56 protein-coding genes (2 of these 56 cut by a window edge) are annotated in these 56,701 nt (G+C 59.8%); 49 read left to right on the top strand and 7 right to left on the bottom strand.

Going from position 1 to position 56,701, the window contains the following annotated elements; translation table 11 throughout:
* Both ACXJKE_RS13860 and ACXJKE_RS13865 read right to left on the bottom strand, forming a co-directional pair.
* Positions 1–373, bottom strand: partial view of an SDR family NAD(P)-dependent oxidoreductase gene (locus ACXJKE_RS13860; protein ID WP_457281181.1) — the beginning only. 374 nt of this gene lie to the left of the window's left edge; 373 of the gene's 747 nt are visible here — the first part of the coding sequence; it begins with the start codon at positions 371–373; its stop codon lies beyond the left edge, outside the window.
* Positions 370–1,104 (bottom strand): SDR family oxidoreductase, encoded by a 735-nt coding sequence (locus ACXJKE_RS13865; RefSeq protein WP_457281182.1) that lies wholly within the window; start codon positions 1,102–1,104, stop codon positions 370–372. Before ACXJKE_RS13865 ends, ACXJKE_RS13860 begins: the two co-directional genes overlap by 4 nt.
* 124 nt (positions 1,105–1,228) lie before the next feature.
* On the opposite strand from ACXJKE_RS13865, the gene ACXJKE_RS13870 reads away from it, so the two are divergent.
* The 10 genes from ACXJKE_RS13870 (at position 1,229) to manD (ending at position 12,380) form a co-directional block, all read left to right on the top strand.
* Positions 1,229–1,978, top strand: coding sequence for a FadR/GntR family transcriptional regulator (locus tag ACXJKE_RS13870; protein WP_457281183.1), 750 nt, complete (start codon positions 1,229–1,231; stop codon positions 1,976–1,978).
* Positions 1,979–2,051: 73 nt separating this feature from the next.
* Complete coding sequence (locus ACXJKE_RS13875; RefSeq protein ID WP_457281184.1) at positions 2,052–3,017, top strand: Bug family tripartite tricarboxylate transporter substrate binding protein; 966 nt, start codon at positions 2,052–2,054, stop codon at positions 3,015–3,017.
* A 139-nt stretch (positions 3,018–3,156) separates the two neighbouring features.
* Positions 3,157–4,155, top strand: a complete 999-nt coding sequence (locus ACXJKE_RS13880; RefSeq protein WP_457281185.1) for a sialic acid TRAP transporter substrate-binding protein SiaP — start codon at positions 3,157–3,159, stop codon at positions 4,153–4,155.
* A 78-nt stretch (positions 4,156–4,233) separates the two neighbouring features.
* Positions 4,234–4,809, top strand: a complete 576-nt coding sequence (locus ACXJKE_RS13885; RefSeq protein ID WP_457281186.1) for a TRAP transporter small permease — start codon at positions 4,234–4,236, stop codon at positions 4,807–4,809.
* Positions 4,810–6,204 carry a TRAP transporter large permease gene (locus ACXJKE_RS13890; protein WP_457281187.1) on the top strand — a complete coding sequence of 465 codons (1,395 nt, stop codon included), beginning with the start codon at positions 4,810–4,812 and terminating at the stop codon, positions 6,202–6,204. It abuts the gene before it with no gap.
* Between the two features lie 116 nt (positions 6,205–6,320).
* On the top strand, positions 6,321–7,847 hold the full coding sequence (locus ACXJKE_RS13895; protein ID WP_457281188.1) for a UxaA family hydrolase: 1,527 nt from the start codon (positions 6,321–6,323) through the stop codon (positions 7,845–7,847).
* Between the two features lie 11 nt (positions 7,848–7,858).
* A complete protein-coding gene (locus tag ACXJKE_RS13900) occupies positions 7,859–8,920 on the top strand; it encodes a malate/lactate/ureidoglycolate dehydrogenase (protein WP_457281189.1) in 1,062 nt (353 codons plus the stop codon).
* A gap of 88 nt (positions 8,921–9,008) precedes the next feature.
* The gene (locus ACXJKE_RS13905; RefSeq protein ID WP_457281190.1) at positions 9,009–9,755 is read left to right on the top strand and encodes an SDR family NAD(P)-dependent oxidoreductase; all 747 of its coding nucleotides are present in this window, start codon (positions 9,009–9,011) and stop codon (positions 9,753–9,755) included.
* A gap of 7 nt (positions 9,756–9,762) precedes the next feature.
* Complete coding sequence (locus tag ACXJKE_RS13910) at positions 9,763–11,163, top strand: mannitol dehydrogenase family protein (protein WP_457281191.1); 1,401 nt, start codon at positions 9,763–9,765, stop codon at positions 11,161–11,163.
* Positions 11,164–11,168: 5 nt separating this feature from the next.
* Positions 11,169–12,380, top strand: a complete 1,212-nt coding sequence (gene manD, locus ACXJKE_RS13915) for a D-mannonate dehydratase ManD (protein WP_457281192.1) — start codon at positions 11,169–11,171, stop codon at positions 12,378–12,380.
* Positions 12,381–12,611: 231 nt separating this feature from the next.
* Here manD and slmA read toward each other — a convergent pair whose 3' ends face one another.
* From slmA to ACXJKE_RS13940, 5 genes are all read right to left on the bottom strand, one after another.
* The gene (slmA, locus tag ACXJKE_RS13920; RefSeq protein ID WP_457281193.1) at positions 12,612–13,256 is read right to left on the bottom strand and encodes a nucleoid occlusion factor SlmA; all 645 of its coding nucleotides are present in this window, start codon (positions 13,254–13,256) and stop codon (positions 12,612–12,614) included.
* Between the two features lie 162 nt (positions 13,257–13,418).
* Positions 13,419–14,876, bottom strand: a complete 1,458-nt coding sequence (locus tag ACXJKE_RS13925) for an ATP-binding protein (protein WP_457281646.1) — start codon at positions 14,874–14,876, stop codon at positions 13,419–13,421.
* Positions 14,877–14,983: 107 nt separating this feature from the next.
* Entirely contained in the window at positions 14,984–15,688 is a 705-nt protein-coding gene (locus ACXJKE_RS13930; RefSeq protein ID WP_457281194.1) for a response regulator, read from the bottom strand.
* Positions 15,689–15,978: 290 nt separating this feature from the next.
* The gene (gene argB / locus ACXJKE_RS13935; RefSeq protein WP_457281195.1) at positions 15,979–16,890 is read right to left on the bottom strand and encodes an acetylglutamate kinase; all 912 of its coding nucleotides are present in this window, start codon (positions 16,888–16,890) and stop codon (positions 15,979–15,981) included.
* Positions 16,891–16,997: 107 nt separating this feature from the next.
* Positions 16,998–18,101 carry an MraY family glycosyltransferase gene (locus ACXJKE_RS13940; RefSeq protein WP_457281196.1) on the bottom strand — a complete coding sequence of 368 codons (1,104 nt, stop codon included), beginning with the start codon at positions 18,099–18,101 and terminating at the stop codon, positions 16,998–17,000.
* Positions 18,102–18,282: 181 nt separating this feature from the next.
* Between ACXJKE_RS13940 and ACXJKE_RS13945 the strand changes: the two genes are divergently transcribed.
* The 39 genes from ACXJKE_RS13945 to ACXJKE_RS14135 all read left to right on the top strand — a co-directional run.
* The gene (locus ACXJKE_RS13945) at positions 18,283–18,645 is read left to right on the top strand and encodes a MarR family EPS-associated transcriptional regulator (RefSeq protein ID WP_457281197.1); all 363 of its coding nucleotides are present in this window, start codon (positions 18,283–18,285) and stop codon (positions 18,643–18,645) included.
* Positions 18,638–20,062, top strand: coding sequence for a mannose-1-phosphate guanylyltransferase/mannose-6-phosphate isomerase (locus tag ACXJKE_RS13950; protein WP_457281198.1), 1,425 nt, complete (start codon positions 18,638–18,640; stop codon positions 20,060–20,062). Before ACXJKE_RS13945 ends, ACXJKE_RS13950 begins: the two co-directional genes overlap by 8 nt.
* Positions 20,063–20,065: 3 nt before the next feature.
* Positions 20,066–21,151 carry a GDP-mannose 4,6-dehydratase gene (gmd, locus tag ACXJKE_RS13955; RefSeq protein WP_457281199.1) on the top strand — a complete coding sequence of 362 codons (1,086 nt, stop codon included), beginning with the start codon at positions 20,066–20,068 and terminating at the stop codon, positions 21,149–21,151.
* Positions 21,152–21,153: 2 nt separating this feature from the next.
* Entirely contained in the window at positions 21,154–22,089 is a 936-nt protein-coding gene (locus ACXJKE_RS13960) for a GDP-L-fucose synthase family protein (protein WP_457281200.1), read from the top strand.
* Positions 22,086–23,294 carry an acyltransferase family protein gene (locus tag ACXJKE_RS13965; RefSeq protein ID WP_457281201.1) on the top strand — a complete coding sequence of 403 codons (1,209 nt, stop codon included), beginning with the start codon at positions 22,086–22,088 and terminating at the stop codon, positions 23,292–23,294. Before ACXJKE_RS13960 ends, ACXJKE_RS13965 begins: the two co-directional genes overlap by 4 nt.
* A gap of 7 nt (positions 23,295–23,301) precedes the next feature.
* Positions 23,302–24,468: a DegT/DnrJ/EryC1/StrS family aminotransferase gene (locus tag ACXJKE_RS13970; RefSeq protein WP_457281202.1), complete on the top strand. Its 1,167-nt coding sequence runs from the start codon at positions 23,302–23,304 to the stop codon at positions 24,466–24,468.
* A gap of 15 nt (positions 24,469–24,483) precedes the next feature.
* Positions 24,484–25,158: an FkbM family methyltransferase gene (locus ACXJKE_RS13975; RefSeq protein WP_457281203.1), complete on the top strand. Its 675-nt coding sequence runs from the start codon at positions 24,484–24,486 to the stop codon at positions 25,156–25,158.
* Positions 25,159–25,310: 152 nt separating this feature from the next.
* On the top strand, positions 25,311–26,084 hold the full coding sequence (rfbF, locus tag ACXJKE_RS13980; protein WP_457281204.1) for a glucose-1-phosphate cytidylyltransferase: 774 nt from the start codon (positions 25,311–25,313) through the stop codon (positions 26,082–26,084).
* On the top strand, positions 26,081–27,157 hold the full coding sequence (rfbG, locus tag ACXJKE_RS13985; protein WP_457281205.1) for a CDP-glucose 4,6-dehydratase: 1,077 nt from the start codon (positions 26,081–26,083) through the stop codon (positions 27,155–27,157). The genes rfbF and rfbG overlap by 4 nt, the downstream gene beginning before the upstream one ends.
* A 54-nt stretch (positions 27,158–27,211) precedes the next feature.
* The gene (locus ACXJKE_RS13990; RefSeq protein WP_457281206.1) at positions 27,212–28,045 is read left to right on the top strand and encodes an NAD-dependent epimerase/dehydratase family protein; all 834 of its coding nucleotides are present in this window, start codon (positions 27,212–27,214) and stop codon (positions 28,043–28,045) included.
* 73 nt (positions 28,046–28,118) lie between these two features.
* A complete protein-coding gene (gene rfbH, locus ACXJKE_RS13995) occupies positions 28,119–29,441 on the top strand; it encodes a lipopolysaccharide biosynthesis protein RfbH (protein WP_457281647.1) in 1,323 nt (440 codons plus the stop codon).
* A gap of 8 nt (positions 29,442–29,449) precedes the next feature.
* Positions 29,450–30,496, top strand: coding sequence for an NAD-dependent epimerase/dehydratase family protein (locus ACXJKE_RS14000; RefSeq protein ID WP_457281207.1), 1,047 nt, complete (start codon positions 29,450–29,452; stop codon positions 30,494–30,496).
* Positions 30,493–31,299 carry a transketolase gene (locus ACXJKE_RS14005; RefSeq protein WP_457281208.1) on the top strand — a complete coding sequence of 269 codons (807 nt, stop codon included), beginning with the start codon at positions 30,493–30,495 and terminating at the stop codon, positions 31,297–31,299. The genes ACXJKE_RS14000 and ACXJKE_RS14005 overlap by 4 nt, the downstream gene beginning before the upstream one ends.
* Positions 31,296–32,219 (top strand): transketolase family protein, encoded by a 924-nt coding sequence (locus ACXJKE_RS14010; protein ID WP_457281209.1) that lies wholly within the window; start codon positions 31,296–31,298, stop codon positions 32,217–32,219. Before ACXJKE_RS14005 ends, ACXJKE_RS14010 begins: the two co-directional genes overlap by 4 nt.
* 9 nt (positions 32,220–32,228) lie before the next feature.
* Positions 32,229–34,031, top strand: coding sequence for an ABC transporter ATP-binding protein (locus tag ACXJKE_RS14015; protein WP_457281210.1), 1,803 nt, complete (start codon positions 32,229–32,231; stop codon positions 34,029–34,031).
* Positions 34,028–34,588, top strand: coding sequence for a dTDP-4-dehydrorhamnose 3,5-epimerase (gene rfbC / locus ACXJKE_RS14020; protein ID WP_457281211.1), 561 nt, complete (start codon positions 34,028–34,030; stop codon positions 34,586–34,588). Before ACXJKE_RS14015 ends, rfbC begins: the two co-directional genes overlap by 4 nt.
* Positions 34,585–35,811, top strand: a complete 1,227-nt coding sequence (locus ACXJKE_RS14025) for a methyltransferase domain-containing protein (protein ID WP_457281212.1) — start codon at positions 34,585–34,587, stop codon at positions 35,809–35,811. The genes rfbC and ACXJKE_RS14025 overlap by 4 nt, the downstream gene beginning before the upstream one ends.
* Before the next feature lie 125 nt (positions 35,812–35,936).
* A complete protein-coding gene (locus ACXJKE_RS14030) occupies positions 35,937–37,016 on the top strand; it encodes an FkbM family methyltransferase (protein ID WP_457281213.1) in 1,080 nt (359 codons plus the stop codon).
* Entirely contained in the window at positions 37,013–37,840 is an 828-nt protein-coding gene (locus ACXJKE_RS14035; RefSeq protein WP_457281214.1) for an NAD-dependent epimerase/dehydratase family protein, read from the top strand. Before ACXJKE_RS14030 ends, ACXJKE_RS14035 begins: the two co-directional genes overlap by 4 nt.
* Positions 37,837–38,664: a cephalosporin hydroxylase family protein gene (locus tag ACXJKE_RS14040; protein ID WP_457281215.1), complete on the top strand. Its 828-nt coding sequence runs from the start codon at positions 37,837–37,839 to the stop codon at positions 38,662–38,664. The genes ACXJKE_RS14035 and ACXJKE_RS14040 overlap by 4 nt, the downstream gene beginning before the upstream one ends.
* Positions 38,665–38,706: 42 nt before the next feature.
* A complete protein-coding gene (locus tag ACXJKE_RS14045; protein ID WP_457281216.1) occupies positions 38,707–39,924 on the top strand; it encodes a TIGR00180 family glycosyltransferase in 1,218 nt (405 codons plus the stop codon).
* Positions 39,921–40,874, top strand: coding sequence for a hypothetical protein (locus ACXJKE_RS14050; protein ID WP_457281217.1), 954 nt, complete (start codon positions 39,921–39,923; stop codon positions 40,872–40,874). The genes ACXJKE_RS14045 and ACXJKE_RS14050 overlap by 4 nt, the downstream gene beginning before the upstream one ends.
* A gap of 17 nt (positions 40,875–40,891) precedes the next feature.
* Positions 40,892–41,860 (top strand): Gfo/Idh/MocA family oxidoreductase, encoded by a 969-nt coding sequence (locus tag ACXJKE_RS14055; RefSeq protein ID WP_457281218.1) that lies wholly within the window; start codon positions 40,892–40,894, stop codon positions 41,858–41,860.
* Positions 41,861–41,864: 4 nt separating this feature from the next.
* On the top strand, positions 41,865–42,428 hold the full coding sequence (locus ACXJKE_RS14060) for a D-glycero-alpha-D-manno-heptose-1,7-bisphosphate 7-phosphatase (RefSeq protein WP_457281219.1): 564 nt from the start codon (positions 41,865–41,867) through the stop codon (positions 42,426–42,428).
* Positions 42,421–43,137 carry a sugar phosphate nucleotidyltransferase gene (locus ACXJKE_RS14065; RefSeq protein WP_457281220.1) on the top strand — a complete coding sequence of 239 codons (717 nt, stop codon included), beginning with the start codon at positions 42,421–42,423 and terminating at the stop codon, positions 43,135–43,137. The genes ACXJKE_RS14060 and ACXJKE_RS14065 overlap by 8 nt, the downstream gene beginning before the upstream one ends.
* The gene (locus ACXJKE_RS14070) at positions 43,134–44,522 is read left to right on the top strand and encodes a GHMP family kinase ATP-binding protein (RefSeq protein WP_457281221.1); all 1,389 of its coding nucleotides are present in this window, start codon (positions 43,134–43,136) and stop codon (positions 44,520–44,522) included. Before ACXJKE_RS14065 ends, ACXJKE_RS14070 begins: the two co-directional genes overlap by 4 nt.
* On the top strand, positions 44,519–46,411 hold the full coding sequence (locus ACXJKE_RS14075; RefSeq protein ID WP_457281222.1) for an N-acetylneuraminate synthase family protein: 1,893 nt from the start codon (positions 44,519–44,521) through the stop codon (positions 46,409–46,411). The genes ACXJKE_RS14070 and ACXJKE_RS14075 overlap by 4 nt, the downstream gene beginning before the upstream one ends.
* Entirely contained in the window at positions 46,408–47,001 is a 594-nt protein-coding gene (locus ACXJKE_RS14080) for a D-sedoheptulose-7-phosphate isomerase (protein ID WP_457281223.1), read from the top strand. The genes ACXJKE_RS14075 and ACXJKE_RS14080 overlap by 4 nt, the downstream gene beginning before the upstream one ends.
* A complete protein-coding gene (locus ACXJKE_RS14085; protein WP_457281224.1) occupies positions 46,998–47,723 on the top strand; it encodes an acylneuraminate cytidylyltransferase family protein in 726 nt (241 codons plus the stop codon). Before ACXJKE_RS14080 ends, ACXJKE_RS14085 begins: the two co-directional genes overlap by 4 nt.
* 8 nt (positions 47,724–47,731) lie before the next feature.
* A complete protein-coding gene (locus ACXJKE_RS14090; protein WP_457281225.1) occupies positions 47,732–49,108 on the top strand; it encodes an aspartate aminotransferase family protein in 1,377 nt (458 codons plus the stop codon).
* Positions 49,105–49,542 (top strand): VOC family protein, encoded by a 438-nt coding sequence (locus tag ACXJKE_RS14095; RefSeq protein ID WP_457281226.1) that lies wholly within the window; start codon positions 49,105–49,107, stop codon positions 49,540–49,542. The genes ACXJKE_RS14090 and ACXJKE_RS14095 overlap by 4 nt, the downstream gene beginning before the upstream one ends.
* A 7-nt stretch (positions 49,543–49,549) precedes the next feature.
* Positions 49,550–50,518 carry a class I SAM-dependent methyltransferase gene (locus ACXJKE_RS14100; RefSeq protein ID WP_457281227.1) on the top strand — a complete coding sequence of 323 codons (969 nt, stop codon included), beginning with the start codon at positions 49,550–49,552 and terminating at the stop codon, positions 50,516–50,518.
* Positions 50,511–51,350, top strand: coding sequence for a sugar phosphate isomerase/epimerase family protein (locus tag ACXJKE_RS14105; protein WP_457281228.1), 840 nt, complete (start codon positions 50,511–50,513; stop codon positions 51,348–51,350). Before ACXJKE_RS14100 ends, ACXJKE_RS14105 begins: the two co-directional genes overlap by 8 nt.
* Positions 51,340–52,095: an SDR family NAD(P)-dependent oxidoreductase gene (locus tag ACXJKE_RS14110; RefSeq protein WP_457281229.1), complete on the top strand. Its 756-nt coding sequence runs from the start codon at positions 51,340–51,342 to the stop codon at positions 52,093–52,095. Before ACXJKE_RS14105 ends, ACXJKE_RS14110 begins: the two co-directional genes overlap by 11 nt.
* Positions 52,096–52,116: 21 nt before the next feature.
* Positions 52,117–52,956: an SDR family oxidoreductase gene (locus ACXJKE_RS14115; RefSeq protein ID WP_457281230.1), complete on the top strand. Its 840-nt coding sequence runs from the start codon at positions 52,117–52,119 to the stop codon at positions 52,954–52,956.
* The gene (locus tag ACXJKE_RS14120; RefSeq protein ID WP_457281648.1) at positions 52,950–54,188 is read left to right on the top strand and encodes a polysialyltransferase family glycosyltransferase; all 1,239 of its coding nucleotides are present in this window, start codon (positions 52,950–52,952) and stop codon (positions 54,186–54,188) included. Before ACXJKE_RS14115 ends, ACXJKE_RS14120 begins: the two co-directional genes overlap by 7 nt.
* 17 nt (positions 54,189–54,205) lie before the next feature.
* Positions 54,206–55,099: a methyltransferase, TIGR04325 family gene (locus ACXJKE_RS14125; protein ID WP_457281231.1), complete on the top strand. Its 894-nt coding sequence runs from the start codon at positions 54,206–54,208 to the stop codon at positions 55,097–55,099.
* Positions 55,100–55,112: 13 nt separating this feature from the next.
* Positions 55,113–56,540, top strand: a complete 1,428-nt coding sequence (locus ACXJKE_RS14130; protein ID WP_457281232.1) for a lipopolysaccharide biosynthesis protein — start codon at positions 55,113–55,115, stop codon at positions 56,538–56,540.
* Positions 56,537–56,701 carry the start of a CgeB family protein gene (locus tag ACXJKE_RS14135; protein ID WP_457281233.1) on the top strand. Its footprint extends 834 nt past the window's final position, so the window shows 165 of its 999 coding nt (coding positions 1–165); the start codon lies at positions 56,537–56,539; the stop codon falls past the right edge of the window. The genes ACXJKE_RS14130 and ACXJKE_RS14135 overlap by 4 nt, the downstream gene beginning before the upstream one ends.

Below are 56,701 nucleotides of genomic sequence, written 5' to 3' on the forward strand. Positions count from 1 at the left end.
GTTCACGGCAGCAGAAGAACAGGCCGTTGAGGTTGACCTGCTGCACCTGCATCCATTGCTCGGGCGGGTAGTCCCACAGCTTGACGTTGGGACCGGTGATGCCGGCCGAGTTGACAAGCGCGTCAATAGCAGGGTTGTGGGCCACAGTTTGTTTGACCGCCTCCACCACGCTGGCATGGCTGGCCACATCGACGGCTACCGTATGCACCCCGGCGCCCAGCGCGCCCCTGGCCGTGGCCAGTGCCTCGGGGTTGATGTCCCAAAGCGTCACCGTGCCGCCCGACGCCAGCACGCGCTGAGCCACCGCAAAACCCAAGCCGACCGCACCACCGGTGATGACCGCATGGCGCCCCTTCAGGTCCAGCTGGTTCATATGGTGATGCCACCGTCCACGTTGTAGGCCTGGCCGGTCACAAAAGCAGCCTCGTCGCTGGCCAGAAAGACCACCAGCGGGGCAATCTCATGCGCCTGCGCCAGGCGCCCGAGCGGCTGGCGTGCGATGAAGGCCTTGCGGGCCGCCACGGGATCTTCGTTGGCATTGATACGGTCCTGTAGCGAAGGCGTGTCTACCGTACCAGGGCAAATCGCATTGCAACGCACGCCGTCACCCACAAAGTCGGCCGCGACGCTTTTGGTGAGGCCAATCACTGCCGCCTTGGTGGTGCCATACACAAATCGGTTGGGCAGGCCTTTGATGCTGCTGCAGACGCTGGCCATGTTGACAATGCTGCCGCCCTTTTTGGCCTGCATGCCGGGCAGCACGGCCTGGATCATCCAGAACTGGGCGCGCACGTTGAGGTTGAAGGCGAACTCAAGATCGGCATCGGTGGCCTGCAGGGCTGTGCCCCCGTGGACAAAACCGGCGCAGTTAAAAAGAATGTCCATGGGCGGCAGGCCGCCTACCAGTTTCTGGATCGCCGCCTTGTCCAGCACGTCCAGGGGCAGCGCCGTGATGTTGGCCGCCCCTTTGTAGCTTTCCAGCAGCTCGGGTTTCAGGTCGGTGGCCCAGACCTGCGCGCCTTCGGCCGCCAGCGCCAGTGCGGTGGCATGGCCGATTCCCTGGCCGGCTGCGGTCACCAGCGCTTTTTTTCCTTCAAGTCTCATCTTCACTCCTACAGGGTTTTGCCGGATGTTGTCCCGGGGGTTTCATGGGATTATCAATTGGTCTTACCACTTGTCCAATTCTGGCTAACCCTTAAAGCTCCCACCTTTTCATCCTTTTCCGCCCATGCCCCTGCAAACTGTCGAACCGCAACGCCTTTACCGCCAGATCGCCGAGCAGCTGCGCACGCTGATCTCGGCCGGCGAATGGGCCGTGGGCGCACGGCTGCCCGCCGAGCGCGACCTGGCGCGACAGCTGGGCGTGAGCCGGCCCTCGGTGCGCGAAGCTCTGATCGCGATGGAGGTTGAAGGCTGGGTCGAAGTACGCACCGGCTCGGGTGTCTATGTTCTGGACCGAAGCAAGCCCGCCAGCCACGACGGTAATGGAAGTGGCCGGGCCGAGCAGATATCGCCGGACGAATGGGGACCCCTGGAATTGATACGCGCCCGCCGCGTGGTGGAAGGCGAAGTCGCCGCCATGGCCGCCACCCAGGCCAAGCGCAAACACATAGACGCGATGGACAAGGCCATCGCCAGCATGCAGTTTGACGCCGACCGCGGCGTGCTGCCGCTGGAAGGCGACCGCGCTTTTCATACCGCCGTTGTCGAGTCCTGCGGCAACGTAGTGCTGATTGAAACCATACAGCGCTTCTGGGACTCGCGTCGCGGCCCGTTGTTCGAGCGGTTGGGCGGGCATTTTGAAACCGTTGAATCGTGGCGCTCGGCGATTGCCGAGCACCAGGCCATTTTTGATGCGGTGCGCAACCGAGACGCCGATGCCGCGCGTGCGGCCATGCATGCGCACATGGACCAGTCGCACAAGCGTTTCAGCGTGAGCTGGAGTCGGACCAAAAGCCAGGAGGTACAAAAGAAATGACCCGTCACGATTTCTTTCAGCGCTCACCTCACCCCGGATTTCCCTTCCAACAAAAAGCGAAAGCGAGACAAGCATGAAGTTTCTGACACCGCGCAAATTGCTGGCAACAGCCCTTATGGCGCTCACCAGCCTCTGCGGCAACGCCTGGGCGCAGGCCTACCCGAACAAGCCTATTGAAGTGATGGTGGCCTTCCAGCCTGGCGGCGGCACCGACTCGCTGGCGCGCGCCTATGCCGAAGCCGCCAAAAAATACACCACGCAATCGCTGGTGGTCTACAACAAACCCGGCGCCAGCGGCGCCATCGGCCTGGCCGACGTGGTCAATGCCAGGCCCGACGGCTACAAGATTGCCATGCTGTTTGTGGAGGTGACCATCCTGCCGCACATGGGCATCACCAAGATCACGCAGGACGACTTCATCCCGATTGCCCGCCTGAATGCCGACCCGGCTGCCATCACCGTGAAAGCGGACTCGCCCTACAACACGATTGAAGAGTTCCTCGCCGCCGCCAAAAAGACCGGCAGCGACGTGAAGGTCGGCAACGCCGGCAACGGCTCGATCTGGCACCTGGCGGCCGCGTCGCTGGAAGAAAAAACCGGCGCCAGATTCAACCACATCCCCTACCAGGGCGCAGGCCCCGCCGTGCTGGCCCTGCTGGGCGGTCATGTGGACGCAGTAGGCGTGAGCCCGGCTGAGGTTGCCGTGCATGTGGCGGCCGGCAAGCTGAAGATTTTGGGTGTGATGGCCGACCAGCGCGTCAAGGGTTTTGAGAGCGTGCCCACCCTCAAGGAACGCAACATCGACCTGTCCATCGGCACCTGGCGCGGCCTGGGCGTGGCCAAAGGCACACCGCCTGAAGTCGTGGAAACCATTCGGACCTTCAGCAAAAAGGCGGCCGAAGAGCCCATCATGCGCGAAGTGATGGACAAACTGAACCTTGGCTACGCCTATGCCGACGGCCCTGCCTTCAAGGCGCAAATGGTGCGCGACAACGACAACTTCAAACAACTCGTGACCAAGCTCAACCTGAAGAACTGAGCAATGAGCCTGTTCAATGTCTAAACGAGGCCTCGTTTAGACATTGAACAGGCTCTTAGACCCCAGGCTTCACGACGGTGCGCGCTGGCGCGCATCGTCGATTTCCTTTCTGCCAGCAACCACCCTTCGAGGAGACAACATGAACGCATTCAATACAAAAAGATTCGCTATCAAAACCATAGCTGCTTGCGCCCTATTGGCAGGCACTGTGGGCTTTTCCGGCATCGCATCGGCGCAGACCAAGCTGAAATGGGCGCACGTCTACGAGACTTCCGAGGCCTACCACAAGTGGTCGGTCTGGGCGGCTGACGAAATCAAGAAGCGCACCAGCGGCCGCTACGAGATTCAGGTGTTCCCGGCTTCCACGCTGGGCAAGGAAAGCGACATCAACCAGGGCTTGCAGCTGGGCACCGTCGACATCATCATCTCGGGCGCATCGTTTGCGGCCCGGAGCTTTCCGCGCATCGGCGTAGCCTACTACCCCTACACCTTCCGCGACCCGGAGCACCTGCTGAAATACGCGAAGAGCGATGTCTTCAAGGAACTGACCGACGGCTACAAACAGAAGACCGGCGTGCAAACCGTCGCCGTCACCTACTACGGCGCGCGCCACTCCACCAGCAACAAACCCTTCAAGACCTGCGAAGAGATGAAGGGCCTGAAAATGCGGGTGCCCGACGTGCCGGCCTACATGGCCCTGCCTCGCGCCTGCGGCGCCAACCCGACGCCGATCGCTTTTGCCGAGGTTTACCTGGCGCTGCAAAACGGCACGGTCGATGCACAGGAGAACCCGCTGCCCACCATCGAAGCCAAGAAGTTCTATGAGGTCCAGAAGAACATCATCCTGACCGGCCACATCCTCGATTCGCTGGTCACGCAGATCGGCCCTCACGTCTGGACCAAGCTCAGCGATGCCGACAAGAAAGTCTTCACGGATGTGATGCAGGAAGCGGCCGCCAAAGCCACGGCCGACATCCAGAAGCGGGAAGGCGAGCTGGTGGACGAGTTCAAGAAAAAAGGCATCAACCTGATCACGGTCAACAAGGACGAGTTCCGCGATCACATCGTCAAGGCCGTGGACATGGCGTCAATGGGCTACGACAAGAAGGATTGGGACCGCATCCAGGCCATCAAGTAAGTCTTGCCCATCCGGCCAAGGCTTCCCGCCCTTTCCTCCATCGGAGGGAAGGGCCTCATTACCCACTACCCCACGATCATGACTTCCATTCCCGACATTGACGCCTTGCCCAAGGTCATGGGCGACGACGGCGAGTTCCACGCCACGGATGAAGCAGTTGACCTGTCCGGCACGCCCGTTGAAGCCTGGGCGGCGCTGTTTTTCTTCTGGGCGCTGGGCCTGACGGTTTTCTACCAGTTCTTCACGCGTTATGTAATGAACGATTCCGCCGCCTGGACGGAAGAAATCGCACGCTACCTGCTGATCGCCACCGTCTTCGTCGGCGCCGCCATTGGCGTGGCCAAGAACAACCACATCCAGGTCGACTTCTTCTATCGCTTCATGCCCGCGTGGCTGGCCCGGGGCATGGCCCTGTTGACCGACGTGCTGCGCATCGCCTTCCTGGGCGCCATGGTCATGCTGACCTGGCAAATGATGGACAAGATGGGCAACTACAAGATGACCATCATCGATCTGCCCATGAACCTGGTGTACGGCGTCTGCCTGGTGGGGTTTGCGGCCATGGCCGTGCGCTCGGTCTGGGTCATGCGCATTCACCTGCAGCGCGGCTACAGCGTGCTGGAACGCCCTGAATCCACGATGGAGGACCGCTGAATGTTGAAGGTTATTTTTCTCTTCCTGATGAGCGGCGGCCTGCCGGTGGCCATGGCCATGGCCGGGGCGTCGCTGGTCTACATCCTGTTCACCAACAGCTCGCCGCCCTTTGTGGTGGTTCACCGCATGGTCAGCGGCATCGACAGTTTTCCGCTGCTGGCCGTGCCGTTCTTCATCCTGGCCGGCAACCTGATGAACAACGCCGGCATCACCAACCGCATCTACAACTACGCGCTGGCGCTGGTCGGCTGGATGAAGGGCGGACTGGGCCACGTCAACGTCGTCGGCTCGGTGGTGTTTGCCGGCATGAGCGGCACCGCCATTGCCGATGCCGCCGGCCTCGGCACCATCGAGATCAAGGCCATGAAAGACCACGGCTACAGCACCGAGTTTGCCGTGGGCGTGACGGCGGCCTCGGCCACGCTGGGCCCCATCATTCCGCCCAGCCTGCCCTTTGTGATCTACGGCATGATGGCCAATGTCAGCGTCGGTGCGCTGTTCCTGGCGGGCATCCTCCCGGGCCTGCTGATGGCCATCCTGATGATGCTGACAGTGGCCTATTTCGCGCACAAGAACAACTGGGGCGCCGATGTCCCCTTCGCGTGGAGCCGCCTGAACAAGGCGCTGGTGGAAACCGCCGTGGTCATCGGCTGGCCGCTGCTGCTGTGGCTGCTGATCGGCAAACTGAACTTTCCGCCGCAGATCACCGTGGCCGTCGCACTGGTAGCGCTGTTTGCGGCCGACAAAGCCTTCAATTTCCAGGCCGTGTTGCCCATCATGACGCCCGTGCTGCTGATAGGCGGCATGACCACCGGCATCTTCACCCCCACGGAAGGCGCGATTGCCGCCTGCGTCTGGGCGCTGATCCTCGGGTTTGCCTGGTACCGCACGCTGACCTTCAAGAGCTTTGTGAAGGTCTGCCTTGACACGGTCGAGACCACCTCCACCGTGCTGTTCATTGTGGCCGCGGCATCGATCTTCGGCTGGATGCTCACTGCCACCGGCGTGACCACCGACATCGCCAAATGGGTGCTGGACTTCACCAAGGAAGCCTGGGTCTTCCTGCTGCTGGCCAACCTGTTGATGCTGTTTGTAGGCTGCTTCCTGGAGCCGACCGCAGCCATCACGATCCTGGTACCTATCCTGGTGCCGATTGCCACGCAGCTGGGCGTGGACCCGATCCACTTCGGGCTGGTGATGGTGCTCAATTTGATGATCGGCCTGCTGCATCCGCCCATGGGCATGGTGTTGTTTGTGCTGGCCCGCGTGGCCAAGCTGTCGGTGGAACGGACCACCATCGCCATCCTGCCCTGGCTGTTCCCGCTGCTGGGCAGCCTGATCATCATCACCTATTTCCCCAAATTGGTACTCTGGTTGCCGAAGATGTTTTATTGAAAGTGAAACAATCACCCTGAGACGCCTTCGGCGCCTCCCCCTCGAGGGGGGCTACCTGCGGCCCGGCGAAGCCGGTTCCGCGATGGCCCCCCGATAAAAGCACAGAAACTCAGACCATGACCCCGTTTATTCGCCTTCACCCCGCCGATGATGTCCTGATTGCCCGAGCCCAGCTGGTGGGCGGCACCGAGGTCGAAAACATCACCGTACGCGGCCTGATCCCGGCCGGCCACAAGATCGCCGCGCGCGCGCTGGCCGTGGGCGAGCCCGTGCGGCGCTACAACCAGATCATCGGTTTTGCCAGCAAACCCATCGCGCCCGGCGAGCACGTGCATACGCACAACCTCAACATGGGCCCCGACAAGGGCGACTTTACGCGCGACTACGCATTCGGCGCCGATGTGAAACCGGCACCGGCCAGGCGCGAGGCGACTTTCATGGGTATCAAGCGGCCTGACGGACGCGTGGCCACGCGCAACTACATCGGGATTCTCTCGAGCGTCAACTGCTCGGCCACCGCCGCGCGGGCGATTTCCGACCATTTCTCGCGGCAGAACAACCCTGCAGCGCTGAAAGATTTTCCCAACGTCGACGGCGTGGTGGCGTTGACGCATGGCACCGGCTGCGGCATGGACAGCGACGGCCTGGGCCTGCAGATCCTGCAGCGTACGCTGACCGGCTACGCCACGCACCCCAACTTCGCGGGCGTGTTGGTGGTGGGCCTGGGCTGCGAGTCCAACCAGATCAATGCCTGGCTGGCCCACGGCAGCCTGCGCGAAGGTGAAACCCTGCGCGTCTTCAGCATCCAGGACACGGGTGGCACGGCCAAGACGGTGGCCAAGGGCATCGCCATGATCAAGGAGATGCTGCCGCAGGCCAATGCCGTCAAGCGCGAACCCTGCAGCGCCGCGCACATCACCATCGGCCTGCAGTGCGGCGGCTCCGACGGTTACTCGGGCATCAGCGCCAACCCGGCGCTGGGCGCGGCGGTGGACTTGCTGGTGGCCCATGGCGGCACCGCCATCCTCAGCGAAACCCCCGAGATTTACGGCGCCGAGCATTTGCTCACGCGGCGCGCCGTGCGCCCCGACATCGCCGAAAAGCTGATCTCGCGCATCAAGTGGTGGGAGCACTACACCCAGATCAACGAAGGCGAAATGAACAACAACCCGTCGCCCGGCAACAAGGCCGGCGGCCTCACGACCATCCTGGAAAAGTCGCTGGGTGCGGTGGCCAAGGGCGGCACCTCCAACCTGGAGGCTGTCTATGAATACGCCGAACCCGTGAAGGACCACGGCTTCGTCTACATGGACACGCCGGGCTACGACCCGGTCAGCGCCACGGGCCAGGTGGCCGGCGGCGCCAACATCATCTGCTTTACCACCGGCCGCGGTTCGGCTTACGGCTGCGCGCCCTCGCCTTCGCTCAAGCTCGCCACCAATTCGGCACTGTGGCAGCGGCAGGAAGAGGACATGGACATCAATTGCGGCGAGATCATCGACAGCGGCGTGACGGTGCAGGAGATGGGACAGCGCATTTTCGAGATGGTGCTGGCCACCGCATCGGGTGAACCGAGCAAGAGCGAAAAGCACGGCTACGGACAAAACGAATTTGTGCCCTGGCAAGTCGGCGCGGTGATGTAAAGGCCTTTCACATGCAAAAAGTGCTTCAAGCCCAATATCTACGGGCGCAAGCAGCTACTATTTTTATAGCAGCCGGCAGCACGGCCGCTGAAGCGGAAAAAATCGCCGCCAACCTGGTGATGGCCAACCTGAGCGGCCATGACTCGCACGGCATCGGCATGCTTCCGCGCTACGTCGATGCGGTGCTCGAAGGTGGCCTGACGCCCAACGCCCAGGTCAAAACCCTGCTCGATACCGGCTCGCTGCTCAGCCTGAACGGCCAGCGCGGTTACGGTCAAGCGATCGGCGAGCAGGCGATGGCGCTCGGCATGGCACGTGCCAAAACCCATGGCAGCTGCATCATGGCGCTGGCCGAGTCGCACCATCTGGGGCGCATCGGCCATTTCGCCGAGATGGCCGTGGCCCAGGGACTGGTGTCGCTGCACTTCGTCAACGTCATGACGCGGCCCGTGGTGGCACCCTGGGGCGGCGCGGATGGCCGCTACGGCACCAACCCCTGCTGCATAGGCATACCACTCAAGGACAGCCCGCCCTTTGTGCTGGACTTCGCCACCAGCCGCGTGGCCCAGGGAAAAATGCGCGTGGCGCACAACCAGGGCAAATCCGTCCAGCCGGGCCTGCTGATCGACGAACACGGCCAGCCCACCACCAACCCCGGCGTGGTGGTGGTGCCGCAGCCGAACGGTTTTTTTGGCGCGCTCATGCCATTCGGCGAGCACAAGGGCTACGGCCTGGCGGTGGCATGCGAGCTGCTGGGCGGCGCGCTCACCGGCGGCGGCACCTGGCACCACCCCACAGTGAGCGTGCGTGCGGTCTACAACAGCATGCTCACGATCCTGATTGACCCGGGCAAGCTGGGCACCCAGTCGGCCCTCGAAATGGAAGCGCTGGCATTCGTCGAGTGGCTGCGCAAAAGCCCGCCGGCCGACGGTGTGGACGCTGTGCAGATTGCCGGTGAACCGGAACGCCGTGCGCGGCTTGAACGCGAACAGGGCGGCATTGAAATGGACGGCGAAACCTGGCGCGAAATCGTCGCAGCCGGCCAGAAGGTCGGTGTAAGTGTGCCGGGCTGAGCACCGAACGCTATCAAATCAGTAGCTGCTCGCGCAGTCCCTATAAGGTCTAGCGGCCAAAATGATCCTCAATTTCACCGAAAAAGCCATGACTCCACCGATTCAAGACCAGGTTGCGCTTGTCACTGGCGCCAACGCCGGCATGGGCCTGGCCACGGTGCGTGCCCTGCTGGCCGCCGGCTACAAAGTGGCGGCCACCGACCTCGGCACCGAACGTGTGGCCGCCGAGCTTGCCGCGTATGGTGACCGTTTGGCCTGCTTCACCATGGACGTGAGCGAGCAGGCCCAGGTGCACGCCGCTTGCGACGCCATTGAAACGCATTTTGGCCGCATCGACGTCTGCGTCAACAACGCCGGCTTCCTGCAATACGCCAACTGCGAACAGACCACGCCGGAGCTCTGGCACAAGACCCTGCGCATCAACCTCGACGGTGTCTTCTACGTCAGCCAGCGCGTGGCGCCAGGCATGAAGGCGCGTGGTTTCGGCCGCATCGTGAACGTATCGTCCTACGGTGCCAAAACCGGGGGGCTGTCGCCGCTGCCAGCCTATGCGGCCAGCAAGGGCGGCGTGATCTCGCTGACCTTCAGCTTTGCCCGCGAATATGCCGCGTTTGGTGTGACCTGCAACGCGCTGGCCCCGACCTTCGTGAAGACCCAGATGCTGACCGAGCAGGTCAGTGCCGAGCGGCAAGCCGAGCTGCGCCAGAAGATACCGGTGGGCCGTTTCTGCGAGCTCGAAGAGTTCGCTCACTGCGTGCTGTTCCTGGCCCACCCGATGAGCGGCTTCATCACCGGCGAGGTGCTGGACCTCAATGGCGGCCTGCAGTTTGACTGAGCGCGCGATGCTGAACACCCGCGCTTTGCCGGAAATCGCCACGCGCGGCATCGGCGTCCCCACTTACTCACGCCGCGGTACTGTGGGCGTGGTGCACCTGGGCCTGGGCGCCTTCCACCGTGCGCACCAGGCACTGGTGTTCGATACCCTGCTGCAGCGCGGTGACGCGCGCTGGGGTGTGCTGGGTGTCGCCATGCGCAGCACTGAGCTGGCCGACGCCATGGCCGCGCAAGATGGCCTGTATGCCGTGCAGGTTGCCAGCAGCACCGGTGTGCAGTGGCAGGTCGGTGGCGCCATCTGGCAAACCTGCGTGGCCGCCCGCGAGCTGGCGCAGGTGGTGCAGGCACTGGCCGCGCCATCCACGCGCTGGGTCACGCTGACGGTCACTGAAAAAGGCTACGCCCCGGAACTGGCCCGACTGCTGATGCAGGGCCTGGCGGCGCGCCATGCGGCGGGCCTGCCCGGGTTGACGCTGGCTTCCTGCGACAACCTGGCACACAACGGCCGCAAGTTGCAGGCTTTGTGCATCGATGCCGCACAAAAGGAAAATCCGGCGCTGGCGCAATGGATCGGCACCGCCTGCGCCTTCCCGAACAGCATGGTGGACCGCATCGTGCCGGCCGCAACCGGCGAGCGCCTGGCGGCTGCCGGGCAGGCGCTCGGCGTGACCGACCAGGCTGCACTGGGCACCGAAGCATTCTGGGAATGGGTGATTGAACGCCGCTTTGCCGATCCTGCGGATGGCGCAGTGCTGGCGGCCGCTGGCGTCACGGTGGTGGACGACGTGGCGCCGTTTGAAGAAGCCAAATTGCGCATGCTCAACGGCAGCCACACGGCCATGGCCTGCATGGGCGCGGTAGCGGGCTGGCCCGTCGTCAGCGACTGCATCGCCCAGCCGGCGGTGCATCGCTTCATCCACGGCCTGATGACGCAGGAGATCGGCCCGCAGCTCAACCGCCCGGACTGGCCCGCCTACCGCGACGCGCTGCTGGCACGTTTTGCCAACCCCGAGTTGCAGCACAGGGTGCACCAGATCGCCACTGACAGCTCGCAGAAAATTCCATATCGCTGGGTACCTTCGGTGATTGATGCCCTGCGTGCGAACCAGCCCGTGGAACGGCTGGCCTTTGCGGCAGCGGCCTGGATGCGTTATCTGCGCGGCATCGACGAGCAGGGGCAGCCCTACGCCATAAACGACCCGATGGCCGAAACGCTGAAAGCTCTCGCGCTTGACCGTTCCGGTGACGCTGCAGCGACAGTGCAAGCCCTGGGTACGCTGCCGGCCATCTGGGGTGAGGCCCTGCCGCAGCAAGCGCGCTGGCTGGCCCGCATGACCCACTGGCTGGCCCAGATCAACCAGCGCGGCATGCTGGCCGCCCTGGACCAACTTCACTCCCACCCCATCTGAACACCATGAAAATCACCAACGCCCGCGTCATCGTCTGCAGCCCCGGCCGCAATTTCGTTACCCTGAAAATAGAAACCGACGAAGGCCTGACCGGCATCGGCGACGCAACGCTCAACGGGCGCGAGCTGTCTGTCGTGAGCTACCTGACCGAGCATGTCATCCCCTGCCTGATCGGACGCGATGCACACCAGATCGAGGACATCTGGCAGTACCTGTACAAGGGCGCTTACTGGCGGCGCGGCCCGGTCACCATGAGCGCGATCGCCGCAGTCGACACCGCCCTCTGGGACATCAAGGCCAAGGCCGCCAACATGCCGCTGTACCAGCTGCTGGGCGGAAAGAGCCGCACCGGTGTGATGGTCTATGGGCATGCCAATGGGAAAGACATTGCGCAGACCGTGGAAGAGGTGTTGCGCTACAAGGAGATGGGCTATCAGGCCATACGCGCGCAGAGCGGCGTGCCGGGCCTGGACAAGGTTTATGGCGTCGGCAAGGGCACGCTGTTTTACGAACCGGCTGACGCTGACCTGCCCAGCGAACACGACTGGAGCAGCGAAAAATACCTGCTGCACACCCCGAAGTTGTTCGACGCAGTGCGTACCGCCGTCGGGCCGGACATTCATTTGCTGCACGACGTGCATCACCGCCTGACGCCGATCGAGGCGGGCCGGCTGGGAAAATCACTGGAGCCCTATCACCTGTTCTGGATCGAAGACGCGACGCCGGCCGAAAACCAGGAGGCTTTTCGCCTGATCCGCCAGCACACGACCACACCGCTGGCCGTGGGCGAGATTTTCAACACCATCTGGGACTGCAAGGACCTGATTCAGAACCAGCTGATCGACTACATCCGCGCGACGGTGGTGCATGCCGGCGGCATCACCCACCTGCGGCGCATTGCCGACTTTGCGGCGATGTACCAGGTACGCACGGGCTGCCACGGCGCGACCGATTTGTCACCGGTCTGCATGGGCGCAGCGCTGCACTTCGATACATGGGTGCCCAATTTCGGCGTGCAGGAATACATGCGCCACACCGAGCAGACCGATGAGGTGTTTCCGCACAGCTATCGTTTTGACAAAGGCTTTATGCACTGCGGCGAAACGCCGGGCCATGGCGTGGAAATCGACGAGAAGCTCGCCGCGAAATACCCGTACCAGCGCGCCTACCTGCCGGTGAACCGGTTGCAGCACGACGGCACCCTCTGGAATTGGTGAACTGGCTCACCCCTGCTGGCGCTCACTTCGTGTAGCGCCCCCTCCCCTTGCAGGGGACGGCGCCTGCGGCCGGGCAAAGCCCGTTCCGCGGCCCCAACTGACATGCCCCCGGGGAGGCCAGCTAAGGACTGTTCTTTTCCAGTGGGGGCCGGGGTCCGGCTTTGCCGGCGCCAAGGCGCCCGTCCCCTGAAAGGGGAAAAGGCGCGACACGAAGTGCGCGTCCGATAGGGGTTAGCCCAATATAGTCGCGAGGCTGGCTTCGAGGTGCTCGGACGGCAGGCGCTTGAAGCCTGAGCGGGCAAAACGCTGCAAGCGGCCGACCATGAAGGCAACGATGACCGAGGCGCGCACCTGGGCGTCCACCGTGGGGGTCGCCGCGCCGCTGGCGGCCGCGGCGTCGCGCAGGCTTTGCTTGAGGCTGGACTCGAGCTTGTCGAAGAACTGGTTCATGCGCTCTTGCAGGCGGTCGTTTTCAAATACCAGCGCATCGCCGACCATGACGCGCGTCATGCCGGGGTTCTTTTCGGCGAACTGCAGGATCATGACCACCAGCTTGCGGGTGCGGGCTGAATGGTCGGATTCACGTTCACCAATCTGATTGATCAGTGTGAAGACGCTTTGCTCGATGAATTCGATCAGGCCTTCGAACATCTGCGCCTTGCTGGCGAAATGGCGGTAAAGGGCGGCTTCGCTCACATCCAGCTTGGCTGCCAGGGCGGACGTCGTGATGCGCTCGGCGCCCGGCTGCTCCAGCATGGTGGCCAGCGCCTGCAGAATCTGGACCCGGCGCTCACCCGGTTTGGGGCGCTTGCGCACCGCAGGCTCGGCTGGCGTGGCGTGCGGGCTCAGTTCGGATTCAGACGCTAAGTCGGACATAGGCGATGAAGTAGGAAATGTTTCAAAAAACCGGGAATCGTTGCAATTGATTCTCGCACAGCCAAGTGACAGTTCGTCTCTCACCATGCCCGGGTTTTCGCCCATGAGGCGAAGGCGCAACGTTCTGTTCCGTAACAGCAAGCGCTTACTGTGGTGGGCGAGCTACAAACTCAATCGAACCCGTAATCCGTACGGTCCGGCTGGGCCAGTCCCGGTGTGGTCCAGCTCCAGCTGCGAATGGTGAACCCGCGCGATTTCGCTGGCAATGGCCAGGCCCAGGCCATTGCCCTCGCCCGCCGTCCCCTGCACCCGGTAAAAGCGCTGCAACGCCATGCTGCGCTCGTCCGGGGCTATGCCGGGGCCGTCGTCTTCGACTTCCAGGAAAACGCCCCAGCGCCGGTGTTCGGCGGCAGCGCCACCAGGACCCGGCTGTTTTGGCGTGTCCGGCGCTTCGAAGCCTGCCGTCGGGCCACAGCGGATCGTGACCGTGCCGCCGGGCGGTGTGTATTTGACGGCGTTGTCCACCAGATTACCCAGCAGCTCGCGCAGCAGCCACTCGTAACCACTGACCTGTGCAGGCTGGGTTTCGAGCCCCAGGTCAATGCCCTTGCGCATGGCGGCATCCAGATGCAGGGGCAGGATGGATTCGCAGAGGTCTTTCAGGTCTACCCGTTGCATGGGCTGGGCGCCGGCGGCTGACGCGTCGGCGCGCGAGAGCGCCAGCAGCTGGTTGGCCAGCTGCGACGTCCGGCGTGTGGCATTGCGCAGCTTGATGATTTTTTCGGCCGACAAGGTCACCGCCCCGTCCGAGCCTGCTGCCTGGGCCACCTTGGCCGCTTGCGCCCAGGCCTCGACCTGGGCCTGCAGCCCGGCCAGAGGCGTGCGCAGTTGGTGCGCGGCATCAGCCACAAACCGCCGCTGCCCCTCCGCCTGGTCGTTCACCAGGCCAAAAAGGCGGTTCAAGGCACTCACCAGCGGCTGCACCTCGGCCGGCGTAGCCATCGGGTCGATGGCACTCAAGTCGCGCGGGTTGCGGCGCTCCACCGCGTCCTTGAGTTCAATCAACGGCTTGAGTGCCCGCGTGACGGCCCAGTTGACGGCAAAACCTGCCGCCACAACCAGGATCAGGTTCGGCAGCAGCACCTTGAACAGCACGGAGCGTACCCATTGCTGGCGCGGGTCGGATCCATCCGCCAGCTGGACGATCAGCTCACCCACCGCAGTCTTCATGCGCTGCGCGGCAATCCGGTAGGTCACGCCGTTGTATTCGATGCTGTGGAATTCCGGCTCGTGCGTGGCCGGCAGCAGTTCGGGAATCCAGGGCTCACCGGCCAGAAAGTCGCCTTCGGCATCGGCGAGGCGAAAGCCGGCAAAGCCAGGCCGGCCCTTGAGGAAATCATCCACGGCGGGGGCCATCAGCAGCACCGGCGCACTTTCCGGGGTGGCGCCCGGCGCCACAACCGAATCGGCCAGCAGGGGAATCAGCCGGAGCAGCTGCTGATCTTTTTGCAGGGCGACATCGCCGGCCGTCTGGTAGTCAAAATAAATACTCACCAGCGCAAAAGTCCCCAGCGGGAAAAGCAGCAGCAGGAGCAGCCGGCGCTGCAGGCCGGACTTCATGGCGGCAGGCACGAACGCGTTGCCGCCCGTGCGCGCAGCCAGCGTACGCAGGCGGTTTTTCAGGCGGACGGCCCAGGACTGGCCGAAAGGGTTCATGCCTGCGCTGCCTATTCAGCGCCAGCGCTGGACGGCATCCCCGGGGAAACTTCCACCAGCTCCAGCCGGTAGCCAAAGCCGCGAATGGAGCGTACGGCTATGCCGTGCGGCTCCAGCTTGCCGCGCAAACGCGAGATGTACACCTCAATGGCATTGGGCGTGATTTCCTTGTCCCACCCCGTCATGGCCTGCAGCAGCTTGTCTTTGCTGGCCGGCTTGGGCGCGTGGATCAGCAAATACTCCATCACCGTCCATTCGCGCGGTCCGAGCTCTATCAGCTGGCCGTTGGCGCGCGCCTCGCGGTTGGCCGTGTCCAGTTCCAGCGCTCCAAAACTCAGTGTGGCGCTGGTGGCGGCCTGGGAGCGGCGCAGCAGTGCGCGCAGGCGCGCCAGCAACTCGGGCAGCTCAAACGGCTTGACCATGTAGTCATCCGCCCCCAGATCCAGCCCCTGGACACGGTCCTGCAGCGCGTCGCGGGCCGTCAGGATGAGCACTGGCATGGCCATTCCGCCGCGGCGCAGGCGGCGCGTCAGTTCCAGCCCGTCAATGCGCGGCAGCCCGATGTCGATGATCGCCGCATCGAAGGTCTCACCCTGTAACACTTCCTCCGCGCGTTCGGCACTGCCGACCCAGTCGACGGCGTAGCCGGCGTCACTGAGCCCCAGCTTGATGCCGCTGGCCACCATCACGTCGTCTTCAACCAACAGGAGTCGCATAACGAATTGTCCGTTTCGTCGCCAATGCCAATTGACCCCGCCTGAGGAGTGTCAATTCAGGAAAAAACCGGTGCCGCTGCCTGTTTTGGTTTTTGGTCTTGTTTTTGGCCCGGTATCGGCTGCCAGTCTGCCAGACCGGCACTGTCGCCACCCTGACGGCAAAGGAAATGCCCATATTTGCTATATTTTTTATAGCAGCTTGCGCACACCCCTTATACCCTGGCGACCAATTTCATCAAAATAAGGGCGCCGCCCATCCGGACAGCCTTGGGCCGCCAGGAACGCCTGGATCAGTGCGAGCGGATCATGGTCCCGTAGGCCTGGTCGGTCAGGATTTCCAGCAGCATGGCATGCGGCACCCGGCCGTCGATGATGTGGACAGAATTCACGCCGCTTTTGGCCGCGTCCAGCGCGCCTTCGATTTTGGGCAGCATGCCGCCGGAAATCGTTCCGTCGGCAAACAGCTCGTCGATTTCGCGGGCGCTCAGGTCAGTCAGCAGCTCCCCGGCCTTGTTCAGCACGCCGGGGGTATTGGTGAGCAGCACCAGTTTCTCGGCCTTCAGCACGGTGGCCAGCTTGCCCGCCACCACGTCGGCATTGATGTTGTAGCTCTCGTTTTCCTCGCCAAACCCGATCGGGCTGATCACCGGAATGAAGGCATCGTCCTGCAGCGCCTTGACCACGCTCGGGTCAATGCTGACGATGTCACCCACAAAGCCGATGTCGTGCTCCTTCGTCGGGTCATCCTTGTCGACCATCTTGAGCTTTTGCGCACGGATCAATCCGCCATCGCGGCCCGTCAGGCCCACGGCCTTGCCACCGGCCTGGTTGATCAGGCCGACGATGTCCTGCTGCACCTGGCCGGCCAGCACCCACTCCACGACTTCCATGGTCTCTTCATCAGTGACGCGCATGCCCTGGATGAAATGCCCCTTTTTGCCCAGACGGTTCAGCGCCGCCTCGATTTGCGGGCCACCGCCGTGCACCACCACCGGATTCATGCCGACCAGCTTGAGCAGAACCACGTCCTCCGCAAAATCAGCCTGCAGGGCCGGGTCCGTCATGGCGTTGCCGCCATATTTGATGACCATGGTCTTGCCGTGAAACTTGCGGATGTAAGGCAGCGCCTGGGCCAGGATCTCGGCCTTGTCGCGCGGGCCTACATGGGAGAGGTCTGGGTCGTTGGCGGTATTGGTGGTCATTCGCGGGGCCTTGTCAGGATGAAACAGGGAGCAGGAACACAGGGAGCAGGTATTGCCGGGAAATATTGCCCGAATTGTGCCGCATCACTGCGGCCAGCGTGCCGGCCTCAGCGACGCAGCCAGCGCGGAACCTTGAAACGGATGATCGCGATATAAAAACCGACATACGTCAACACAAACAGCGCGCAAAACATCATGAGGATCGAAGTCTCACGCCAGAACAGCACTGCCGGCACCACAGTCAGCAAGGTAAAGCTCCAGAGATAAGGTGACGTCCGGTTGTTGCGCATCAACATGCGCCGCGACTCGTCATCGTGGAACACACCACGCACCAGGCGGCGGTAGATCAGCTGATGGAAATGCAGCGCATCAGCCACCCCGGGCGATCCGCCGCGCGCCAGCTTTCGGTAGATCGAAAAAACTGTCTCCCAGACCGGATAGATGATCAACAGCATCGGAAACCACGGCGAAACCATCTGGTGGCGCTGCACCAACAATATGCAGGCGAGCGCGATCACAACACCCCAGAGATAGGCGCCCCCATCCCCCGCAAAAATCAGGCCACGGGGGTAGTTCCACATGAGAAAACCCATGGTCGCACCTGCCAGGCATACAACGATGGCAGCCAGCTGACGGTCACCAAGCTGAAGCGCGACATAGGCGATTGCCAGGCAGATGAGCGACGCGACGGTACCCGCCAGGCCGTTGTAGCCATCAATGATATTGAACGCGTGCGGCAAGCCGCAGAACGCGAAAAAAGCCAAGGCAACGCCGACCCAGGGAAAAGACAGCAGCAGCATGTCGATCCCAGGCACGCCGAGCCGCGGTAACGCCAGCCCGAACAGGCTGCACGCCAGCGCTGCGGACAGCCCCGTCAGCAACAGGCGGTAACGCACCGTCAGCCGCTGCGTGAGATCTTCATAAACGCCGCCCAGCACGGCTGGCAGCAGGACCACCACCAATTGCAAGGCGGTATGCCAGGTCATGGGCACATTTACCCGGCTGGCGGTTGTTTCGGCTATCACGCCGGCAAGCAAGCCAGCCAATAAGCCCAGCAGTATCCCGATGCCGCCGACGCGCGGTATGTTTCCCGCATGGAACCGCTGCGGTTTGCTCACATCGTATCGGCTGGCATGCTCACGCGCCATGCGGATAACCAGCATGGAGGCGATTAGCGACACAGTGAAACTCAGACAAACCAGAAATACCATGGGGCCCCCGCTTTATTTGCCGCAATTATCAGCGCATACCCCCGGCCCGCCCCTTGCACTTTCCTCACAGCCCTGACAGGACCTGCCGCAACGGGTGTAAATAATCCCTCACACCGGTGTTCTACCCATGCGGCAGCAGTGGTAATATCCTGTTCACTCATTGAACAGCTGAATCATCCATTTGCTGAATTCTTCACTTCAGGAAGAAAACCACCTGCGGGTACTGCGCCTGCTGGAGGCCAATCCTCATATGAACCAGCGCGATCTCGCCAATGCGCTGGGCGTTAGCCTGGGCAAAACCAACTATTGCCTGAAAGCGCTGCTCGACAAGGGCTTCATCAAGATGCAAAGCTTCAGCCGCAGCGAAAAGAAGCTGGCTTACGCCTATTTGTTGACGCCGAACGGCATTTCCGAGAAGGCCGGCCTGACCTTGCGCTTTCTCGAACGCAAGTTGGCGGAGTACGAAAACCTCAAGGTTGAAATCGAAAACCTCAAAGTCGAAGTCACCCAGGCAAAAACCAGCACTGATCACAACCATGACTGAAACCGTCACCATCACGCCTGTCATCCTCTGCGGCGGCGCAGGCACACGGCTTTGGCCGCTGTCGCGGAAAAGCTTCCCGAAACAGTTCGTCCCGCTGATCGGCGGTAAAAGCCTGCTGCAGCTGACCCTGGAGCGGGTGGCACACGTCAACGGAGACAGCGCAACCACGCCCGATGTGATCTGCGTCGCCTCGGAAGAACACCGATTCCTCGTCAGTGAAGCCATGCAGGCAGCATGCGTCAAGGGCCGGATTGTGCTGGAACCCACCGGGCGCAACACTGCGCCTGCGATGGCGCTCGCGGCGCTGCTCGCCAAACCCGGTCAAGTCCTGCTGTTTTGCCCTTCGGATCACCATATCCCCGATGTTGGGGCCTTTTCCGCCATGGTGGGCCAGGGCCTGGCGGCGGCGCTGAGCGGTGAGATCGTGACTTTTGGCGTGGTGCCGGCTTTTCCGGCAACGGCCTACGGTTATATCCAGCAAGGCGCGGCGCGCGGCGACGGTAGCGCCAAAGTCGCGCGTTTTATTGAAAAACCCGACGCAGAAAAAGCCCAGGCACTGATATTGCAGGGTGACACGCTCTGGAACGCCGGTATCTTCCTGACGCGCGCCGACACACTGATCGCGGCCCTGGAACAACACGCGCCCGACATTCTGCAAGGCTGCCGGCTGGCTGTGTCAGCGGTCGGAGAGGACCAGCAGTTCGTGCGGCCCGACGCAGCGGCATTCGGTGCTGTGCGCGCCGAAAGTATCGACTACGCAGTGCTCGAGCGCCACGGCGCTGTCGCTGTCGTGCCATTTGCGGGAGCCTGGAGTGACGTCGGCAGCTGGAATGCCGTCGCCGGGCTCACGGCGCCGGACGACGACGGCAACCGCATCGACGGCAACGGCATGGCGCTGCACAGCAAACGCACCTATATTCACGCGCCGCATCGCACCGTGGTGACACTTGGCACCGAGGACCTTCTGGTGATTGACACGCCCGACGCGTTGCTTGTCGCCGCGAGCAGCCACGTGGAGCAGGTCAAGAGCGTGGTTTCCCAGCTCGAAACGCGCCAAAGCCCGGAAGCGAGTCTGCACCGCAAGGTAGCGAGGCCCTGGGGCTGGTATGACAGCATTGACCGCGGCGCCCGATTCCAGGTCAAACGCATCATGGTCAAGCCCGGCGCGTCGTTGAGTCTGCAAAAACACCATCATCGGGCCGAACACTGGATCGTGGTTTCCGGCACCGCGCTGGTCACCAAAGGCGAGGCCACCTTTCTCCTCACTGAAAACCAGTCCACTTACATTCCGATCGGCGAAACTCATCGCCTGGAAAATCCAGGAAAAACCGATCTGGAAATGATCGAAGTCCAGTCCGGCAGCTATCTGGGCGAGGACGATATCGTGCGATTTACCGACAACTATGGCAGGGCATAAACAATGAAAACAGCACTCATCACCGGCATCACCGGCCAGGACGGTTCCTACCTGGCGGAGTTTCTGCTGAACAAGGGCTATATCGTGCACGGCATCAAACGCCGCACGTCGCTCTTCAATACGGATCGCATCGACCATTTGTTCCAGGACCCGCACGAAGCCAACCAGCGCTTTGTGCTGCACCACGGCGACATGACCGACTCGTCGAGCCTGACCCGCATCATCCAGCAAACCCAGCCGGACGAAATCTACAACCTTGCGGCGCAAAGCCATGTCGCCGTGAGTTTTGAAGAGCCGGAGTACACAGCCAACAGCGACGGCCTGGGCGCCTTACGGGTCCTTGAAGCAATGCGCATTCTCGGACTTGAGAAGACCACACGCTTCTACCAGGCTTCGACTTCCGAACTCTATGGCTTGGTGCAGGAAATCCCGCAAAAAGAAACTACGCCGTTCTACCCCCGCAGCCCCTATGCGGTTGCCAAGCTCTACGCCTACTGGATCACAATCAACTACCGGGAAGCCTACGGCATCTATGCCTGCAACGGCATCCTGTTCAACCACGAAAGCCCGGTCCGCGGCGAAACCTTTGTGACGCGCAAGATCACGCGCGCACTCGCCCGCATCAAGCTGGGCATCCAGGACTGCCTCTATCTGGGCAACATGGATGCCAAACGGGACTGGGGCCACGCCAAGGACTATGTCGAAATGCAATGGCTCATGCTTCAGCAGGACAAACCCGAAGACTTCGTGATTGCCACCGGTGTGCAATACAGCGTGCGTGATTTCGTCGAGGCGACTGCCCGGGAATACGGCATGCAGATCCGCTGGGAAGGCCACGACGAGAACGAGAAAGGCTATGACGCTGCCACCGGCAAATGCATCGTGTCGGTCGATCCGCGTTACTTCCGTCCGACCGAGGTTGAAACGCTGCTCGGTGATGCGACCAAGGCACGCGAAAAACTCGGCTGGGTTCCGAAAATCAGCTTCGCAGAACTGGTCGCCGAAATGGCCAAAGTCGACATGACGCAGGCCGAGTTCGATTTGCAGGTCAAGGCACACGGCCACAAGGCCTTGCGCAACCAGGGCTAAACGTGGCCAAATCCCGCGTTTTCCTGACAGGCGGCGGCGGCATGGTCGGCCGCAATATCCTTGAGCACCCGCTTGCGGGCAACTGGGATTTTGTCGCGCCTGGCAGCCGGGAACTGAACCTGGCCGACTTCGAGGCGACGCGCCGCTTCGTCGCAGATGTCCGGCCCGATGCTGTAATTCACTGCGCCGGACTGGTCGGCGGCATTCAGGCGAATATCGCGCACCCTGTCGATTTTCTCGTGGTGAACGTAGACCTCGGTCGCAATGTGATCATGGCGGCGCGCGAGGCCGGCGTTACCAGGCTGCTGAACCTCGCGAGCTCCTGCATGTACCCACGCGAAGCGCAGAACCCGCTCGGCGAGGAATTGATTCTGCGCGGCGAACTAGAGCCGACCAACGAGGGCTATGCGATCGCCAAGATCTTCGCGACCCGGCTGTGCGAATACATCACCCGCGAAACACCGGTCAACCAGTACAAGACGCTGATTCCGTGCAACCTGTACGGCCGGCACGACAAATTCGACCCGAAGCACTCCCACCTGATCCCTGCGATCATCCACAAGGTCCATCAGGCCAAGGCTGGCGGCCTGCCGAGCGTCGAGATATGGGGTGACGGCACGGCACGCCGCGAGTTCATGTATGCAGGTGATCTGGCCGACGCCGTGCTGCATGCGCTGTCCGATTTCGACAAGCTACCGGGGCTGCTCAATGTCGGCCTCGGCCACGACCACAGCATCAACGACTACTACCGTGCCGCCGCCGAAGTCGTTGGCTGGAGCGGCGAGTTTGTGCATGACACAAGCAAGCCGGTCGGCATGAAACAAAAACTTGTCGATATCGACAGGCAGCGCGCCTGGGGTTGGGCTCCGCAAAGGACCCTGCGCGAAGGAATCGAGCTTGCCTATAGCTTCTATCTTGAGACGGCAGGTGCATCATGAATCCTGCAGTTTTTCCCGCAGGCATGTCACGCCCTCCGATGCAGCATTTTGATTACATCGACCTGTTGCGCGGCTTGGCAATTTTCGGCGTGGTCGCGGCACATTCCCTCATGGGCATGAGTGCAGTTGGCCTGACCCAGTTCCCCTTGCATCTTGAATGGCTGGTGTGGGCAGGCAGGCATGGTGTATCCCTGTTCTTTGTTGTTTCGGCCTTTACGCTGATCCACTCGCTGAACAGCCGCCGCGGCGATCCGATGTTTTTCGCCTATTTTGTTCGACGGTTCTTCCGCATTGCCCCGGCTTACTACCTGGTACTCCTGCTGGTTTTTTTTGCATACGGCAAGGGATTCGAGAGCTACACCCCGCCGGGTGAACCGAACCTGACATGGCCCGACCTCGCCGCCCACCTGCTCTTCGTGAATGGACTCTTCCCCTACTACATCAATGATTTCCTGGGCGTGGAATGGTCAATTGCGGCCGAGTTTCCTTTCTATGCCATGCTGCCTTTCATCTTCCTGTGGTTACGAAATACCGAGGCAGGACTGGCTCTCAGCATCAAGGCGGCGCTGCTGTACGGCGGTTCACTAGCGTTGCTGTGGATGATGTACTGGAAAGCCGGTCCATTGATCCAGTTGCTTGGCATTCACCTTTATCCGCGGGAAATTTTTGTCCCATGGACCTACTTTTTTATCCTCACCCACATGCATGAATTTGCAGCGGGCATCGCGGTGTGGACGCTCATGCGGCGACTCGAACACAAGCCGGGCCTTGACAAAGCGTGGGCTGGGTGGTTATTGGGGCTATTGATCGCTGCAGGCATCGCGCTGGCCTGCCTTGAGTCGTGGAGGTACGACTTAGTCCTGTTGACGATCTGGGCGCCGGTGGCCTGGGGCTTGATGGCCGCCTGCCTAATCTATTTACTGTCGGTACTCAACCCACCGCCGCTGTTCGCGCTGTCCTATCTTGGAAAGATCAGTTTTTCGCTGTACCTGGTGCATATGCCTATCGTGTATGGCCTGAGCCGATCCAGCACAGCCTGGCGCGTGACCGATAGCGTCGCCTTCAATTTTGGTCTTTATCAAGTTGTCGCCTGGAGCCTGTCTTTAACCACAGCGGCTCTGCTCTTCCACTTCGTCGAGAAGCCAGGGATGCGTATGGGCAAGGCCTTGCTGAACCGATTCCCCAAACCCGCATTTGCCACTTGAGACAATCATGAACCATAAATATCCACTCGCCACTGCCACCTGGGACCAAGCCGAATACGCGGCGCTGCAAGAGGTCATCACCTCGGGCATGTTCACCATGGGACCCAAGGTGTTCGAATTCGAAAAACAATTCGCAAGCTACCTCGGTGTCAAGCATTGCGTGATGGTGAATTCCGGTTCGTCGGCCAACCTGTTAATGGTCGCGGCGCTTTTCTATTCCAAGAATGACGCGATTGCTCTCAAACCGGGCGACGAAGTGATCGTGCCCGCCGTATCCTGGAGCACAACCTATTACCCGCTATACCAGTACGGCCTGAAGATCAAATTCGTCGATATCGATCTCGAAACCTTGAACTACGACCTCGATGCACTGGAAAAGGCCGTCACCAGCAATACCCGCCTGATCATGGCCGTCAACCTGCTCGGCAACCCGAACAACTTCGCGCGCATCAAATCCATCATCGGCGACAAGAAGATCACACTGATCGAAGACAACTGCGAGTCGCTCGGTGCAACCTTCGAAGGCAAGCAAGCCGGCACTTTCGGCCTGATGGGCAGTTACAGCTCATTCTTTTCACATCACATCTCGACGATGGAAGGTGGCCTGATCAGCACCGATGACGAGGAGTTGCACCACATTTTGCTGTCGCTGCGCGCGCACGGCTGGACCCGCAATCTCCCGAAGTTCAACCATGTCTGCGGCGAAAAAAGCGACGATCCGTTCAAAGAGTCGTTTCGCTTCGTCCTGCCCGGCTACAACGTACGGCCACTCGAAATGTCGGGTGCACTCGGCATCGAGCAGGTCAAAAAATTGCCAATGCTCGTTGCCGAACGACGTAAAAACGCAGCATTGCTGCAATCGGTTATGCGCGACCACCCTACCGTGCTGATCCAGAAGGAGATTGGCAATAGCAGCTGGTTCGGTTTCAGCCTCGTGATCCGGCCTGGTGTCGACCTCACACGCGAAGCACTGGTCGCCAAGCTTAACGACCTTGGGTTCGAAGTACGACCTATCGTTGCAGGCAATTTCGCCAAGAATGAAGTGGTCAAGTATTTCGACTCGGAAGTCTCCGGTGAGCTGAAGAACGCCGAGCATATCGACAGTAACGGCCTGTTTGTTGGCAACCATCACTACTCGATTGCCGACGCAGTCACAACGCTCAAAAACCTCTAACGCATGAGAACACCAATGTCATTGGTTTCCAAAATCAAAACCCGTCTGGGGCTGATGTACCGTCGCCACATCAAACGGGAACCATTCTTGATTGAAGTTGAACGTTGGTTCAGCGACCGGGGGGATGAGACCTTGCGCCTGAACTACGCACTGAATGCGCAAAGTGTCGTTTTCGATATCGGAGGATACCTGGGCGATTTCGCCGCCGAAATCCACAAACGCTACGGCTGCACCGTCTATATTTTTGAGCCTGTTGCGGAGTTTCATCAGCAGTGCGTAGCACGCTTTCTGGGTAATCCCAAAATCGTCTGTTTGAACTATGGACTGTCTTCCAGCGACGGATTCTTCAATATTGGCTTGGCCGACAATGCGTCAAGCTTCGATTCACCGCATGCGACCGGCGCCGTTCAGCGGGTGGAAGTCAGGTCGGTGGTCAATTGCATCAAAGAACTGGGAATTGCGCAGATCGATTTGATGAAGATCAATATCGAGGGCGGCGAGTTTGATGTGATTCCTGCGTTGATCGCCTCCGAAGACATTCGTCGGATTCGCCACCTTCAGGTCCAGTTCCACAATTTCATAGACAAAGCGGTGTCCCGTCGTGAGCTCATCCGCAACGATCTGGCAAAAACCCACGACGAAGCCTGGAACTACGAGTTCGTCTGGGAAAGCTGGAGCCGAAAGGATTGAACTTTGTGTGATCTTCAAATCTTGTGCCACTCAGAGTGGCCGTCCGTGCAAGCCGGAGACCCTTCGCACGGTCCGGCTGTCTTGATCGCTTTTTTCGCAAACGACGTCACTTCCAAGATGGCGCCTTTGGATAACCGAACCCAAGGAAAAACATGAAAGCAGTCATTCTTGCCGGCGGCCTAGGAACGCGCATTTCCGAGGAAACATCTTCGCGGCCGAAACCCATGATCGAGATCGGCGGCAAACCCATCCTCTGGCACATCCTGAAGATTTATTCCGCCCATGGCGTGAACGATTTCGTGATCTGCTGCGGTTACAAAGGCTACATGATCAAGGAGTACTTCGCGAATTACTTCCTGCACATGTCCGACGTCACCTTCGACATGAGCAAGAACAGCATGGAAGTGCATCAGCGCAGCGCCGAACCCTGGCGCGTTACCCTGATCGACACCGGCGAAGACACCATGACCGGCGGCCGGCTCGGCCGGGTCGCATCGTATGTCAAGGACGAAGAAGCCTTCTGCTTCACCTACGGCGACGGTGTCGGCGATGTCGACATCACCGCGCTGCTCGCGTTTCATAAGGAGCAAGGCGTCAAGGCGACCCTGACCGCAACCCTGCCGCCAGGACGGTTCGGCGCGCTTGACTTCGAGGGCGACAAGGTGCGCAGCTTCAAGGAAAAGCCCAAGGGCGACGGTGGCATGATTAACGGCGGCTTTTTTGTGCTGTCGCCAGCCGTTCTCGACTATCTCGACGGCGACAATTGCACCTGGGAGCGGCAGCCGCTCGAGTCGCTTGCTGACGAAGGGCAACTTGCAGCGTTCCAGCATGGCGGCTTCTGGCAGCCAATGGACACCCTTCGCGACAAGAATTACCTTGAGGAACTCTGGGCCTCAGGCAAGGCTCCCTGGAAGGTGTGGAAATGACGCCCGAATTCTGGCGCGGCAAGCGTGTCTTTCTGACCGGTCATACCGGCTTCAAGGGGAGCTGGCTGTCCTTGTGGCTACAGCGCCTGGGCGCCGAAGTCACTGGCTATTCACTGGCGCCGCCGACCGAGCCAAGCCTGTTTGAGGCGGCTCGCGTTGCCGACGGCATGACATCGTTGCACGGTGACGTGCGCGACCTCGTCGCGCTACGCGAGGCAATGCGTCTGGCCGCCCCGCAGATCGTGATCCACATGGCGGCACAGTCGCTGGTGCGTCACTCGTACGTTGAACCCGTCGAAACCTACGCTGTCAATGTGATGGGAACCGTGAATCTGCTTGAAGCCGTGCGCCACACGCCTGGCGTCAAGGCCGTCGTCAACATAACGACCGACAAATGCTACGAGAACAGGGAATGGCTCTGGGGCTACCGTGAGAACGAGCCGATGGGTGGGCATGACCCCTATAGCAACAGCAAGGGTTGCGCTGAACTTGTCAGCGCGTCCTATCGGGCATCGTTCTTCAGCGCGCAGACCCATGCCCAGCATGGCGTTGCGCTGGCCACAGCGCGCGCCGGCAATGTCATTGGCGGCGGTGACTGGGCCAAGGATCGCCTGATTCCCGACATTCTTGCTGCGTTCGAACAGGGCCGGGTCGTCGATATCCGCAACCCGAACGCCATACGTCCGTGGCAGCACGTGCTTGAACCGCTGCGCGGCTACCTAACGCTCGCCGAACGTCTTTACGTCAACGGTCCCGCCTGCGCCGAGGCCTGGAATTTTGGCCCGAAAGATGAAGACGCGCGGCCGGTCGGCGTGATCGTAAGCTGCATGGCCGAACTCTGGGGTGGCAACGCACGTTGGAAGATTGACGCAACCGAGCAGCCTCACGAAGCCAATTACCTCAAGCTCGACATTTCCAAAGCAGTCGGTCGGCTGAGCTGGCGTCCATTGCTCAATCTCGAGACGGCCCTGCACATGATTGTCGTCTGGGCCCGGCGGCGCGGTGAAGGCGCGGACATCCGCGAAACCACTCTGGCGCAAATCGACCACTATCAAACAATGATCCGGCACTGATCGAACGATGCGAAATCTCAAAACCAACATGCGATGTCAGGAAGCGCAAATCCGATGATTTTTATCCTGGGAGCCCGGGGTCGCCTTGGCCACGCTATACACGCCTCGCAAGACCCGGCCCGCGTCGAAGCGCCCGATCATTCGATTTACTCGGAGTGGTGGCGCGACGACGGCGCTGACGAGGCCGCGCGCTTTTTCGAAAGCCGGCACGCCGCCGAAGACAGCGTGGTCTACGTTGCCACAGGCATCATTGATCCTGGTCGCCCACATGACGAGCACGAACGCATCAATTTTTCACTGGCGAAAAATGTGGTTCAGGGTGCAACACGAACCGGGGCGCGAGTCATTACCTTCGGTACGGTCATGGAAAAAGTGGTCGACGACAAAGGGCTTAATCCCTACTATTGGAGTAAAACGAAACTAGGTCGTTTTGTCGAGGAATTTTGCGCGACGAGCCGGCTCGGCTTGCACATACGCCTTCACACCTTGTTCGGGGGCCGGGCGCCGGACCCCTTCATGTTTCTCGGTCAAATCCTGCAGGCTATCGACAGGAACGCCGAATTCAGGATGACGCCCGGCATGCAGTTACGGGAGTACCATCATATTGATGACGAAGTTGCGGCAATCTTCCGGCTCGCAGATTCGCACGCCAGCGGCTCGGTCGAGCTAAGCCATGGCATGCCGGTCATGCTGAAAAACCTGGCCACCTACATTTTTGAGGCGCAAGATCGTCTCGATCTGCTGAAAATCGGCGCCTTGCCCGGACCAGTCAACGACAACTATGAATTTTTGTTCGAGCGTACGCCGGCGCTGGACGGCCTGAATTTCCGCGACACGCTACCAGCGGTTGCAGATTACCTCGCGCAAGTCAAAGAAGGTGCTCGCTGACGTCGGCTCGATTGACCCGCGAACGTTGATCAGCCCCGCTTTATACAACATCAGAATCGGCAGATTTCAAGTTATGCAAAACGCCAAAACCCAAGCTCTTCGCGAGCAAATCTCTGCGCTGGTAGAACAGTACGCCGCAGTCGCATTGGCTCCCGAACCCTTCTTGCCCGGTGTGAGCGTGGTGCCGCCGTCCGGCAAATTACTCGATGCCGCTGAACTCAAGAACATGGTTGAGGCGTCTCTCGACGGCTGGCTAACGACCGGACGCTTCAACGCCGAATTTGAGAAGAAGCTCGCTGCGTTCATTGGCGTCAAGCACCTCATCACGGTCAACTCGGGCTCGTCGGCGAACCTCGTAGCATTCAGCACCTTGACCTCGCCGAAACTCGGCGAGCGTGCAATCAAGCGTGGCGATGAAGTCATTGGCGTGGCCGCGGGTTTTCCGACTACCGTTAATCCGATCATCCAGTTCGGTGCGATCCCGGTTTTCGTTGATGTCGACCGCCTCACGCACAACATTGATGCGGGCAAGATTGAAGCGGCGATTGGCCCCAAGACCAAAGCGATCATGCTGGCACATTCGCTCGGCAACGCATTCAATCTTGACGTCGTGACTGCGCTTTGCAAAAAGCACAACCTGTGGCTCGTTGAAGACTGCTGCGATGCACTCGGTACCACCTACCGTGGCCAGATGGTCGGCACCTTCGGCGACATTGCCACGTTGAGCTTTTACCCGGCCCACCACATCACAATGGGCGAAGGCGGCGCGGTCTTCACGAACAATGACGAACTCAAAGTCATCGCCGAAAGCTTCCGCGATTGGGGCCGCGACTGCTATTGCCCTCCCGGCAAGGACAACACCTGCGGCAAACGTTTCTGCTGGAAGCTCGGTGACCTGCCCGAAGGTTACGACCATAAATACACCTACAGCCACCTCGGCTACAACCTCAAGATCACCGATATGCAGGCGGCCTGCGGTTTGGCGCAACTCGACAAGGCTCCGCAGTTCATCCAGGCGCGCAAGGACAACTTCGCGTTTCTCAAAGAACGCCTGAAGGCCTGTGAGGAATTCGTCAACCTGCCCGAGCCGACTGAGCACTCTGATCCGTCATGGTTTGGCTTCCCGATCACGCTGAAAGAAAATTGCCCGGTCACCCGGCTCGATCTGCTGACCTACCTCGACCAGAACAAGGTCGGCACGCGGCTGCTGTTCGCCGGCAACCTGACGCGCCAGCCCTACATGAGCGGCTGCAACTACCGCATCAGTGGTGATCTGACCAACACCGACAACGTAATGAACAACACCTTCTGGATCGGCGTACAGCCCTCGCTGACGCCGGCGATGCTTGAATTCGCCGCACGCAAGATTGAGACATATCTCGGTGTGAATTTCTAAAAACCATCATGCAAGCTGCCTTCCCTGCCGATGATCTGGATCTGGTGTTGTCTCTGACACCGGAGTTCTGGTCACGCTTTGGCGGGGCCAGGCTGTTCATGACAGGTGGCACCGGTTTCATCGGCAGCTGGCTGCTGCAGTCGCTGCAGCGGGCGAACGACACGCTCGGCAGCCGTCTTGAACTCATTGTGCTGAGCCGCGATCCCGAACGTGCACAGAAAGAGTCACCGCACATGTTCAACCGCCGCGACACCCGGCTGGTCGCGGGGGATATGCTCGACTTCACCGTACCGGCCGGCAAGCTTGACCTGATGGTTCACGCAGCCGCTGATGTCGGCGATCCGCACCGGGCGGCCGACCCGCTGGCGGTATTTGATTCGATCATGCAGGGAACGCGGCGCGCGCTCGACCTCGCCGATGCAAGCGGTGCATCGCGCTTTTTGTTGACGTCGAGCGGCGCGATTTATGGTGCCCAACCTGCTTCAATCGAACGAATGCCAGAGACCTATGCATGCGCGCCCGATCTGCTGCAACCGGATGCCGCGTACGGCAACGGAAAACGCGCGGCCGAATGGCTCGCGTGCACCTATGCCGCGCAGTTCGGGCTTGGTGCCTGCATCGCACGCATTTATGCGCTGATAGGCCCGGGCCTGCCGCTGAACGGGCCGTTCGCAGCCGGAAATTTCATCCGCGACGCGCTCGCCGGCCGACCCATAGAGGTCAGGGGCGATGGTCGGCCTCTGCGATCGTTTTTGTACATGGCGGACCTCTGCGTCTGGCTATTACGCATTCTCGGCACCGGCAAGCCGGGCCAGGCCTATAACGTGGGTTCGGAACACGCGATAACCATTGCCGGGCTTGCGCAGCATGTCGCCCGAGCCTCAGGGGCCGGCCTTGAGGTGAAGACTGAAGTACCGCCTGCCGCTGGCCCCGCACCGCGCTACCTGCCCGACACGCGCAAGGCGCGGGAGGAACTCGGCCTTGCGGAATTCACGGGGCTTGACGCGGCGCTGCGCAAGACATTCAACTGGAGTCGTTCATCGATCACATCATGAACAAATTTAACGCCACCCGCATCCGAAAAACTGTCCTTGATATGGCCTATTCGGGCGCGACCGTGCATATCGGCTGCGCATTTTCGATTGTCGAACTGCTCGCCGTGCTTTACCGGAGTCATCTTAGGTTCGATCCCGCGAATCCTGAGTCGCCCGATCGGGACTACATGGTGCTCAGCAAAGGCCATGGCGTCATGGCGCAGTACGCCTGCCTGCACGAAATCGGCTGGCTTGACGACAACGACATCAATCAATACTTCAAGGATGGCAGTCGACTCAAGGGATTGGCCGACGCACATATTCCCGGCGTCGAAGCAACGGCCGGCTCTTTGGGGCACGGGCTTTCGGTAGCAACAGGCCTGGCCATGGGTGCAAAGCTCAGCCAGACAAACCAGACCTGTTACGCAGTGGTCGGAGATGGTGAGCTCAACGAAGGCGCGATCTGGGAGGCAGCGCTGTTCGCCACGCATTTCAAGCTCGACAACCTCGTCGTGATCGTCGACAAAAACGGTTTCCAGGCAATGGGCACCACCGACGAGGTCATTGCACTCGGCAACATCGAGGAGAAATTCCGGGCCTTCGGTTTCGACGCAGTCACCATTGACGGCCATGATGAAGCCGCTATCGATGCGGCCTACCGCGACGCGCGCGCAGGCCGCAACGGAAAGCCGAAAGCAATCGTCGCGACCAGCATCAAGGGCAAGGGCGTCTCGTTCATGGAGCACAACAACATCTGGCACTACACGCGGCTGACCGCCGAGACCCACGCGGCCGCGATCGCCGAGCTCGGAGGCACAGCATGAGAAACGCATTCTCCGACGCGCTGGTCGCTGCAGCGCTGGCCGACCCCAAGGTATTGCTCCTCACAGGCGACCACGGCTATGCACTGTTCGACGCTTTCCGCAAGGCCAGGCCGAACCAATACATCAACTGCGGCATCGCTGAGCAAAATATGGTGGGCGTGGCAGCGGGTCTGGCCAAAGCCGGCTTCAAGCCCATCGTTTATGGCCTGGCGGCGTTTGTGCCGATGCGTGTGCTTGAGCAGATCAAGATCGATGTCTGCTACGAAAACCTGCCTGTGATCCTGATAGGTGACGGCGCCGGGCTCGTTTACAGCCATCTCGGCAGCAGCCACCAGTGCACCGAGGACATCGCCTGCACGCGCGCGGTACCGGCATTGACCGTGTTGTCTCCAGCTGACCGCTTTGAAATGACCGCGACCATGCAGCTTGCACTGCGGCTCGAATCGCCGGTCTATATGCGCGTCGGCAAAAGTGATCGCGGTGACGTGCACGACGGTCCAGTCAAACTGCAAGCTGGCGACATGCTACCGGTGAGTCCGAGAGGGAAACGCATCGCCCTGCTTGCAACCGGATCCATGGTGAAGACCGCACTCGAACTCATCAAGCAGGGCCTCGACGCAGAAGCCTGGAGCGTGCCGTCGATCAAACCGCTGGATCGCGAGTGCCTGCACTCGATTATCGACAGGGTCGACGCCATCGTGACCCTGGAGGAACATTCGGTCATGGGCGGGCTAGGTGCCTGCATCACCGAAGAAGTTACCGCCTACCGGCCGCTGCCGGTCTGCCGCATTGGCATCAAGGACCGCTTCTCGTCGCTCTGCGGCACCTGGGATTACCTGCTGCATGAGCATGGGCTCGACCTTCCGAGCGTGCGACAAAGCGTCGAGGCCTTTCTCGCTGGCAAACCGTCCAAACACTGAGTTATGACCTTGAAGCAGGAACTCCCACAACTGTTGCGTCGGCTCTGGCTGCATTTGAGCCTGCGCCGACGGCGCCAGTTCGCGGGTTTGCTGGCCCTGACGCTGGTCAGTGCGTTCGCCGAGGTGATGAGTTTGGGCGCCGTACTGCCTTTTCTCGCGGTCCTGACCGCACCGGAGCGGCTGTTCGCCTACCCACTCGTCACCCAGGTCGCACAGGCATGGGGCATCGCTTCAGCACAAGGATTAATCCTGCCGCTGACGATTATTTTTGCGGCAGCAGCGCTTCTGGCCGGGGCCTTGCGCATGTTGCTACTCTGGGCTGGCATGCGCCTGGGCCTGACCAGCGGTTCCGATCTCAGCACCGAACTCTATCGGCGCACCCTCTACCAGCCCTATCAGGTACATGTCTCGCGCAACAGCAGTGAGGTCATCGCCGGCATCACGCAAAAGGTCAACAGCATAGCTTTCGGGGTGCTGCAACCGGTACTTGTGCTGCTGAGCTCGGTCGTCCTGCTCGCGTCCGTTGTTGCCGTTCTTGTCGTCATCGACCCATTTGCCGCAACCGTCGCCGCGCTGGGCTTCGGCGCCAGCTACACCATCATTGCCGCCATAACCAGGCGCCGGCTCCGGCAAAACAGCGAGCTGGTGGCACGCGAGCAGACGCAGGTCGTCAAGGCGCTGCAAGAAGGCCTCGGTGGCATCCGCGATGTGCTGTTAGACAATGCGCAGCCGCTATATTGCGAGATTTACCGCAAAGCCGATCATCCGCTGCGCCGCGCCCAAAGCGACAGCCAATTCATCAATATCAGCCCGCGCTACGCGATGGAAGCGGTCGGCATGGTGCTGATCGCGGCGCTCGCTTATACGCTCAGCCAGCAAAGCGGCGGCGTTGCGGGCGCATTACCAGTCCTCGGCGCACTCGCGCTTGGCGCGCAGCGCCTGCTCCCTGCCCTGCAACAAAGTTTCGGGGCCTGGGCCACGATCGTGAGCTGCCAGGCCTCGCTCGCCGAAACGCTGGCGCTGCTCGATCAGCCGCTCCCACCCGAAGCGTTCCAGCCACCGGCCGCACCGCTGGACTTCAAAAGCCATATTCATTTTGACCAGGTGCGCTTTCGCTATTCGGACACAACGCCGTGGGTGCTTGATGGTCTCGATCTGACAATCACCAAGGGAACTCGCGTCGGTTTTGTCGGTAGCACGGGTAGCGGGAAAAGTACAACACTCGACCTCATGATGGGCTTGCTGCTGCCAACCGAGGGACAACTGCTGGTGGATGGAAAATCGGTCAGCGGCGACCATCTGCGTGCCTGGCAGCGCACCATCGCCCATGTACCGCAGAGCATCTACCTGGCCGACACCAGTCTCGCTGAAAACATCGCCTTTGGCGTGCCAAGGCAGTTGATCGATATGTCGCGTGTCCGCGAAGCCGCGCAACAGGCACAGATTGCCGAATTTATCGAAAGCCGTACCGGCGGCTACAACGCGCATGTCGGTGAACGCGGCATCCAGTTATCGGGCGGTCAACGCCAGCGCATCGGCATCGCGCGAGCCCTCTACAAGAAGGCCAGTGTGCTGATATTCGACGAAGCGACAAGTGCCCTCGATAATGCGACTGAGCAATCGGTCATGACTGCGATTGATGGGCTGGATCGCGACCTCACGATCCTTCTTATCGCACACCGCCTGACGACCGTCATGAATTGTGACGTCATCATTGAACTAGAACACGGAAAAGTCGCTGCGCAAGGCAGCTACGACGAGCTGCTGACACACAGCGCGAGCTTCCGACAACTCGCGCAGGCTTCTCCATGAGCACGATGACCATCCACAATACCACCCTGCCTGATGTGCTGGTGGTTGAAACCACGCGATTCTCGGACCTGCGGGGCGCCTTCAGCCGCCTCTTCTGCGAGCGTGAGCTTGCCGGGGTGACCGGAGAGCGCCGCATCTTGCAGATCAATCACTCGCGCACACTGTCAAAAGGTGCGATTCGCGGTTTGCATTACCAGCGCCCGCCACACGCCGAAATGAAGCTCATACGCTGCATCCGGGGCAAGGTGTGGGATGTCGCGGTCGATCTAAGGCAAGGCTCACCGACCTTTTTACACTGGCATGCCGAAGAACTTACACCTGAAAATGGCCGCATGCTGGTCGTTCCCGAGGGCTGCGCACACGGTTTTCAGGTGCTCGAAGAAAACAGCGAAATGTTGTATCTGCATACCGCCTTTTACAAACCTGAGGCCGAAGGCGGCCTTGCCTATAACGACCCAAAACTGGCTATCACTTGGCCCCTTCCCGCGACCGATGTCTCGGAAGGTGATCGTGGCCGCCAGCACATTAATCACGATTTCACAGGACTTGCCGCATGAACTGCCGCCATTGCAACACTCCCCTGCAGCATGTATTTCTCGATTTGGGGTTTGCGCCGCCCTCCAATGCATATCTGACCAAGGCGCAGCTCACGCAGCCCGAGGTGTACCTCCCGCTGAAACTGTTTGTCTGTGACCACTGCTGGCTGGTGCAAACCGAGGACTTCACGCAAGCCGACGAGCTGTTCCGCTATGACTATGCGTACTACTCGTCGACCTCGATCAGTTGGCTCGATCACGCCGCACGCTACACCACAGCGATCACCAAACGCTTCGGACTCGGTTCCGAGAGTTTCGTGATCGAAGTTGCCTCCAATGACGGTTATCTGCTTCGCAACTTTCTACCGCCCGGAATCCCCTGCCTCGGCATCGAACCCACAGAAGGTACGGCCAAAGCCGCAGAGAATCTCGGCATTCCGGTACTACGCGAGTTTTTCGGTGATGCGTTGGCCAAACGCCTGACAGCTGAGGGCAAGCAGGCCGATCTCATCATCGGTAACAACGTCTATGCGCACGTACCGGATATCAACGACTTCACACGTGGCCTCAAGTCGGTACTCAAGCCTACTGGCGTGATCACGCTCGAATTCCCGCACCTTATGCAACTGATCGAGCACAACCAGTTCGATACGGTTTACCACGAGCATTTCTCTTACCTGTCGCTGCAAAGCGTCAGCCGTATCTTCGACCAGGCCGGCCTGCGTGTGTGGGACGTTGAGGAACTCAGCACCCATGGTGGCAGCCTGCGCGTCTACGGTTGCCACCGCGAGGACACGCGCGAGAGTACCGGCGCGGTCGCGCGTATTCTCGAAGACGAACAGCGCCACGGTCTCCGTGACTTGAACACATATCTGAATTTTCAGCCGAAGGCCGACCGGGTCAAAAACAAGTTACTTACCTTTCTGATCGAGCAAAAGAACGCCGGCAAAAAGGTCGCGGCCTACGGCGCGGCTGCCAAGGGAAATACCCTGTTGAACTATGCGGGTGTCAGGCCAGACCTGCTGGCATATGTTTGCGACGCCGCTCCATCCAAGCAGGGCAAATACCTGCCTGGCAATCACATTCCAATCCTCCCACCATCGGCAATGGCCGAACACCGCCCGGACGTGGTGGTGATCCTGCCGTGGAATATCGCTGCCGAAGTCATGCAACAGCAAGCCCACGTGCGAACTTGGGGCGGCAATTTTGTGGTTGCGGTTCCCGAACTGAAAATCATGGCGTGAATTAAGCATGCTTCAACCGTTCGATCCAGTTCGCAATTCACACTGAAAATTAGTACCTTAATGCGTGCGTAGCGCGTCAACACCAATTCGGCTTTTGCCAAAATCTTTCGTCTCTGGAGAAAACAATGTCAAACGACCCTCGTGACCTAAACGGTCAAAAATTGCAACGAGCACTTTCGACGCTTGGACGCGATGCCTTGTTGCGCAGACGTCTGATTGACTGGTTGAAGGAAGCAGAAAAAACCTTCGCCTATCAAGGTTCGGTTCGCGATGACATTACGGGCCCGATTATCGATGCGCTTCACACCGAAGACGACCGATATGAAAAGACACTGCAGGATGGAACACGCTTTGAGTTTCTCTACCGAACAAAAATTGCGAGGGATTTCATGCTTTCGGAGCGGGAAAATCCTACTCATGTCTGGGAACCTCAAACGACAAGATTACTGCAACACCTGTCCGCCCACAGTGACGGCGATGTTCTGATCGGTGGCGCATATTTTGGCGATCATGCCATTTTATTGGCTCGCCAACTGCAGAAAGAAGACCGTCAGGTTCATTGTTTTGAGCCCAGTCCCGAACAATCAGGAATGCTCGCAAGAAATGTTGCGCTAAATGATCTGAACAACTTGGTCATTAATCGCAAGGGACTGTGGGATGTCAGCAGCCAGCGGCTTCGTCTTGAAGGCTTCGACTCGTTCGCCAATTCGGTCGTTGCGGACACTGCCGAAGATAGTTTTGAAACGGTACGAATTGACGACTATTGCGCCGCAATGCAACGCCGACTCGGCGTCATCATGCTCGATATTGAGGGCGCGGAGTTTCGTGCGCTGCTAGGAGCTGAAAAAACACTCCTGAATAACCACCCAAGCATCGTTTTTGAAGTTCACCGGGACTATGTGGACTGGTCAAACGGCTTACTAAATGCACCAGTTTGTAAATTGTTGAGCGCAGCGGGCTATCAGCTTTTTGCGGTGCGCGATTTCCACAATAACCACGAAGTCGGGGAGCTTTGTATCGAACTTATTCCGGCCGAGGCCGTTTACCTCGAGGGCCCACCGCATGGCTTCAACATGCTGGCCGTAGCAAATACGCAACTCATATCTGGCCCCCTTTTCAAGCAGGTAAAGAACGTGAGCCCCAAGTTACTCCGTCATAAATCACCTGAACTACATCATCCCTTGGATGGGTTTCCTGGCGAATGAAATTCACAGTGTTTGGTGGCGCCGGGTTTGTCGGCCGTCACTTGGTCACTCATCTGCGTGAGCGCGGTTACGAAGTAACCGCGCCGGTGCGCGGCGCGCTAGTCCATAGCGAGGAGAACCTCGGCCACGTGATTTATGCGATCGGCCTGACAGCCAACTTTCGCAGTCGGCCACATGACACCGTCGAAGCGCATGTTGGTTTACTCTCAACATTGCTCCAGTCGAGCCGCTTCGATTCGTGGCTATACCTCTCAAGCACTCGGGTCTACGCGGGCTTGGCGCCAACTTACAGCGCGAAAGAAGATGCGAAAATCTCGATCGCACCTTCGGCCGACAGCCTGTATGACCTCAGTAAGCTTCTCGGTGAAGCCCTGTGTCTTACGCAGGCTTCGCCGGCCGTGCGGGTGGCAAGGCTATCCAATGTCTATGGCCCTGGGCAAGGTAAAGCTACATTCCTGGCGTCGGTGATCCGTGAACTGCGCGAGACCAATAGCGTCACGATCCATGAAAGTCCGACCTCCTGCAAAGATTACGTCGACATCGACGATGTCGTACCGTTGCTCGAAAATATCGCGATTAGCGGCCGGCAGCGCCTCTACAACGTAGCTAGCGGGCAATCCGTATGTCACGCCGAACTGGCACGCGAGCTGGCGGCGCTGACGGGCGCACATATCTCCTTCGCACCAGGCGCGCCCGAGCGCATTTTCCCGACCGTCGACATAGCGGCGGTAACTACCGAGTTCCACTACCTGCCCATGAAGCTGAAAGATCGGCTCTCAGGCTTGTTGTCCACCTATCCCATCCAACACGGAGTACCACAGTGAGCGCCACACCCAACGATCCAATCGCGGCTTTCGAAGCTGAGAAATTCAGCACCATCGCCAGCTATCCCGCCAACAAATCATGGCAATCACTGTCGTCGCAATGGATGGCGGAAGCTTTCCGCGGCCGCTATATGTATAACTTTTCATGGCAGGGCCGACCCATTATCCAGACCCCGGTCGATATGGTCGCGACGCAAGAACTGATCTGGCAGGTCAAGCCGGATCTGATTATCGAAACAGGCATCGCGCATGGCGGCTCATTGCTCATGAGCGCCGCAATGCTGGCGTTGATCGATTACTGCGAAGCCGTCGAAAGCGGCTCCACGCTCGACCCGAAAGCCACATCGCGCCACGTGCTCGGACTCGACATCGATATCCGCAAGCACAATCGCGATGCAATAGAAGCACACCCGATGGCGCACCGCATCCAGATGCTCGAGGGCTCATCGACCGATGAAAAAATCATCGAACAGGTGCACGCGATCGCGAAAAAGCACCGAAAAGTCATGGTATTTCTCGATTCAAACCATACGCACGAGCACGTATTGGCAGAACTCGAAGCCTACGCACCTTTGACAAGTGCGGGCAGTTATTGCTGCGTGTTCGACACGATTGTCGAGGATCTGCCGAACGATATGTTCCCTGATCGCCCCTGGGCACATGGCAACAACCCGAAGACTGCGGTATGGGAATACCTCAAGCGACTGAAAGAACAAGGCCGGCAAGCCGTCGATGGTGGAAAGCTCGTATTTGAAATCGACAAGTCCATCGAGAACAAATTGCTTTTGACGGTGGCTCCAGACGGCTATCTCAAGCGCATCTGATGCCTTTTTTCGGAGAAATTCGTTTCCAGACGTTTGAAAACCATGGCCAATCCCACTCTCGATAGCTGGTTTGCCCACTCGCTGCGAAAAAGCGCTAACGAAGAAAACCCTTCTTTTGCCACGCTTTCACTGCTGACAGTGGTCATACCTTGCTATGCAAGACAGGATTTCTTGTTGCGGCAATGTGTTTATTGGCACGGCAGTGGTGCGAGCGTGGTGATCGTCGACGGCTCACCGCAACCACTGGATGGCATCTCGCGGCAGACGCTGGATGGCCTTAGCGATGTAATTTATCTACATGCTGCAATCAGCATGTCTGACCGTCTGAAAATGGCGGCCAAACATATCCGCACGCCGTACGCGACCTTGCTCGGGGACGACGAATTTTTTCTGTTCAGCGGACTTTGCAGCGCAATTCTTGCACTTGAACGCGACGCTTCACTGAGCGCCTGCATAGCGCAGTCGCTGGCGTTTCATACCATGCAGGACGGGACTGCCTGCAGTTACGGCCACGGTTACCCACATTGGCGTTACACGGTCCGACAGGACGAGATTGAACAGCGGCTGCAGACTGCAATGTCGGACTATACGGCCGCGACCTGCTACGCCGTCTTGCGCGCGCCAGTCTGGTGCAAATCCTGGGGGCAGCTTGAAAACTGGTCGTCACCCTATGTGAGCGAGATGCAGCAAGGAATCACTACCTATATCTGGGGAAAACTCTCGACGGTCGACGAGGTGTACTGGATGCGCTCCAGCGAAAACCGGTCTATCACGAGCACAGACTTCAATCGCGGTCTGTCGTTTCGCGACTGGTGGTCGTCTGCTCAATTTGAGACGGAGCACGAGCGGTTTTTCGCGATACTCACCCGTGAGCTCAAAAGCGCCATTACCGTTGACGACGCGCGCGCGCGTGCCGTAGTGCGCGAGGCGGTCGAGACATTTATCAGGCATCTCGATGATCTCGACCGTGATGCCAGGCAGGCGCTGACAGGTCCAGGCGCGGTATTGAATACCTTCCGCAAGAGCACCGCTGCTATCGCCAAACGGCTGCTGCCGCGCAGATGGCTGGAGTACCTCAAGTCAGCCATGTTCGGTGCTGTCCCGGCACCGACGCCCGGCAACTATGGCCAATTGCAAGATCTGCAAAAACTTACTCCTCCCGTTGAATTTCTGATTGATGACCGGTTGATCGCCGAACTGTCGGCCATGGAGAATTTGATCAGCGGTTTCTACCGGGCAAGAAAAGGGCACGCAGTATGACCCACAGCGTTCTCATCTCCGGTGCAGGCCAACTCGGCTCGCGCTACCTGCAAGGCCTTGTGAACTGCGGCAGCCCGCTTTGCATTCACGTACAAGACGTCGATCCAGCGTCGCTGGCTCGAGCGCAACAACGCTGGGACGAGGTCGCGAAAGCGAACAGGGCTCATGAGATCCAGTTGCACACCTCCCTCGTAATGGTGCCGGCAGCCATCGACGTCGCGATTGTTGCAACTACCGCACGCTGGCGACCTGAGGTGGTGCGAGAAATTGCCGCGCGAACGACGGTAGGCGCCTGGATCCTCGAAAAGGTGCTGGCACAGAGTGAGACAGGGCTCGACGAGATTGAGCATCACGTTGGCCACGCCAGAGTCTGGGTGAACACGCCGCGAAGAATGCTCGACTGGCATCAACAAATCAAAGCGCAGCTGACATCCGGCAAACCAATGCATCTGAAGGTCAGTGGAGGCGCATGGGGCCTGGCCTGCAACTCGATCCACTTTCTGGACATGTTCGCCTGGTGGACCGGTGAAACGCCCACAACATTTGATACCAGTGAACTCGCACCTGGCTGGATCGAATCCAAGCGCCCCGGCAACTGGGAGGTCATGGGCACGCTTAAAGTCGACTTCTCGGGCGGATCAACTGCGGCCCTGGAAGCCGGCGACGGAGATGTCTTCTACCGCTTTGAACTCGATGACGGCATACACCGCTGGGCGATCGACGAAGCGGCCGGCACCGCAAAACGTTCTGACGGACTCGATCTGCCGGGACGCCTGCCCTTCCAGAGCGAAGTAAGCGGCGCACTCATCGAGTCGATTCTTGTCAGCAACGATTGTGCATTGCCGACTTTGGAGCAGTCGCTCGAAATTCATCGTCCTTACATTCGAGCGCTGCTCGATCATTGGCGCGTCAACGTCGATGTCGAAGCCGACGCTGTCCCCATCACCTGAAGCCGAGGAACATAGACATGAACATCTGGTTGATCGGCGCGGGGCCGCATGCCCGCGAATACGCCAAGGTCCTGCAGCATCTGGGCCTGGACTTCGAGGTGATCGGGCGTGGCGAATCGTCCGCGCAGGCCTTTGAGGCCGCCACCGGCCACTCTGTACGACGTGGCGGCTTGGTACAAGCGCTCGCTGAGTCAGGAGCGCCTGCACGGGCGATCGTGGCAGCGAGTTTCGAGGAGCTTGCGCCGGTTGCGCTCCAATTACTGGAGGCCGGCACCCGGCGCATCCTGCTTGAAAAGCCCGGTGGCCTGAATCTGGCTGAACTCGGCGCGGTCGCGGCGGCAGCCGAGCAGCACCAGGCCAATGTGCTGATCGCTTACAGCCGGCGCTTCTACGCCGCGACCCGGCAGGCACGGAAAATGATTGAGGAAGACGGCGGCGCACTCAGTTGCAGCTTCGAATTTACCGAATGGGCTCACACGATCGTACCGATGCCCCTACCCGATTCAGTCAAGCAGTCCTGGGTCATCGCCAACTCGTCGCACGTGCCCGACCTTGCGTTCCATCTCTGCGGCTTCCCGAAGGACTGGAAAAGCTGGCGTGCTGGCGCGCTTGACTGGCATTCGGCTGCCGCGCGGTTTTGCGGCGCCGGCGTAACCGAACGCGGTGTGCTATTTAGCTATCACGCTGACTGGGAAGCTCCTGGCCGCTGGGCAGTAGAAGTGCTGACCCGCAAGCGCAGGCTTATCTTCAAACCAATGGAACAGTTACAGGTCACCCACCTGGCATCAGTCAAAGTCGAACCCGTCGTCATCGATGATGTGATCGACAAAGAGTTCAAGCCGGGATTGCATGCTGAGACCCGCGCTTTCATTGAAGGCGACGACACGCTGTTCTGCACGATCGCCGAGCAGCTTGAACACGGCGCTATCTACAGCGAGATGGCCGGTTACACAGCGACGCCCGAGACAGGCAGCAAGGCGGCCTGAAAAGATGACCTCGCAACTGATCGTTTTCGACAGGGACGGCACCCTGATAAGGCATGTGCCTTATCTCTGCGATCCGGCGCAGGTGGTCTTGTTGCCGGGCGTGCGCGAGGGCTTGACGCGGCTACGGGCCGCCGGTCACCTATTGTTTTTGCACACCAATCAGTCGGGGGTCGGTCGCGGCTATTTCCCGTTTGAGATGGCAGTTCGCTGCAACAACGAAATGCTGCGTCAGCTCGACCTCGGTCCGGCGCCGTTCGAAGAGATTTGCATCTGCCCGGAAGTGCCCGAGGTGCCCGCACTGTATCGCAAGCCATCACCCAGGTTCGGCCTCGAACTGCTCTCGAGATATTCGAAACAGGCCACCGATATCTGCTATATCGGCGACAACCTGAGCGATCTCATGACGGCCGCCAACCTCAGCTGCCGCGGCATTGGCGTAAACACCGGCGTGCACAACCTGCACCAGGAGCTCGCGGCTCGTTCGCTTGAGGCACATTTCGAGGTATGCGACAACTTCGGCGAGGCCGTTGACATGCTGTTGGCCTGGAGCAGTGAACATCATGGCTGAACCTCGCCTGCTGGTGCTCGCAGGTGGCTTCGGCACGCGCCTGCGCAGTGCCGTCTCGGACGTCCCCAAACCGCTGGCACCGGTCGCAGGCGAGCCCTATCTCGGCTACCTGGTCGACAGCTGGATCGCCCAAGGGGTACGTTCGATGACATTTCTGCTGCATCACCAATCCGAACTGATCGAAGAATTCGTTGGCGGGCTTGCGCATACCGGTCGGCTCCATGGCTGCGAAGTCGACTTCCTGGTGGAACCCGAACCGCTGGGAACGGGTGGTGCCGTGGCCTACGCAGTACGGCAACATGCCCTCGCGGGTTCCTTCCTCGTCAGCAACGCCGATACCTGGCTCGGCAGCGGTATCAGTGCGGTATTTGCGGCCGAATCGCCTTCGATGGCCGTAATTTGCGTAGAAAATACGGAACGCTATGGCAGCGTACGGACGTCGGCCAATAAAATAGCCCTTTTTGAGGAAAAGCAAAGCAGCCGCGGTAAGGGCCTGATTAATGCGGGTCTGTACCATCTCGATGCGGACCTGTTTAGGCATTGGGATGGCAAGCCCTTTTCCCTGGAGCGGGATGTCTTCCCGGATTTGGCGGCCGACAACCGGCTGACAGCTGTTTCACTGAATACCGACTTTATCGATATCGGCGTGCCGGAAGACTATTTCCGGTTTTGCCGATGGATAGCGTCAAACAAGGCGGGAACCCTGTGAGCTTCGAATTATTCTTGATTTCAGAAAATGCGTCGTTGCGCGATGCATTGACGCAACTCGAAGCCAACCACCATGGCATCGTGCTGACGACCAATGCCGAAGGCATGGCGACCGGATTGGCGACCGACGGGGACGTGCGTCGCAAGCTGCTTGAAGGCGCGCAACTCGAGGACGCCATCAAGTCCTGCGCCAACCCTGACTTCGTCTGGGCCGACAAGGCAAGTTCGCGCGAACTGCTGCTCAAACAGCTCGACCACCATATCAAAGTCATACCGCTGCTCGACGAAAACCGGCGCCTGGCCGGAATCGTAAGCCGCGACCACATGCCGCGCCAGATCGAAGAGCCTGTCTATGCGCGGGCGCGCTCGCCGGTGCGGATCAGCTTTGGCGGTGGCGGTTCAGACCTCACGCATTTCTTCGCCGGTGAAGGCGGAGCCGTGATCAACACAACGATCTCGCTCTACAGCCACGCCACTTTGCGCAAGCGCGACGACACGCGCATCGAGATCCATTCACGCGACCTCGGTGAATCGCTGCATGCCAACGACCTGCAGCACGCGCTGTCACAAAAGGGCCGTTTCGGGCTGATCCTGGCATTGATCAAGGCAGTACACCCAGACTTTGGTTTTGAGCTCTACCTGCATTCCGATTTCCCGATGAATTCCGGGCTAGGTGGCTCGGCCGTACTCGCGGCAGCCGTGCTTGGCTGCTTCAATCAGTTCCGCCAGGACCGCTGGGACTCGCACGAAATCGCGGAACTTGCATTTCAGGCCGAGCGGCTCTATCTGGGTATTGCGGGGGGCTGGCAGGACCAGTACGCGACGGTGTTTGGCGGCTTCAATTTCATGGAATTCCGGATGGACCAGAACATCGTTCATCCGCTGCGGATACCGGCCGATGTTCAGCTCGAACTCGAGGAAAGCCTGGTACTTTGCGATACCGGCTCACCACACGACTCCGGCGACATCCACCAGGACCAGCGCCAACAGATGCAGCAGGATGACATCAGGCAGAAAGTGCAGACCAATGTCGAGCTCACCTACCGCATTCGCAACCATCTGTTGCGCGGCAGGCTGCTGCAGTTCGGCCAGGCGTTGCATGAGTCGTGGCTGCTCAAACGCCAGTTCAGCAGCAAGATATCGAACGACCGGCTCGACCATATCTATGAGGATGCGCGCGCGCACGGGGCGCTTGGCGGCAAGCTGCTTGGCGCCGGCGGCGGCGGGTTCTTTCTTTTTTATGTCACACCGTTCCGTAAACACGAGCTCATTGGAAAACTCGAAAGCCTGGGCCTGAATGTGCGCCCATTCCGCTTCGAGCAGGAAGGGCTGCGCGCCTGGTCCGCGCGCGAAGGCAAGAATCAACCCCACCCGGAAAAAACATGAGCATCAGCATCGCCAATTTTGAGGTCGGAGCCGGCAGGGCATTTGTGATCGCCGAGATCGGGAACAACCACAACGGCAGCTTTGAGCGCGCCAGGCAGATGGTCGACCTGGCCGTCGAGATGGGCGCGGATTGCGCCAAGTTCCAGCTGCGTAAACTCGACGAGGTCTACCGCCAGCGCACCCTGCGCAAGGACGGCGAGGACCTCGGCACCGAATACGTGCTCGATCTGCTGCGCCGCTTCGAACTCTCAATTGAACAGCACCGCGAACTCGCAGCCTATTGCGGGAGCAAGGGCATTCTCTACCTCTGCACGCCGTGGGATCAACACAGCGTCGACGTGCTCGAGCAGTTGCACGTGCCGGCCTACAAGGTAGCCTCGGCCGATCTGACCAACCTGCCGCTGCTCGAGAAGCTCTGCGCAACCGGCAAACCGCTGATCCTGTCTACCGGCATGAGCCTGCGCGAGGAAGTCCAGGTCACCGTCGACTTCCTTAACAAGCGCAACGCTTCGTTCGTGCTGCTGCACTGCAACAGCACCTACCCGGCGCCGCTGCACGACATCCACCTGCGCTGGATGGAAAAACTCAAACTGATCCATCCACTGGTTGGTTATTCAGGCCATGAGCGAGGTATCGCCGTCACCCTGGCCGCGACCGGCCTCGGTGCCTGCGTGATCGAACGCCACTTCACGCTGGACCGCGGCATGGAAGGCCCCGACCACGCGGCCAGCCTCGAGCATGCGGAATTCAAGCGCCTGATCGAGGGTATCCGCGAGATCGAGCAGGCGCTCGGTGACGGCCGTGAGCGCCGCATCTCACAAGGCGAGATGATCAACCGCGAGAACCTCGGAAAAAGCCTGGTCGCCGCGAAAGCCCTCAAGAAGGGCTCGATCGTCCGGCCTGAGGATGTGCAGGTGCGCAGCCCTGGTCAGGGCCTGTCGCCGCAGCACTACGAAAAACTGCTGGGCCGCATCTTGCAGCACGACATGGCGGCAGAGGACTTCTTCTATCCGTCGGACCTCAAGGACGAACGGATCGAGCCGCGGCCCTACCGCTTCAAGCGCCCTTGGGGGGTGCCTGTCCGTTACCACGACTTCGGTGAATACAACTCGCGCATCAAACCCGATCTGTTCGAATTTCACCTGTCGTATTCGGACATGGAGCTCAAGCTGGACGATTTCCTGAGTGGCACTTATCCCTGTGATTTTGTGGTCCATGCGCCCGAGCTGTTCGCCAACAGCCGGCTCATGGATCTGGCCTCGCCCGACGAAGACTACCGCCGCCAGTCGATCGCTGAAACCCAGCGCGTCATCAATATCACGCGCGGCCTCAAACGCTTCTTTCCGAAGACCATCCGACCGCCGATCGTCGCGAATATCGGCGGCTTCACGATGGACGCGCCGCTGCCGCCCGACGTCATCACGGCCTATTACGAACGCTTCGCAAAAAGCCTCGGCGAACTCGACATGGAAGGCGTCGAACTGATCCCGCAGACCATGGCGCCGTTCCCCTGGCATTTCGGCGGTCAGCGCTTCCAGAACATCTTCGTCCGCATCGAGGAAATCGTCGACTGGTGCCAACGCCTGAACCTGCGCATGTGTTTCGACATCTCGCACACGCGCCTGACCTGCAACCATTTCGGCATCGACTTCTATGACTTCGCCGAAAAGATCGCGCCGATCTCGGCGCACCTGCATCTCGGCGACGCCCAGGGCCTCAACGGCGAGGGCCTGCAGATCGGCGAAGGCGACATCGACTTCACGCGACTCGGCAGAATCCTGGAAAAAGGCTGCCCGACCGCTTCGTTCATCCCCGAGATCTGGCAGGGCCACAAGAACGGCGGCGAGGGTTTCTGGATCGCGCTCGAAAAGCTGGAAGGTACCCTGTGAGCCTAGAGCAGATCAAAACACAGGTCGAAGCGTCCATCGCGGTCAAGCAAGCGCTGCTGGCTGACGGCGCGTTGCTGCAGCAGATCGAGAAACTCGCGCAGGCTTGCCTGGCCTCGCTGAAGGCCGGCGGCAAGATCATTTTTGCAGGCAACGGCGGCAGCTTTGCCGATGCACAGCATCTGTCAGCGGAGTTCACTTCGCGTTTCCTGTTCGACCGCGCGCCGCTCGCATCGGTGGTACTTGCGGCCAATAATTCGGCGATCAGCGCGATCGGCAACGACTATGGCTATGAGTTCGTGTTCGCGCGCGAGCTTGAGGCACTGGCGAAACCGGAAGATGTCTTCATTGCGATCTCGACCAGCGGCAACAGTGCCAATATCCTGATGGCCGTCCAGGCCGCCCGCGAGCGCGGCGTGAGTACATTCGCCTGGACTGGTGCGGGCGGTGGCAAGCTCAATGAAGCTTGCGAATGCCTGCGCATTCCATCGAATGAAACCGCGCGCATCCAGGAGTGCCACATTCTGGTCGGGCATATTCTGTGCGGTCTGGTCGAGGCCTGGTATTTTCCAAAGGGAGCCGAAAAGAAATGACAAAAATCGTGGCGCTGATTCCGGCGCGAGCGGGCTCCAAGGGAGTCCCCCACAAAAATATCAAACCCCTTGGCGGCCACGCGCTGCTGGCCTGGTCGATCGCCGCCTGCCTGCGGTCGGCGACCATCGACCGCGTCATCGTTTCGACCGATTCGGTCGAATACGCGGCATTGTCGCGGGAACTCGGCGCCGAAGCGCCGTTCCTGCGCCCGGAAGCGATCTCGGGCGATCGTTCGACCGACTATGACTTCATTGTCCACGCGCTCGACTGGCTGGCCGCCGAAAGCGGCGAGCCCGAATACATCGTGCATATCAGGCCAACCACGCCACTGCGCGACCCGCAGTTAATCGATGACGCAGTGAAAGCTTTCATCGCAGCGCCGCAAGCAACCGCGCTGCGATCGGTACACGAGATGTCCGAGTCGGCCTACAAGACCTTCGAGATGGCGGAGGGGGGTCAACTCAAGCGCCTTGGTGCGGACAATACCGAGCTTGACGCGGCGAACAACGCGCGCCAGCAATTTCCGAACACCTACCAGGCCAATGGCTATGTTGATGTGCTGTCGAGCGCGTTCATCCGGAAGTCGGGTCTGATGCACGGCAACCATGTGCTGCCCTTTGTCACACCATCGGTGGTCGAGGTCGACACGCTTGACGATTTCGAACACCTGGAATTCCAGATCACCCGGATGCCGGGTGTGTCACAAAAACTTTTCAACTGAAGACAATCATGGCCGCACATTCCTTTTCCCGCCTGCCCCAATCCGTTCCACCGGTCTCGACCGCCAACCGCCTGATCCAGACCGCGATCCCGACGCCGGGCACGCGCGAAGTGCTCGAACGGCTTGAGGCCTGCGAATCGCGTTCCATGCACGGCCAGTTGCCGCTGGTCTGGGATCGGGCCGAGGACTACAGCATCTACGACGCCGCCGGCAACCGCTGGATCGACTTCACCTCGACCATTTTTGTCGCAAATGTCGGACATTCAAATCCACGTGTGACCGCCGCCATGAAGGAAACACTGGACCGCCCGCTCTACGGCTGCTATGCCTATGCGAACGAGAACCGCGCGCGCTATCTTGAAAAACTGGTCGCGTTCGCCGGTGCGCCGTTCGAAAAGGCTTTCCTGCTTTCGGCCGGTACCGAAGCGACCGAAGGCGCGCTCAAGCTCATGCGCATGAACGGCCAGAAGGAAGGCAAACGACGCCGCGGCGTGATCTGCATCGAAGGCAACTGGCACGGCCGCACGATGGGCGCGCAAATGCTCAGCAGTAATCTGGCCCAGCGCGAATGGATAGGCTACCAGGATGCCGACATTCACCACATCCCGTTCCCCTATCCATGGGCCCTGGCCGGGCGCACGCCGGAAGCGTTTCTGGAAGAAAGCCTGGCCAGGCTCGAGAAGGCCGGTATCGACATTGCGCAAGACGTTTGCGGCTTCATGCTCGAAACCTTCCAGGGATGGGGCGCAGTGTTCTACCCGCCAGAATATGTGCAAGCCATCGAGCGCGTCTGCCGCAAGCACGGCATCCTGCTGACCTTTGACGAAATGCAGGCCGGCTTTGGCCGCACCGGCAAGGCCTTCGGCTTCCAGCACTACGGCGTGACGCCCGACCTGATCTGCTGCGGTAAGGGCATGGGCGGAGGCGTACCGCTGTCCGGCGTGATCGGCCGCGCCGCGATCATGGACCTGCCCGATGTCGGCAACATGAGCAGCACGCACTCAGCCAACCCCCTGGTCTGCGCCGCTGGCCTCGCCGTCATCGAGGAGATGGAAGATCGCAATCTTGTCGCCGAAACCGCGCGCAAGGGCGAGCTGCTGTTCGCCGCACTGCACAAACTGCAGGCGCGTTTTCCCGATCGCATCTCACACCTGCTGGGTCGAGGTCTGATCGCGGCGGTACTGTTCAAACACCCCAAGACCGGCGCGGCCGACGGCCCGTTCACGAGTCAGGTCGCTGAACTCTGCATGCAGAAGGGGTTGCTGGTCGTGCATACCGGGCGCGAATCGATCAAGATCGGCCCTCCACTGACGATCACCGACGAAGCCCTGCTCGAAGGTGTGGATGTGCTCGGCGAGGCTATCGCCGAGATCGCGGCCAAATGATCACGCAGATTCGCCATACTGGCCTGGTCGTCGCCGACCTCGATGCGGCGCTGCGGTTCTGGCGAGACCTGCTGGGGTTCACCGTGGCACGGCAGATGGACGAGTCCGGGCCGCACATCGACGCAATGATGGGCCTGAAAAACGTGCGCCTGACAACGTCGAAACTTACCGCACCTGAAGGCGGCATGATCGAGTTGCTTTATTTCCATTCGCACCCAGACAGGCCAGCCTGGACCGGAACACCCTATTCCACCGGCTTTACGCATGTTGCAATGACCGTGAAAGATATCGACGTCCTCTGCAAAAAACTCGCGGGTGCGGGCGTCACTTTTTTTGCACCACCACAGCATTCCCCAGACGGCAAGGTCAAGGTCACCTACTGCCGGGGGCCCGAAGGCGTATTGCTGGAACTGGTCGAAATATTGCAGGAATGATCCCACAATGATCTTCACCCAACACTCTCACCAAGCCAGTTGCCCGCTCTGCAGGCAGGCAACCGCCGGCGTGCTATCGACTACTTTGCGACGAGGCACAGGTATCGTTTTTTATTGTGAGCCCTGCCGACACGGTTTTCTTTCGGAGAATCAGGCACCGGACGCCAAAGCCTACTACGCAGAGAATTACCGCCAGGAATATTCGCACAATGCCGAAGCCGCGGCGACCAACGCGCGCGAGATTTTCGACGTTTACAAAAATTACCAGCATGATCGGCTCAAGGCCATCGGGCCATACCTGTCGGCCGAAACCCGCCTGCTGGAAGTCGGCGCCTCATCGGGGCAGTTCCTGGTCAATGTCAAGGATCGCGTGGCGCTCGTCAACGCGATTGAGCTCGACAAGGCCTGCTGTGACTTCATGTCATCGGAGCTGGATATAGAGGCGGACTCAGAATTTCTGCGCGAGTCCCGCTTTGCGGACCAGCGATACGATGTGGTCTGTGCATTCCAGGTGCTCGAACACGTTGAGGATCCCGTTGTGTTTCTACGCGACCTGCAACAGTCGACCCAAAAAGGTGCGACGCTGTTTATTGAAGTGCCCAATCTCAACGACCCGTTATTGTCGATCTGGAATGTCAAGGCATACCAGAAGTTCTTCTACCATTCAGCGCATCTGCACTACTTCACCGAAGACTCACTCAGGAAAACCGCTCAGCTCGCGGGTTTCGACAACGCACAGATCGATATCTCGTTCACTCAGGACTACAACCTGTTGAATCACCTGAACTGGATCATGAACAACGGACCTCAGGCGACCTGCAATGTCGGCCTCAGCGAAATCGACCTGGCCGGCGCGGACCCTGACATGTCGACCTGGCTCACCGCAAAAATGAAAGCACTCAACGAAGAATACGTCGCGCGACTCGTGAAGAACAAGGCAACCGCCAACATGATGATGGTGATCAAAAATGTCTGAGCGTATCGGTTTCATGCAGGGACGGCTGTCGCCGCTCGTCAACGGTCGCATCCAGGCTTTTCCATGGGACTGCTGGCAGGCTGAATTTCCCACGGCCGCGGCTCATGGCTTTGGCCTCATGGAGTGGACGCTCGATCAGGACCTGCTCTACAGCAACCCATTGCTGACCGAGGCTGGCCGCTCGGAGATCACGGCGCTGCGCGCGCGGTATGGCGTGCGCATCGGTTCGCTGACCGGTGACTGCTTCATGCAGAGTCCGTTCTGGAAGGCCGATACGGCGCAAGCCGAGCAGTTGCAAGAGGATTTTCGGGCCGTGGCCAAGGCTTGTTCCGCAGTCGGCATCGTCATGATGGTCCTGCCATTGGTCGACAACGGCAGCCTGGCGACACGCGCACAGGAAGACCATCTGGTCTCCGTGCTGCAGGCTCACGCCCCGCTGCTGGCCGAACTGGGCGTTCAGGTCGTCTTTGAGTCGGATTTTGGACCGTCCGAACTCGCGCGTTTTATCGAACGGCTGGATCCCGCACTTTTCGGGGTGAACTACGACATCGGCAACAGCGCTGGGCTCGGAATGCGGCCTGCCGACGAAATCGCGGCCTACGGCCATCGCATCGTCAACGTGCATATCAAGGATCGCGTGCTCGGCGGTACCACGGTGCCACTTGGCACAGGCAGCGCTGATTTCGAAACTGTTTTCTCGGCACTCGCAAAAGTTGACTACAAAGGCAATTACATCCTGCAAACAGCCCGGGCGCATGACGGCGACCATGCTGGCGCACTTTGCCGCTACCGCGACATGGCTGTCAACTGGATAGCACGCCATGGAGCTTGAACTCGCCGGCAAAACAGCCCTGGTCACCGGTTCCTCACGCGGAATCGGCCGGGCCATCGCCGTGGCGCTGCAAGCCGAGGGCTGCAGGGTCGCGATAAACGGACGTGACGCCGATGCCTTGAAATTGACTGCTGCGGCCCTGCAATCCGCAGCAGCTGTCGCGGGCGATGTCACCGACGCAGACCAGGCACGACAGGTTGTCGACGAAGCGACTCGGGTGCTCGGCAGGCTCGATATTCTGGTTTGCAATGTCGGTAGCGGCCGTTCGGTAGCGCCGGGCCTGGAGACTCCCGAGGAATGGCAACGCGTGTTCGCGCTCAACCTCTGGAGCGTCACCCATACGGTCGAGGCGGCGCGTACCGCGCTCGCCGCTTCGCGCGGCGCTGTGATCTGCATCTCGTCGATCTGCGGACTCGAGGTCATTCCGGGCGCGCCGGTTACCTATTCGGCCGCCAAAGCCGCACTGCACGCCTACGTGCGCGGCATCGCCCGACCACTCGGCGCCCAGGGTGTGCGCATCAATGCGATAGCACCCGGCAACATTCTGTTCGAAGGTTCAGTGTGGGACAGAAAGCTGGCAGCCGATGCAAATGCCGTGCAGTCAATGCTGGCCGCCAACGTCGCACTGGCGCGCCTCGGTACACCGCAGGACATCGGTCAACTGGCGGCGTACCTCGCCTCATCGCGCTCGGGTTTTGCAACCGGCGCAGTCTGGACACTCGACGGTGGCCAGGTCCGCGCATAGCGGCAACTCGAAGGAACGCCCATGACTACCGCATTCAAAAAGTTCGATCTCACGGGAAAAACCGCGCTGATCACGGGTGCCGCAGGCCTGCTCGGTCGGGAGCACGCAGCAGCGTTGCTCGAAAGTGGCGCGGCCGTGGTGCTTACCGACATCGGTGACGGCGCACTCGCTTCGGCCAAAGAACTCCTGGCCCGCTCCTCGGATGAAAGCCGCATCCATACCGCGATCCTCGATGTTTCGAATCCGGAAGCGGTCGCCGCGCTATCCGCGCGGCTTGCGGCTGCCGGACAACGGATAGACATTTTGCTCAACAACGCGGCGATTGACCCCAAGGTTACGGCCGGCGCCGGCATGGTCGAGAGCTCTCGTCTCGAGAACTTTCCAATCGATCAATGGAATCTGCAAATCGCGGTCGGGCTGACCGGCGCGTTCCTCTGCAGCCAGGTCTTCGGCACTGCGATGGCCGCTGACGGCAAGGGCGGCGTAATCCTGAACATCGCGTCAGACCTTTCGGTGTTCTCGCCGGACCAGCGCCTGTATCGCAAACCGGGACTGCCTGAGCATCTGCAACCCGTCAAACCGGTCACCTACTCCGTCATCAAGGCTGGCCTGATCGGCTTGACGCGCTACCTTGCAACCTACTGGCCAGAACAGGGCGTGCGCGCCAATGCAATTTCTCCGGGCGGTGTGTTCAATGGTCAGGGTGAGGAATTCGTGACCCGGCTCAGCGCGTTGATTCCGTTGGGCCGCATGGCGGCTGGGGACGAGTACCGAGCCGCCGTGCAGTTCCTCTGTTCGGACGCCTCTTCGTATATGAATGGCCAAAATATCGTGATGGACGGAGGAAGGTCGGTCTGGTAGCAGCGTCCCACGGGCCGTTCAGCGCTGCGATGGCATCTGCCACCAACCCCCATCACCACTCTCACCGGCTTTGCACACGTATGGTTTATTTCTCAATCGACAATGACCATCACACCAACCTGGCGTTGTCGATCATGGAAGAGAATCGGCTTCCCATGTCCGGCGTGACGTTCATTTCACACCGGTCACCGCGCAACCAGTTGGCAGAGTCGCTAGGCTTCGCTCTCGAGCCGGTGGATGTCCATCCACTATGTTCCGGCCTCAGCTTCAAGAATCCAATAAGTTACTTGAAGGCATATTTTCACCAGATACGGCTAAAGCACCGCTTTCAGTTCCGGCCGGGAGACTTGCTTGTCATCACAACGGAGTATGAAATCAACAATGCTTTGCTAGCCGCGCAGATGCGACATGCTGGTGGGCAGGTTTATCTCTACGACGAAGGCATTGGGTTTTATTTCAATAACAGCAGCTTCCACGACCGACATCTTTCGTGGACCGACCGGTTATTCCTGGTCCTTTACAACTTCGCCTTCAAGGCATTGGGTATACCGGCCTATGCCAAAAAAGGATTCGAAGGCCGGATGTATGTCCGGATACGCGAGAAATATCTCAATGCCGTCTATTCGAGAATGCGCCTGCCTATCGATCGGCCCGTGGAGATTCGCGGTTATCGGCATTTTTTGGTGTCCGAACAGGCGTTTTTACCAAAGAACGATCAGGTTGCGATCTTCTTCGCCAACAATCTCGACGCTTTTGGCCTGAAAACCGAAGAGCTTGCAATCTCCGCAGAGGCCCTGCGCGTAATGGCTGCAGCTTTTTCGGAGGTTCATTTGAAAATTCACCCGGGAGATTGGGCCGCTCAAAACGAAGTGTGCAGTTTCTACACTGCGCTAGCTGCTCAGCATTCCAATATTCATCTTGTCGATAATGCGATCCCCAGCAACACGGCCATGGAGCAAATAAGGCCTGGGGTTGTCGTTGGAACCATGGGCGCGGCGATGTTCGATGCTTTCTTTTTCGGCTGTCAGCCGATTTTCCTATTTCATCTGCTGCCATCCGTCAGAGAATTCGGCGTCTGCAACTTCACCTTGGAAAGCTTGGGCTACCGCTACATAGCGGATCTGCGTGAAATTGACCCGGGATACAAGTCCGGCGTGAACATTTCCTCGTTACTCTACGACGGCCCGCAGATCTGGAATTCGAACGTGGAACCGCCGGCTTCGCAGACTTAGCCAGTCATGAGACACCCATGTTCAAACATCTGATCAAACAAATCCTGCCACCGATTCTTTTCGTCTTGGCGCGCGGGGCCCTGCAGCGGCTGAAGCTGGAACGGCCGATTTATGACGGCCTCTACCGGGATGCAGCGGAACTACAGCCGTCAAATGACAATCCATTCGAGCACCCGAACTGGATTTCTTATGTTTCCGAAAGGGCTCACTCGCGCGTCGGCGGTGTCAGTCACCAAGACATGAACGAGATGTGCCTGTCGCTGATCGCATCGATCGCGCCCGCCGGTGATCATGCAGCCTCTGGTCGCATAGTCGATTTCGGTGGCGGCGTAGGTATGTATTGGCCAGCACTGAAGACGCAAAATAAAGCAGGCAGGCAGCTTGATTTCACGGTCGTCGACAGCTCCGCCAACTGCGCACTCGGGACCAGGTTGTTCGGCGCAGATGGCGTGTCTTTTTCAACTGATTTCGAATCGCTGTTGACGCACAGCGCCAAGATAGACGTACTTAACGTTTCAAGTACGCTCCAGTATTGTCTAGATTACGAAGCAACGCTGGCACTGCTGTGTCGCAGCCAGGCCAGGTTCATCATCGTATCCCGCCATCCGGCCCCCAGGGACAATCATCCTGTGGCCTACACCATGCAAAACGTCACGACCGTCAAAGGTTTTTGCGGGCGAATCCCGGTTGTATTGCTCAGCGTCGAACGGCTGGCTCAACTGATGCGCGGCCATGGCTATGAGATGATTGCGAACTACTACAGTAACGCCGATTCCGGAAAATACTGGAAGAACGGCAAGAAGATGATTCCAGAAGAATTTTCTCAAATTGTCGATCATGCCCTGGTTTTTCAGAAGCAATCAGGACGACCTGCCAGCGATGCCTCTGCGACTTCCGTCGTTGCGCCATGACCGGAAATAGAACGTGCTAGTCATCATCTTCGGGCGTGCAGCCCAATTCATTCTGCTCCTTTTGGTGATGCGGGTGGCTACGACTTATTTGCCACCTAGCGAAATGGGCCGTCTCTCGCTGATTACAGCCGCCACAGCCTTTTTTGCGCTGTTCCTCGTCAACCCGATTGGTATGTTCATCAATCGGAGGTTTCACGCCTGGGATGAACTCGGCCGTGCCAAACACTATCTCAAGCTGCACTGGATCTATCTTCTTGGTGTCTGCCTGTTCGCGGCGCTGACACTGGGCGTGCTCAACAAAATCCACGCCTTCGGCTTCCAGTTTAATACCGTGTGGCTGCTGGTGCTGGTCTGTGGCTCGCTACTCTTCAACACGATCAACCAGACGGCGATTCCTTCGCTGAACCTGCTGGAGTTGCGCGGGCGTTTTATCGTCCTCACGCTCGCAACAATTGGCGTGGGCCTGGCGAGCGCCTATGCGCTGGTCGAATACTTCGCACCAACAGCTGAATACTGGCTGCTCGGCTTGCTGATCGGTCAAACGGTGTTCGCGGTGATAGGCGTCAAGTTGTTTTTCGACAAACTCAGGCCGGAGCAACCCGCAGATAAACTGTCGCGCTCGCACCTCAAGCTGTTGTTCGATTTCGCCTGGCCGGTTGCAATCTCCGTCGGGTTTAATTGGCTGCAGACGCAAGGCTACCGCTTTTTCGTCGCCGACTCGCTGGGTCTCGCTGCACTCGGCCTGTTTGTCGCGGGCTACGGTATCAGCGCGGGGCTGATGGCCGCGTTCGAATCAGTGCTGACAACCTACTTCCAGCCGCGGTTCTACAAACGGGTCAGCACCAGCACGATCGAGGAACAGTCCGCCGCCTGGAATAAATATGCTGGCGCGATCCTGCCCTCACTGATGCTCGTAACCTTTTTGTTGATCAGTCTGGCGCCGGAGTTGACGCGATTCATGGTGGGCCCGGCATACCAATCGGCATCGCAGTTCGTGATCTGGGGCGTGCTGGCAGAAGGTGCACGCGTTGTTGCCGGCGTCTACAGCATGTCGGCCCACGCCAAGATGAAGACCCGTCTGCTGCTGCTGCCGAACCTGCTCGGCGCAGTAATCTGCATCGTGCTGATCAAGTTTCTGGCGCCCGGCATGGGCGCGCATGGCGTCGGTCTGGCTCGCTCGCTGGCCGGCGTCGGCATGTTGGTCGCCATGCACTACCTGATGATCGTCGCGCTCGATATGCGGCTGCCGTTGCGTATGTTGCTCAAAGGCACCGCAATGGGCGCTGGCCTGATGCTGATTGCGACGGCCGGCCGGTGGGCCATGAACAGTCCGGGCATCATTGCGGCGGGTGTACTGATCGTTGTCACCGGGCTGGCCTTCCTGCCGATGTTCTACTGGCTGCTCTATCCCTATTTGCCAAGGCACGACAAAGTTTCATGAAAATCCTCCTTGTTTGCATGTCGTATGACTATGGCGACCCGACACGCGGCCATTCGTACGAGTACTACAACTTCTACCAAAGCCTGCTTGCGCTCGGACACGAGGTCGTGCTGTTTGACTACATGACCGAGATTCAGCAAATGGGCAAGTCGGCCATGAAC

It is taken from the genome of Polaromonas sp. P5_D5, from assembly GCF_054049435.1.

What these genes read in the sequence shown, in the direction of transcription:
- ACXJKE_RS13865 (WP_457281182.1), bottom strand. Translation starts at nt 1,104, where the DNA reads ATGAGACTTGAAGGAAAAAAAGCGCTGGTGACCGCAGCCGGCCAGGGA.
- ACXJKE_RS13870 (WP_457281183.1), top strand. Translation starts at nt 1,229, where the DNA reads ATGCCCCTGCAAACTGTCGAACCGCAACGCCTTTACCGCCAGATCGCC.
- ACXJKE_RS13875 (WP_457281184.1), top strand. Translation starts at nt 2,052, where the DNA reads ATGAAGTTTCTGACACCGCGCAAATTGCTGGCAACAGCCCTTATGGCG.
- ACXJKE_RS13880 (WP_457281185.1), top strand. Translation starts at nt 3,157, where the DNA reads ATGAACGCATTCAATACAAAAAGATTCGCTATCAAAACCATAGCTGCT.
- ACXJKE_RS13885 (WP_457281186.1), top strand. Translation starts at nt 4,234, where the DNA reads ATGACTTCCATTCCCGACATTGACGCCTTGCCCAAGGTCATGGGCGAC.
- ACXJKE_RS13890 (WP_457281187.1), top strand. Translation starts at nt 4,810, where the DNA reads ATGTTGAAGGTTATTTTTCTCTTCCTGATGAGCGGCGGCCTGCCGGTG.
- ACXJKE_RS13895 (WP_457281188.1), top strand. Translation starts at nt 6,321, where the DNA reads ATGACCCCGTTTATTCGCCTTCACCCCGCCGATGATGTCCTGATTGCC.
- ACXJKE_RS13900 (WP_457281189.1), top strand. Translation starts at nt 7,859, where the DNA reads ATGCAAAAAGTGCTTCAAGCCCAATATCTACGGGCGCAAGCAGCTACT.
- ACXJKE_RS13905 (WP_457281190.1), top strand. Translation starts at nt 9,009, where the DNA reads ATGACTCCACCGATTCAAGACCAGGTTGCGCTTGTCACTGGCGCCAAC.
- ACXJKE_RS13910 (WP_457281191.1), top strand. Translation starts at nt 9,763, where the DNA reads ATGCTGAACACCCGCGCTTTGCCGGAAATCGCCACGCGCGGCATCGGC.
- manD (WP_457281192.1), top strand. Translation starts at nt 11,169, where the DNA reads ATGAAAATCACCAACGCCCGCGTCATCGTCTGCAGCCCCGGCCGCAAT.
- slmA (WP_457281193.1), bottom strand. Translation starts at nt 13,256, where the DNA reads ATGTCCGACTTAGCGTCTGAATCCGAACTGAGCCCGCACGCCACGCCA.
- ACXJKE_RS13925 (WP_457281646.1), bottom strand. Translation starts at nt 14,876, where the DNA reads ATGAAGTCCGGCCTGCAGCGCCGGCTGCTCCTGCTGCTGCTTTTCCCG.
- ACXJKE_RS13930 (WP_457281194.1), bottom strand. Translation starts at nt 15,688, where the DNA reads ATGCGACTCCTGTTGGTTGAAGACGACGTGATGGTGGCCAGCGGCATC.
- argB (WP_457281195.1), bottom strand. Translation starts at nt 16,890, where the DNA reads ATGACCACCAATACCGCCAACGACCCAGACCTCTCCCATGTAGGCCCG.
- ACXJKE_RS13940 (WP_457281196.1), bottom strand. Translation starts at nt 18,101, where the DNA reads ATGGTATTTCTGGTTTGTCTGAGTTTCACTGTGTCGCTAATCGCCTCC.
- ACXJKE_RS13950 (WP_457281198.1), top strand. Translation starts at nt 18,638, where the DNA reads ATGACTGAAACCGTCACCATCACGCCTGTCATCCTCTGCGGCGGCGCA.
- gmd (WP_457281199.1), top strand. Translation starts at nt 20,066, where the DNA reads ATGAAAACAGCACTCATCACCGGCATCACCGGCCAGGACGGTTCCTAC.
- ACXJKE_RS13965 (WP_457281201.1), top strand. Translation starts at nt 22,086, where the DNA reads ATGAATCCTGCAGTTTTTCCCGCAGGCATGTCACGCCCTCCGATGCAG.
- ACXJKE_RS13970 (WP_457281202.1), top strand. Translation starts at nt 23,302, where the DNA reads ATGAACCATAAATATCCACTCGCCACTGCCACCTGGGACCAAGCCGAA.
- ACXJKE_RS13975 (WP_457281203.1), top strand. Translation starts at nt 24,484, where the DNA reads ATGTCATTGGTTTCCAAAATCAAAACCCGTCTGGGGCTGATGTACCGT.
- rfbF (WP_457281204.1), top strand. Translation starts at nt 25,311, where the DNA reads ATGAAAGCAGTCATTCTTGCCGGCGGCCTAGGAACGCGCATTTCCGAG.
- rfbG (WP_457281205.1), top strand. Translation starts at nt 26,081, where the DNA reads ATGACGCCCGAATTCTGGCGCGGCAAGCGTGTCTTTCTGACCGGTCAT.
- ACXJKE_RS13990 (WP_457281206.1), top strand. Translation starts at nt 27,212, where the DNA reads ATGATTTTTATCCTGGGAGCCCGGGGTCGCCTTGGCCACGCTATACAC.
- rfbH (WP_457281647.1), top strand. Translation starts at nt 28,119, where the DNA reads ATGCAAAACGCCAAAACCCAAGCTCTTCGCGAGCAAATCTCTGCGCTG.
- ACXJKE_RS14000 (WP_457281207.1), top strand. Translation starts at nt 29,450, where the DNA reads ATGCAAGCTGCCTTCCCTGCCGATGATCTGGATCTGGTGTTGTCTCTG.
- ACXJKE_RS14005 (WP_457281208.1), top strand. Translation starts at nt 30,493, where the DNA reads ATGAACAAATTTAACGCCACCCGCATCCGAAAAACTGTCCTTGATATG.
- ACXJKE_RS14010 (WP_457281209.1), top strand. Translation starts at nt 31,296, where the DNA reads ATGAGAAACGCATTCTCCGACGCGCTGGTCGCTGCAGCGCTGGCCGAC.
- rfbC (WP_457281211.1), top strand. Translation starts at nt 34,028, where the DNA reads ATGAGCACGATGACCATCCACAATACCACCCTGCCTGATGTGCTGGTG.
- ACXJKE_RS14025 (WP_457281212.1), top strand. Translation starts at nt 34,585, where the DNA reads ATGAACTGCCGCCATTGCAACACTCCCCTGCAGCATGTATTTCTCGAT.
- ACXJKE_RS14030 (WP_457281213.1), top strand. Translation starts at nt 35,937, where the DNA reads ATGTCAAACGACCCTCGTGACCTAAACGGTCAAAAATTGCAACGAGCA.
- ACXJKE_RS14035 (WP_457281214.1), top strand. Translation starts at nt 37,013, where the DNA reads ATGAAATTCACAGTGTTTGGTGGCGCCGGGTTTGTCGGCCGTCACTTG.
- ACXJKE_RS14045 (WP_457281216.1), top strand. Translation starts at nt 38,707, where the DNA reads ATGGCCAATCCCACTCTCGATAGCTGGTTTGCCCACTCGCTGCGAAAA.
- ACXJKE_RS14050 (WP_457281217.1), top strand. Translation starts at nt 39,921, where the DNA reads ATGACCCACAGCGTTCTCATCTCCGGTGCAGGCCAACTCGGCTCGCGC.
- ACXJKE_RS14055 (WP_457281218.1), top strand. Translation starts at nt 40,892, where the DNA reads ATGAACATCTGGTTGATCGGCGCGGGGCCGCATGCCCGCGAATACGCC.
- ACXJKE_RS14060 (WP_457281219.1), top strand. Translation starts at nt 41,865, where the DNA reads ATGACCTCGCAACTGATCGTTTTCGACAGGGACGGCACCCTGATAAGG.
- ACXJKE_RS14065 (WP_457281220.1), top strand. Translation starts at nt 42,421, where the DNA reads ATGGCTGAACCTCGCCTGCTGGTGCTCGCAGGTGGCTTCGGCACGCGC.
- ACXJKE_RS14075 (WP_457281222.1), top strand. Translation starts at nt 44,519, where the DNA reads ATGAGCATCAGCATCGCCAATTTTGAGGTCGGAGCCGGCAGGGCATTT.
- ACXJKE_RS14085 (WP_457281224.1), top strand. Translation starts at nt 46,998, where the DNA reads ATGACAAAAATCGTGGCGCTGATTCCGGCGCGAGCGGGCTCCAAGGGA.
- ACXJKE_RS14090 (WP_457281225.1), top strand. Translation starts at nt 47,732, where the DNA reads ATGGCCGCACATTCCTTTTCCCGCCTGCCCCAATCCGTTCCACCGGTC.
- ACXJKE_RS14095 (WP_457281226.1), top strand. Translation starts at nt 49,105, where the DNA reads ATGATCACGCAGATTCGCCATACTGGCCTGGTCGTCGCCGACCTCGAT.
- ACXJKE_RS14100 (WP_457281227.1), top strand. Translation starts at nt 49,550, where the DNA reads ATGATCTTCACCCAACACTCTCACCAAGCCAGTTGCCCGCTCTGCAGG.
- ACXJKE_RS14105 (WP_457281228.1), top strand. Translation starts at nt 50,511, where the DNA reads ATGTCTGAGCGTATCGGTTTCATGCAGGGACGGCTGTCGCCGCTCGTC.
- ACXJKE_RS14110 (WP_457281229.1), top strand. Translation starts at nt 51,340, where the DNA reads ATGGAGCTTGAACTCGCCGGCAAAACAGCCCTGGTCACCGGTTCCTCA.
- ACXJKE_RS14115 (WP_457281230.1), top strand. Translation starts at nt 52,117, where the DNA reads ATGACTACCGCATTCAAAAAGTTCGATCTCACGGGAAAAACCGCGCTG.
- ACXJKE_RS14125 (WP_457281231.1), top strand. Translation starts at nt 54,206, where the DNA reads ATGTTCAAACATCTGATCAAACAAATCCTGCCACCGATTCTTTTCGTC.